The following is a 54,606-nucleotide window of genomic DNA, read 5'->3' as shown; positions in this document are numbered from 1 at the left end:
CGGCATCTTCTCCTCAAACGGCTCGCCGTCATCTTCCACCTCCTCCGCCCCCACATAGCGCCCCGGCGTGAGCACATGCCCATGGGCAGCGATCTCAGCTGTGGTGGCGGATTTGCAAAACCCCGGCACATCGTCGTAGCTGCCCGCGCCATTAGCGCCCCGCCAGCGGTGATAGGTGCCGCTGATCTTCTCTAGGTCGCCCTCCAGCAGCTCCCGGTGCACTCGATCGATCAGGGTGCCGAGTTTGCGGGCATCGATGAACAACGTGCGCCCGCGCCGATCGCTGAAGCCCCGCTGGCCGTCGGCAGCCTTGCTCTTGGCCAGAAACCAGAGGCACACCGGGATCTGGGTGCTGTAGAAGAGCTGGCCGGGCAGGGCCACCATGCAGTCCACCAGATCGGCCTCGATCAGGGCGCGGCGGATCTCACCTTCGCCGCTTTGGTTGGAGCTCATGCTGCCGTTGGCGAGCACGAAGCCGGCCATGCCCTGCGGTGCCATGTGGTGGAGGAAGTGCTGCACCCAGGCGAAGTTGGCATTGCCCTTGGGCGGCACGCCGTACTGCCAGCGAACGTCGTCGTCCTTGCGGAACCAGTCGGAGTCGTTGAAGGGCGGGTTGGCGATCACATAATCCGCCCGCAGATCCGGATGCAGATCGCGGCGGAAGCTGTCGGCGTGCTCCGGGCCGAAGTCGGCCTCGATGCCGCGGATCGCCAGGTTCATGATCGCCAGCCGTCTGGTGGTTGCGTTGCTCTCCTGGCCGTAGATCGAAATGTCGCCCAGCTTGCCGCCGTGGCTTTCCACGAACTTCTCGCTCTGCACGAACATGCCGCCTGAGCCGCAGCAGGGGTCGTAGATGCGGCCCCTGTAGGGCTCCAGCATCTCCACCAGGCAGCGCACCACACAGCTCGGCGTGTAGAACTGGCCGCCGTTCTTGCCCTCGGCCGACGCAAAGCGGGTGAGGAAGTATTCATACACCCGGCCCAGTAGATCCACGGAGCGATGGGTCTCCTCGCCCTCGCTTGAAGCAGTAAGTTCGATCGTGGCGATCACATCGATCAGCTCCCCCAGGCGCTGCTTGTCCAGCCCCGGACGCGCGTAGTCCTTCGGCAGCACGCCCTTGAGGCGTGGGTTGTCGCGCTCGATCGCCACCATGGCGTCGTCCACCAGCTTGCCGATCGTGGCCTCCCTGGCATGGGCCTGCAGGTGGCTCCAGCGGGCCTCAGCCGGCACCCAGAACACGTTCTCGGCCTTGTATTCGTCGGGATCTTCCGGGTTGGCGCCTTCGTAGTCGCCCTGCCCGTCCAGAAGCTTGGCGCGGTGCTCTTCGAAGCTGTCGGAGATGTACTTGAGAAAAATCAGGCCGAGCACCACGTGCTTGTACTCGGCCGCGTCCATGTTGTTGCGCAGCTTGTCGGCCGTCAGCCAGAGCTTGGCCTCGAAGCCCAGGTTGGCGGTGCCGTTGCCGGTGGCTTTTCCTTTGCGGGGGGCTTTGGCGGGTGCGGGCTGCGGTGCTATTTGCTCGGCGCCTACCAGGGACACGCTGTCGCTGCGGCCCCGGCCGCGCACCACGATCCCCTTGGCCACCAGTTCCGCCTTCACCTCTTCGTAGAGGGGGGCATCCCAGCCGAGCGTCTCGCGCAGGGCAGGGTTTCTGGCGGGGCTGCCTGCCTTTTCCAGGGCTTCGAGGAAGTCGTTCAGCTGATCCGGGTCGGCGGGCACTGGTGGATCAGGTCTGGCGTCGCTTGGCAGAGTCTGCCTGGGGTGGGGCGGTTTTGGGGAGATTGGTGCTGGTGTGCAGGTGGTTCATCCGGCAGACACTCGAGCAATCATGGAACCGATCGAGATGTTCAAGGGCGGTAGGTCGCGATCCACGGTTTGCCTTACCTGATCAAGATTCACGCGCAGGTAGTCGTGAATGAGAACATCCTGCGTATAGCAGCGGATTCTTTCCAAAGCTTCAGCAAAGCTTTCGAGGTAGAGCAGGTCTTTACTCACAACGGCCTGGCTTCTGTGATCACCTGAATGCGGATCGTTGGATGTAGCTGATCGGGTTCGGCTAGATCAACACGGCAGTTGAGCAAGGATTCCAGCTCCTGCTGAAGTGCGATCACTTCCAGCAGGGAATGGCCTTGTTCAAGATCCACCAACAGATCAAGGTCACTGCCTGGCCGGTCCAGCCCACGAGCTACCGAACCGAACTCGCCCCCCTCAGCCCCGCCGCACCACCACCACGCCGCGGCTGCGGCCTGAGCTGCTGTCGGTGGTGCGGATCGCTTGCCACAGATCGGCGAGGGGCACCCACACTGACGGGTAGCGGTAGCGGGCCACATCCAGGATCAGCACCCGATCGGTGCTGGCGTTGTAGGCGGCCAGCGGGGAGATGTGGCCGCCGCCGGCCTGGCCGAGGGACGGGCGGAAGTAGTTGACCAGCAGGCGGTCGTCGGCGCGGGCGAGGTTGCTGCGCACCAGCAGGCGGAACTGGGCCAGGGTCAACCGGTCGCCATGGATGGCGCGGGCCTGCAGCCCGTGGCTGGCCAGCAGCGCCCTCAGTTCCTGCAAGGTCATGCCCTGGCGGGCCACCAGCTCGGGGCTCAGCACCGCCCGGGTGGCGGCGGCCTCAAACACGTTGTCCTGCGTCCAGAAGCGGTAGCTGCCGTAGCCCGCTGCCGCCGGCGCCGGCACCGCCAGGCTGTTGAGCACCATCACCATGCTGGCCACGCCGCAGTAGGCCAGGTTGGCCTGGGTGAGGAACTGCTCCGCCAGAGGGCCGTAGTCGGCGCGATCGGCGCTCTGCAGCAGCAGGGTCTGGCCCTGGGGTTCAGGCAGGGGGATCGTGGCTGCCGGGGGTTGCGCCAGGGCCCGGGGCAGCAGCGGAGGCAGGGCCAGCAGCGCCAGGCCCAGAACGGCCGGCAGGGCACGGCAGGGGCGGGAAGCGGGCGGGGTCAGGGGATGGATCTGCGGTTTTCGCCAGTGTGGCGACGCAAGCGAGCCTTGGCGGTTTTCGGATCCCGGGGCTGTGGCACCAGCTCCAGGATTTGATGGGTCCGTCTTCAGCAATGCCGTTGATGGCGGCTTTCCGCTGGCACCCGATACGCGCCAAAAGCCTGCAGGATCACGGCCCAGGGGTGAGAACTCCGCCTGTTCAGGGTGGTGATCGAGCCCACAAGCTCATGGTGCCTGCCAGGGGTTGAACCGATCGATCACGATCCCTTCGAAATCGGCCACATGGCGGGTGGCCAGGCGAGCACTCCGGGCCAGGGTGGTGGCAGCGATCACCGCATCAGCCGTGGTCATCGGCCGGCCCAGGCGATCCCGCTGCCTGAGTACCTCCACATACCAATGCGCGGCTTCGCGATCGAATGCCCACACCCGTTCGTGGAAAGGGGCTGGCAGCAGTGTGTCCCAGCTTCGCTGCAGCGCCTCCCGCCGACGGCCCTCCGGCAGGCGAGCGATGCCATGCAAAATCTCGGCCTCATTCATCGACGTGAGGCCTGCCGTTCCCGGAGCCAGGCGATCTGCCCAGGCCAGGGTCATCCGCAACCTCAGGCGACGCTGCCACCCCTCGCCGCGCCAGGCTGACGACAACCAGTTGCTGCCGGAGACGGCCTCACGCCGATGTGTTTCTCCAGCAGCGCCAGCTTCGTGGTGGCGGCGGCGCTGTTGCCCGTGGGCGTGGCCTCCGTGCGTTATTGCCGGCAAGCCCAGCGCAGCGATCTGCTGCCCCTGGCGTTCTCGCCGCTGTTCTTCTCGGTGCAACAGGCCCTGGAGGGTGTGGTCTGGCTTGGTCTGGCGCCGGGCGGCGCCGCCGCGCTCGTGCGTCCCGCCGCGCTCGCCTATCTGTTCTTTGCCTACGCCTTCTGGCTGGCCTGGTTTCCCTGGTGTGCCCTGCGTCTGAACCAGCAGCCGCTGCCCGGACTGCGTCACCGCCTGCTGCAGATCGCTCTGGTGCTTGGCCTGCTGGTGGGCGCCGGGCTCTGGCTGCCGCTGCTGCTGGATGGCGCTCTGATCGAGCCGGTGGTGGTGAACGGATCCCTCAACTACACCACCACCCTGCTGGCCGACCGCTGGATCAGTCTCGGTTTCGGCAGCACGCTCTACGGCATGGTGATCATCGCTCCCTTGCTGCTCAGCCGCTCGGGGCGGCTGCGTGGGTTCGCTGGATCTTTGCTAGTGCTGTTTCTGCTGTCGCACCTTTCGTTCAGCTACGCCTTCACCTCGGTGTGGTGCTTGTTCAGCGCGTTGTTGTCGGGTTCGCTCTATTGGATTCTTCGCGATCCGGAGCCTGTGGTGCTGGTGGCCTGACGACGCCCCGCTGTGGCTTGAAGCTGTGGTTCGAATCTGTGGTTCGAAGCTGTAGCGCCAAGGGGTGAACCGCTTCTGTGATCCGCCGCCATGAGTGACTCTCCCGTCCCCACCGATCCCGCCCAGCTGCGCCGCCACTACCAGCGGGCCGACTTGCGGCGGGCTGATCTGGCGGACGACCCGGTGGCGCAGTTCCGTTGCTGGTTCGATCAGGCCGTGGCCGCCGGGCTGGACGAGCCCAACGCCATGGTGCTGGGCACCAGCGATGGCGTGCGTCCCAGTGCCCGCACCGTGCTGCTCAAGGCGTTCGACGCGCGCGGCTTTGTGTTCTTCACCCACTACGACAGCCGCAAGGCCACCGAGATCGCCGCTCACCCCCAGGTGAGCCTGCTGTTTCCCTGGTACGGGCTGGAGCGGCAGGTGGCCATCCTGGGCCGGGCCGAGCGGATCAGCACGGCCGAATCGCTCGCCTATTTCCTCTCACGGCCGCTCGGCAGCCGGTTGGGGGCATGGGTGTCGCAGCAGAGCGCCGTGATCAGCTCGCGCTCGCTACTGGAAGCGCAATGGGAGGCGATGCAACGCCGCTTCGCCGGTGGGGAGGTGCCGTTGCCGCCGGCCTGGGGCGGCCTGCGGGTGGTGCCGGCCGAGTTCGAGTTCTGGCAGGGCCGGCCCAACCGCCTGCACGATCGCTTCCGCTACCGGCGGGCGGGGGAAGGCGGCGGGGCAGAGGCGAGCGGTGGTGGCGCGAGCAGCAGCGCCTGGCTGATCGAGCGGCTGGCGCCCTGAGCCCAACCCCCGGCCCCGGCCCGGCACTCACCTTTCGTGATCCGCAGGGCCGCTGGTGATCCACGGCGCCCGATCGTGGCCATGGTGCAGAGGACGCCGCAGTTGCGGAGTCCGTCTGTTCCACCGCCCAGGTTCGATGCCCTTCGCGCTCAACTTCGTTCACCCCGTGCTGATGTGGGGGCTCCTGGGTCTGATGCTCTACTCGGGCTATCTCGGCTTCAAGGCCAGCTTGATCCGCAAGGCCAGCCCGGAAGACCGCAAGGCCATGCTGCAGGAGCACTACGGCGCCCGGCACGCCCGGCTCGGCCCGGTGATCCTGGCGGTCACCCTGCTGGGCGCCGTCGGTGGCATGGGCGTCACTTTCCTCAAGCACGGCAAGCTCCTGATCGGTCCGCACCTGTTCGTCGGCCTTGCTGTGGCGGCGCTCGTGATCGTCACCGCCTCACTCGGCCCCTCCCTGCAGAAAGGCAAGGACTGGGCCCGCACCCTGCACGTGGCCACCAACGGCCTCGTGCTCACCCTGTTCGGCTGGCAGGCCATCAGCGGCATCGCCATCGTGCAGAAGCTGCTCAGCTCCGCCACCTCGCTCACCCCCGCGCTTGCCCCTGTCGTGAGCTGATGGCAGTGCTTCGTTCCTTTGCTTGGCTTGCGTGGTTGACCACCGGGCTCAGCCTTGCCGTCTGCCTGCTGCTGGGCCTAGGCGCTGCGTTTGCCGACGTGGTGGCGGAGCCGGCTGCGGTGGTGGAGGTCTCGGCACCGATGGTGGCCTCAGTACCGGTGGGGCTGGCCGTGGATCGGTTTCTCGACTCCCTGCCCGCCGATGTGCTGGCCATCGGTTCAGTCGAGGCCCTGAATGCTCGGATCGCGAGTCGGAATCCCCTGCTGGTGGATCTGCGCAGCCCCGCCGACTACCGCCGGGGACACATCCCCGCCGCGATCAACCTGCCGCTCCAGGGTCTCGCCCACCACCTGGAGGCCATTCCCCGCGATCGCGACGTGGTGCTCTACTGCGCCACCGGCTATCGCTCGGCGCTCGGGGTGATGGCCCTGCAGCTGCACGGCTACCCGCGCGTGCGGGGGTTTGCGCCAGGTTTCGCCGGCTGGATGGCGGCAGACCAGCCGGTGGCCTGAATGCCACCGGCCGGCGCTCCACGCCATTCATGCCTGTGGGTCGGTACCGGGACGGGGTACTGATCCCATGGCGTGCAGGGTCATCGCCTGCTCTGGCGTGAGATCGAAGCCGAACGCTCCGGCGGTAGTGGGCACCGTCAGATGGAGCGGCAGCGCTTCACTCGGACGGGGCATCAGGGCATCGAGATCGAACTGGGCCGATCCGGCTGGCACCGCGGCTTCGCCTCTCTGCACCAGCTCTTCACTGCGGTTGGGCAGGCTCCATTCCTGGCCGAGGGAGTCGGTCAACACCAGCTGGAGGGTGTGATCCAGCCTGGTCTGGCCGTCCACCGCATTGAGGCGGAGGCGCAGGCCCGAGGGATACTCCGGGAACGGCTGCTCGAACACCTTGGCGGCAAGGCGATGGCCGGCTCCGTCGCTGAGCGACCAGCTGTCTGCAGCCAGTGCCGGTGAGCTGCCCAGCAGCAGACTCATCACAAGCGCAAGTAGCAGAAGTGGCAGCAGCGGAACCAGCGCATGGGGCTGGACTGGCAGTGCCGACGAGCTGGGCGCTGTGTGGCCGGGAGAAGGGGCCAGCCGAAGGAAGGGTTTCATGGTGGGACACCTGCAATGACCCTATAACGCTAGCGAGATGTCTTGGGAGTGGCCGCAAGTCCCCTTCCCTTCTCGTTCTCTGGCTGCTTCCCAGTCGGCTCCCAGTGCCGTCGGTCGGCGCAGCATGCGTCTGAACGCATCGGTTCGTGCGTGCCAGCGAGCAGGTGGCGGTGTTCGACGTGCGTGAACCAGGGGTCGAGCCCCGCCGCGAGGAGATCCGCTTCGACCTGCTGCATGTGGTGCCACCGATGGCGGCGCCGGATGTGGTGGCCCACAGCCCCTTGGCGATCGATGGTCCTGGCGGCTGGGTGGAAGTGAACAAGGACACCTGCCAGCACAAGCGCTTTGCCGATGTGTTCGCTCTCGGCGATGTGAGCTCACTGCCAACGTCGAAAAGCCTGGCCGCCATCCGGGGTCAGGCGCCGGTGCTGGTGGCGAACCTGCTGGCTCAGCTCGATCAACGCCCCCTGCTGGCCCATTACGACGGCTACACCGCCTGCCCTTTGATCACCAGTTTCCACAGCGTGGTGATGGCGGAGTTCAACTACGAGCTGCAGCCGGTCAGTTCCTTCCTGGTGGATCCCACCAAGGAGCGCTGGAGCATGTTTCTGGTGGAAACCCGTGTGTTTCCCTGGGTGTACTGGCACCGGGTGCTCAAGGGCCGCCTGCACGAGAGCCGCTTCCTCAAGCCGTTCGCCCCGCTGGTGCGCGCGCTGGGGCTGGCATTCAAACAGCCGTGATCAGACCGTGAAGGTGGCTGATTTGCCAGGGTTTTGATAGAACGAGAGTGAAGTGAAAAGCATCAGGGTTTAGGCCTTCAGATAGAGCAGTCGCGCGCGATCAATCACGAGTTCAAGTGCCTCGCTCTGGCCATCAAGTTCAGCCCATTCCCACTCACGCACTTCCACGTGTAGCTCATTGGCTCCCTCTGCGATCTGCACATACACACTGACCTGGAGGGCACCCCGACTGATCTTGACCAGACGACAAGGACGAACGATCCGTGCTTGTGAGGCCGATGTTGTGCCAGCGGGAGCCAGGCGCAAGTGATTGGCTCGCAGGCCAATCCAATCGCATCGCTGCTTGTGCCCCATCGACTGGCCATCCACGAGGAGTCCCCAGCGGGTCGCCAGGCACTGGTGAGCAGACACCCAGGTGATCGGGCTGAGGTTCTTGCAGCCTGTGAGCCGGGCCACGATCAGTTGTTCAGGCTGGGAAAACAAACCCTGTGTGGCGCCCTGAGCCACCAGCCGTCCGCCCTCCAGCACCAGCAATTCATCACTCAGGCGAAACGCTTCATCGATATCGTGCGTCACCAGCAGGATGGGCGTACCTGAGCTCCGCTGTAGATCATCCATCCACTGCTGCAGCCGGCGGCGACGAAAGCTGTCCTGAGAGCTGAACGGTTCATCCAGAAGCAGCAGATCGGGTTGCACCGCCAGCGCCCGCGCTACAGCAACGCGCTGACATTGCCCGCCGGAAAGCTGATGCGGGAAGTGAGAGGCATGCTCCTGCAGACCGACGGCGGCCAGCAGCTTCGCCACCCGTTCGCGGCGCTGCTCTCGCGGGAGTCGATCCAGTCCGAACGCCACGTTGTCGGCCACACGCAGGTGAGGGAACAGGGCGTGTTGCTGAAACACCATGGCGATCCGCCGGAGATGCGGTTCGACCCAGATTCCCCGATCGGTGTCGCAGAGCAGCCGCTGCCCGAGCTGGATGCGGCAACCCTGAGGCCGCTCAAGCCCGGCGATGCAGCGGAGCAGCAGGCTCTTGCCCGCTCCAGAAGATCCCAGCACGGCCTGTCGTGCCGCCTGGCTCTTCCAGTTCATCCTCAGGTGAAAGGAGCCGCGTTGCAGCTGGATGGCCACCTGCATCTGTGTCACGACGCGTGGACGGAGCTGGCCGATCGGTTCTGTCGGTACCCATCCGTCCTCATCGACAGCGCCAGTGGTGAGACGTTGCGAGGTAGCGGTGGTTGAGCGGCTGCGGTTGAGCCATCCCACCAGCATCAGGCAGCTGCCGTTGAGCAGTAGCACCACGGCTGTAAGCCGCCAGGCCAGCGTGAGATCGCCACCTTCTACAGCGCTGTAAATCGCCAACGGCAATGTCTGCGTGCGGCCTGGAATGTTGCCTGCCAGCATCATCGTTGTGCCGAATTCGCCCAGCGCCCGTGCAAAGCTCAGGCTCACTCCCGCAAGCAGGCCTGGACGAATCAAGGGCACGGTGACTCTCCAGAACGTCCGGAGCGGGCTGCAGCCAAGCCCGAGCGCCACCGCTTCCAATGCCGGATCGAGCTGTTCCAGAGCGGCAAGTGTGCTGCGGTACATCAGCGGGAATGCCACCACTGCCGCACTGATCACAGTGGCTGTCCAAGTGAAGACAATCGTGATGCCCATCCGCTCCAGCGGTTCCCCCAGAGGACCCAGCGGCCCCAGCAACTGCAGCAGCAGAAAGCCAAGCACCGTGGGCGGCATCACCAGAGGTGAGAGCAGCAGCAGGTCAGCGGCAGCGCGTCGTTGGCCCTGCCATCCCCGCAGGAACAAGGCAGCGGCAATCGCAGGCGGGCTGAGCAACAGCACCGCGAATGCAGCGGCGCGGAATGACAGCAGCAGCGGTGACAGGAGGCTTGCGGGAGGGGGGATCAGCGTGCTGGAGGCAAGGGGGAGAAGCCGGCGCGGATGAAGGCGCTGCGGGCTGCAGGACTTTGCAATCCATTCAGATAGGCCCTGGCCAAAGCCGGTTGTCGACTGCGGCGGATCACGGCCCCGCTGTAAAGGATCGGGGTGTGACTGGCTGCTGATGCCGTGGCTGCAATCCGCAGGTTGCTGACGCCATAGGTATCGCTGCGGTAGACAAAGCCAGCATCAGCACTCCCACTAGCAACGGCGGCGGCGACGGCTCGTACCGAGCTGAGCGGAACCAACTTGGGCTGCAACGCCGTGAGCAGCTTGTAATGGCGCAAGGCCTGCCTGGAGTACTCTCCGGCCGGCACAGCAGCGTCCCCGATGGCGATGCGGCGGATGCGGGGACTCTCCAGGTCGGTGAATCCCACCACCCCCCTGCGTTGGGCAGGCACCACCAGCACCAGTTGGTTGCTGATCAGGTTGCGGCGGGTTCCAGGCAGGAGCAGCTTGGCTTGTTCCAATGCGTCCATCTGCCTGGTTCCCGCAGAGAGGAACACATCGACAGGGGCTCCTTGTTCGATCTGGCGTTGCAGCGAGCCTGAGGCCCCGAGGTTGAACTGGGGTGGAGGGACACGCTTGCTGCGCGAAAACGAGGGTGCAAGCCCCTGGAGAACATCAGTGAGGCTGATGGCGGCACTCACCAGCAGGGGCTGCGCTGCCGGGCCCTTCTGAGCAGCAACGGGCCGCTGCGTGCTCAGCAGCAGGGCCAGGCCTGCAATCCCCACGGAGCCACTGATCTTCCAGAACAGACGCTTCAGCGGTATCTGACACTTCATCCAAGCATCCACAACCCGATTCAGCCTCATTGAATTCAGCTCGATTGTAATCGGCCTCACTCTATTCAGCCGAAACATAATCAATTTCCCTGTGCCTGGCCCAGCTGACTTCGGCTGCACTGGATCCGGCTCACCAAACGTCAGTCTCACAGACTATGGACTAACGGGATGTAGCCGAACAGGCCAATGCCTGCAGGAGTAAAGGATCATTGACATTGGCTCTTGGCGGCTCGCACTGCACTGACGAGCCGACCCTTCCACTTCAAATCTCAATCTTGCTGCCAATGTTCGCCAGGAGAGGCAATCGTGTGGGCATCAGAACATCGGTGAAAGGGCTACTCTCTCCCATTCACTGCTGAAGCCTCTAGGGTTGGATGGTGGAACTGTCTCTCCATCGCCCTAGCCCTGCACAGCCCCACAGTTCGCACACGCGCCCACGGTTGCGATTTATTTCTTTAGCTTTCCAGCTTTCGTCGTCGCTGGTCGTCACTGGCTGGTACGCCACCCGTTCCTGCCCATTCGTTGCAGTCCATTCGTCACAGCGCATTCGTATGGCTTGTCAAGCTTTCTCGCCGTTCGTTTTGTTCCCAACCCATGCTTGGCACTCTTGATGTCGTGACTCTGTCACGGCTCCAGTTCGCTCTGACCGCGATCTTTCACATGCTCTGGCCCGTGCTCTCCACCGGCCTAGCGATCTATCTGGTGGTGCTGGAGGCCATCTGGCTGCGCACACGCAATCCCTTGTACTACCGGCAGGCCCGCTTCTGGGCAAAGCTCTATGTGCTCAATTTCGGCATCGGTGTGGCCTCAGGCCTGCCGATGGAGTTCCAGTTCGGCACCAACTGGGCCCCGCTTTCCGAGTTCGCCGGCGACTTTTTCGGCTCGGTGCTGGGCTTCGAGGGGGCGATGGCCTTCATGCTCGAAGCCGGCTTCCTCGGGATCATGTTGTTCGGCTGGCAGAAGGTGCCACCAGTGATTCACTTCCTCTCCACCGTGATGGTGGCCTTCGGCGCGAACCTCTCAGTGTTCTGGATTCTCAGTGCCAACTCCTGGCTGCAGACTCCGTCGGGTGGCACTTTCTCCGAGGGCCATTTTCATGTGCAGAACTACTTCGCCGCCATCAACAACCCCTTCATGGTGAGGAGCGTGATTCATATGGCCCTGGCCACGGTGGAAACCTCCATGCTTGTGGTCGCCGCGATCAGTGCATGGTCGCTGATGCGCCAGAAGGCACCGGAGTTCTTCCTGTTTTCCTTCAAGCTGGCGCTGGTGATCCTGCTGGCGGTGGCGCCGCTGCAGATCCTGGCCGGCCACGAAAGCGCCGTGCAGGTGGCCGAGCATCAGCCCACCAAGCTGGCCGCGATCGAGGCCCTCTGGGACGACCAGCCCGCCGGCAGCTCCCCTGCCTGGACCGTGCTGGCTTCCCCTGATGAGGCCAGCGGCAGCAACCGCTGGATCCTGTCGGTGCCTGGCGCCTTCAGCTGGATCCTGGAGACGCGGCCGCAGCTCAGCCAACCGCTGCGTGGGCTCAACAGCTGGCCCGCCGACCAGCGGCCCCACATGGTGGGTCTGCTCTTTTATGCCTTCCGGGTGATGGTGGCGATCGGCCTGGCTGCTGCAGCCCTGATGGCCCTCAGCCTGCTGCTCTGGTGGCGAGGCGGCCTCAGCACCGCCAGCTTCGCCCAGTGGCCCTGGTTCAGCTGGGCCTGGATCCTTTCGGCTCCAGCCGGCTACCTGGCGATTGAATCCGGGTGGGTGGTGCGTTGCGTGGGCCGCCAGCCCTGGACGGTCTACGGCCAGCTGCGGACCGCCGATGCCGCCTCGGCGCTGCCGGTGGGCGAGGTCCTCACCAGCTTGAGTGTGTTCGCTGTGCTTTACACGGTGTTGCTGGTCTTCGCGTTGTATTTCGGCTCCCGGATCATCGCCAAGGGGCCGAACCTCACCCTTGAGCCGCCCTCTGGACCTGCCACCGCCGCAATTCTTTCCGACCCATCAGCAAGCACCTGATCATGGAGTTCCTCGAATGGTTCATGCCCACGGTCTGGTTTGTGATCCTGGCCCTGTTCCTGCTGCTCTATGTGATCCTCGATGGCTTTGATCTGGGGGTGGGCATCCTCTCGCTCACCTCGCCCAGCGAATCCCAGCGCACGATCCTGATGACGAGCCTCGGCAATGTGTGGGATGCCAACGAAACCTGGCTGGTGCTGATGGGCGGCGCCCTGTTCGGGGCCTTTCCCCTGGCCTATGGCACCATCCTCAAGGCCCTCTACGGCCCCATCTACCTGATGATCCTGGGGCTGATCCTGCGGGCGGTGGCCTTCGAGTTTCGCGAGAACGCCGCCAACAAGCGGCCCTGGAACCTGATGTTCGGTATTGGCAGTGTGCTGGCCGCTGGCTCCCAGGGCATCTGTCTGGGCACGGTGCTCTCGGGCATCCCCACCGATGCTGCAGGCCACTTCACAGGCTCCGCCCGGATCTGGGTGAACCCCAGCAGCCTGGTGGTGGCTCTCACGCTCATCCAGGGCTACGTGCTGATCGGCTCCACCTACCTGATTCTCAAAACCAGTGGTGAGCTGCAGCGGTTGCACGTGCGCACCGCCCGCCTGGCGGCTGCCACCACCCTGGGAGGGGCCCTGTTGATCACCTTCACGGCGCCGTTCGCGTCGGAAGCACTGCGGCAGCGCCTGTTTGATCCCGCGTTCCTACCCTTCTTCGTGGTGTTGCCACTGCTGGGTGTTGCCCTGATCGTTCAACTGTTCCGCAGCCTGGCGATGCAGCAGGAGGCATGGCCCTTCGTGTATACCGTACTGTTGTTCATCCTCAGTTTCGCTGGTCTGGGGGTAATGGTATTTCCGGCGGTGATTCCGCCATCGGTCACGATCTTTCAGGCGTCGTCGTCGGTGAGTTCGATGGTGTTCATGCTCACCTTCATCGGTGTGCTGATTCCCATCATGCTCTTCTACAACATCTACAACTACATTGCCTTTCGAGGCAAGGTGAGTGCCGATTAAGGAAAACCTTTGGCCGCCAGCACGATCAATCCCCCTAGGATGTGTCGAAACCCCATATGTCTCGCCTTCGCTCGCTCCTGCTGGGGATCGCCCTTGCCCTCTGCCTGCTGATCTCGGCGCCTCAGGGCGCCGCTGCGGCCACCGCGATCGCCCCTCCGGATGCCACGGTTGCTGCAGGCGAGGCAGCTGCCATTGACTCCGCAGTGGAGCAGTACCTCTCCAACCTGCCGGGTGATTTTCATGCGATTCGATCGGTTCCAGCCCTGAAGCGCCTGCTTGCCAGCGGCAACGTGTCGCTGATCGACGTGAGGACTCCTGCTGAGTACCGGGCGGGACACATTGCCGGAGCCATCAACAGACCGTTGAACGATCTCAGCCGCCACGTGGCTGAGATTTCCCCAGAGCGAGAGGTGGTGCTCTATTGCTCCAGTGGATTTCGCTCTGCCATGGGAGTGATGGCGCTGCAGCTGGAGGGCCGCCACCAGGTGAAGGGCTTTGCACCCAGCATCGAAGGCTGGAAGGCGGCCGGTGAGCCGGTGGTGACGACAGAAGGCGCGTAGGCCTGGCGAACGTTGGCGGGGTGCTGATTGTGGGCAGCGAATTCCGCAGCTCTCACGCCGCGCGACCCTGGCTGCAACGCATCGATCCATCCGCAACGAACCACCAAGATCCAAGGCCTTTGCTTCCTTGCTGCTCACACTGAAAGAACAAGCCTCGAGGCCGATGAACCCGTCGATCAACCAGCCCCTGCGGCTGATCACCCTCTGGATCGCCTGGCTGCTGGCGATGCTCTTTCACGTGGACCTGGGCCTGATGCCCCTGTTCCACGGCCAGTCGCCGGAGATCCACAGCCATCTGCAGGAGGGGGCATTGCCCCTGCTGTTCGGGGCGATGCTCGGCTACTTCCTGCTGCCGCTGATTGCGACCGTGCTGATCGCCTACGCCGCCACCACGGTTGCTCCGGCCACGCGCTGGCGGCCCTGGCGGCGGATCCACTTCTGGTTCAGCGTCGTCTATTCGGTCACCAACGTCCCCCATCTCATCGCCGACATCCTGGTGCCCGATGCCCGCCTCGATCAGATCGTGCTGATGGTGGCCCTCACGGTCTTCGGGCTGCTGATCAACGTGGAGGGTTGGCGCTGGTGGCGGCAGACCCCGTGAAGGGACTGCAGCCGGGGCGGTGCCTGCTTGGATCAAGCTCACTCAGCGGCGCGTCCAGGTACCAATGTCCACGACGGAATCGAGATCGGAGGTGTGACGATAAACAACCTGAATCAGATTGGGGTTGATGATCTTGCCATCCGTAAAGCCGTCTTCATCAACCATGTATAAGCTGGCATCGTCATGCCCAAGAGTGCCGACGAACTTCTCCGTTGCGTACTTGGATTTGACTAATCCGTGGAAAACCCGACCCTGTTGCCTGGTGATTTGAGCAACGGCATTCAGATCGCTGCAATCACCATGATGGTGGGTCTTGCATCTCGATGCTTCGACTTTGCAGAGCACGGCTCCTTTCCCTTCCACTGTCCATGTGCCGATCATGCTCGGAATGACAGGTGCGGCCAAAGCAGCAGAGAAGGTTCCTGCGCAGGCAAGAGTCGCCACGCCGGCCATGGCTAGCCGTGCTGTGAGGGTCTTCGCGATGGAATGAGCGACCGCAGTATAATTCATCAGCCTTTAAGCGAACGTCTCATTTATACCCTAGCTATAGAGAACAATCACGAGCCAAGCACGCAAGCTATTGACATGTGGGCAGGCAAGAGTCTTCCTGATGGGTTTACGAATCGGAGCGATTGATCCGTGCGTGCTGATGCCAGACAACAGTAAAGTATGCAGTCCACCCAAACGACAAGAGAGACAGCCCGATCCAACTGAATGACGGGCGAAGAAGAGGGCTCCCTGCGCAACGCCCATCCATGAGAGCCAGGGCTACCGCCAGTCGAGGCCTGGCAGAAAGGGAACGATCGCCGGGGTGGAGGTCATGTAGTGGGCATAGTCGCTGTGCATGGAACACAGGCGCTGCTCCTCGCGTCGTGCCTTGAGGCTGAGCACGGTCGCCAGCGCCAGCAGCAGTCCCAGGTGCAGCAGGCTGCCGAGGGCCAGAGTCACCCCCAGGGAGCAGAGCAGCAGCGACTGGTAGAGGGGATGGCGGCACCGGCCGTAGGCCCCCTCGGTGACCAGGGGCGCCCCTGGCATCGGTTCCGGCAGCGGACTGAGACTGTCCCCGAGGTTCAAGGCCCCCTGGGCGCCGATCACCAGGCCGATCAGGAAGGTGAGCCCACCGATCAGGCGCAGCGCCAGGGGCCAGTGAATCCCCAAACCCGAGGGGGGAGGCGTTGGCGGCAGCCAGTGGGCGGCGATCAGGATCATCTGGGCCAGCACCCACCACTCGCCGTGGCGGTTGTCCCTCAGCCCCACCCAGGAGAAGCCCCACTTCTGCATTCGTTCGTTCAGTTGGCTCAGCATGATTCGATCTCTACAAGTGAAGGGGTTGGGACAGGCTGGCGCCACAGGCCGAGCCACTCGTCGTTGCGCTTGTCCACCGACCCGGTGGCCGGCTCCCAGATCTCTGGCACCAGGCCGGCCTGCCGCAGCTGCGCATCCACCAGCTCCGGGTCACTGCCCCAGGGCGGGCCGCCTGGCTGGCGGTGGCACCAGAACAGCCCCAGCTCCCAGCCGTCAACGCCTTCTTGGTAGCGCTGGTCCCAGCGGCTCGCGTCGGCGCTGAGGGGCTGTTTGGAGGGGCTCATGCCTCCAGCTTGCCCCGTTCAATCGCGACATGTGTTGAGCGGCATGGAGGCATGGCCGTACGGCGGCCCGACACAGCGGTTGAGCACAATCGGGGGCATGGACCTGCATGCCGACCTGAGCCAGCGCGTGGTGATCGACACCGGCGCCCTCGCCTGGAGCCCTTCGCCGATGGCGGGCGTGGAGCGGCGCATGCTCGATCGCGAGGGCGCAGAAGTGGCCCGGGCCACCTCGATCGTGCGCTACGCCCCGCTCAGCCGTTTTGATCGACATCACCATGGCGGCGGAGAGGAAATCCTGGTGCTGGAAGGCACCTTCTCAGATGACCAAGGCGATTACCCCGCCGGCACCTACCTGCGCAACCAGGCCGGCTCCGCCCATGCCCCGTTCAGTGAGGAGGGCTGCACGGTCCTTGTGAAGCTGCAGCAGATGCACCCGGACGATCAGCAGCGCGTGGTGATCGACACCCGCACCGCCGACTGGTTCCCGGGCCTGGTGCCGGGACTGCAGGTGCAGCCGCTGCATGCCTGGGGCTCGGAGCACGTGGCCCTGGTGCGTTGGGCGCCCGGCACGGTCTTTCAGCCCCACGGCCACCCGGGTGGAGAGGAGATCCTGGTGCTCGATGGTGTGTTTCAGGACGAGCAGGGCAGCTATCCCGCCGGCAGCTGGTTGCGCAATCCTGCTGGCAGTGCACACCAGCCCTGGAGTGAGCCGGGCTGCACCATCTGGGTGAAGACTGGCCACCTGCCGGTGACGCTTGGCCCGGATGGCTCACAAGCCTGAATTCGTGTTGAGCAGGGCTTGGCAGAGGGGGAACGGGCGGTCTTCTCAACGGAGAAGACGTCCGCTTGCATCTGGTGGCATCAGCCAGAACGCCGGCCGGTCCGAGGAGCAGGCTCAGCCATGAGCTGAACGCCAGCTACGAATCACTCCAGATTTGGTGATGAACTGGTCGAGCTTCGGCAGCAACGCCAGGTACCCGGCGAGAACACAGAGCATGAGAGGACGATCGAGCCTGCTGAGCCAAGGGCACCGGCAGTTCCTGGCCGGTGGCATCGAGGAACCGGGTGCGGGTCTGGACGCCTGATCTGTGAGCCCGCATTCAGCGCGTCGTTGTCACCGGGGCTCCACTTGAGGTCGCGCCTGAGCTGGCCAGAACCAGAAGACTTCTGCTAGTACAGGTGTTCGCTCTGCTGGTGTCGTTGTGGCTGCTCTCCCATCCCATTCCCACGGCACCCTGCCGGTGCCCAACTCAGCGGCAGACGATGGCGACGACGAGCACTGGCCCTATCTCGATGAGGAAGTGCTGGTGGCCAGCCGCAGCCGCAAGGTTTGCCTCACCTGCCACTTCTTCCGCCATCGCGCCGGGGTGAACTGCATACCGCTGCTCACCTGCCAGCTGCACCAGGGTCTGCTGGCCCATGGGGAGCACCTCACCCGCCGCTGCCAGGGTTGGACCGATGACATGACGCGCCAGCGGGGCTGGTGCCCGGAGTTGGCATGAGCAGCCGGCGCGCGGTGGTGGGCGTGATGGGCGCCGGAGAGGGCGCCTCTTCTGAGGCTGTGGCCCTGGCCGAGGAGCTGGGGGAGTGCATCAGCGCTAGGGGTTGGGTGCTGCTCACCGGTGGCCGTCCGGCGGGGGTGATGGCGGCGGCCAGCCGCGGCGCGGCGCGGGTGGAGGGGCACCTGGTGGTGGGGGTGTTGCCCGATGAAGGGAAGGGTGATGAGAGGCAAAGCACGGCGGACCTGGATCTGGCCCTGTTCACCGGCATGGGCAAGGCCCGCAACGTGATCAACGTGCTCAGCGCTGATGTGGTGGTGATCTGTGAGGGCGGCGGCCCAGGCACAGCATCAGAAGCCGCCCATGCGCTCAATGCGGGCAGACCACTGATCCTGCTGGCGGTGCCGGTGCTGTGGCGGGACTTCTTCCTTTCGCTCAGCAAGGGGGTGGAGAGCGCGAGCGATGTGCAGGAATGCTGCCGGTTGATCGAGGCCCGACTCACAGAGGCATGAGTCGGCCATCACCTCGTGTCCCCCTGACCCAAAGGAGGGCTGGCTGAGCGACGGCCGTCATGTGCTGCGCTTTCGCCAGACCCGCTGGGAGCGCCAGGTTCAACAGCTGGAGATCACCAGCGGGGAGTTGCTTCTAGGTGTGTAGTGCCACCAGGTTGTTCCGGCTGCAGACTTTCTCGTCACCGCCCCCGCCCCTGCTTACCTTGGCCCGATGCGTCTGCTGCACACCTCCGACTGGCATCTGGGCCGCAGCTTTCACGGGGTCTCGCTGTTGGAGGAGCAGGCGGCGGCGATCTCGCGGATCGTGTCGCTCGCTCTGGAGCACCAGGTGGATGCGGTGCTGATCGCTGGCGATCTGTACGACCGTGCCATTCCTCCTGCCGAGGCGGTGGCCCTGTTCAACGACGCCCTCGCCCGGCTGAGCGCCGGTGGCACGGCCGTGGTGGCCATCGCCGGCAACCACGATTCACATGTGCGGGTGTCGGTGTACGACCCCTTGCTCTCCGCCTTCAACATCACGGTGCGGGGCGACGTGGGCCGGGCCCAGGAGCCGGTGCTGGTGACGCCCAGGGCCGGCGGCACGCCCGTGGCTATCTATCCCCTGCCCTACCTGGAGCCGGCGGTGGTTGGGCCGGCCCTGGCCGGGGCGCCCGTGCGCCTGCGCCACGAGGAGGTGACCAGGCTGGCCATCGAGCGGATCCACGCGGACCGCCGCGAACGGCCGCCCCACCGTTCGGTGCTGGTGGCCCACACCTTCGTGGCTGGCGGCGAGACGTCGGAGTCGGAGCGGGAGCTCACCATCGGCAACGTCGACCGGGTGAGCGTGGCGGCCTTCGAGGGCTTCGATTACGTGGCCCTGGGCCACCTGCACGCTTCCCAGCAGTTGGACGGCCCACGGGTCGCCTATTCGGGCACTCCGCTGGCCTATTCCTTCTCCGAGGAGCGGCACGTCAAGTCGGTGCGGATCGTGGAGCTGGCCGCCGATGGGACGCCCAGCGTGGAGGTGGTGCCCCTGCGGGTGGGCCGGCGCCTCTGCACCCTGCGGGGGCCCATCGACGAGCTCTGCGGCGACCCCCGCCACGCCGCCGCCAGCGAGGCGCGGGTGCGGGCGATCCTCACCGACGACAGCCTGCCCCTGCAGGCCATGGCCCGGTTGCGGGCCCGCTTTCCCCACATCGCCGAGCTGCGCCACGAGCCCCCCGATGTGGTCCGCGCCGGCCAGGCCGAGCGCCAACGCCAGGTGCGCCAGGCCCGCTCGCCGCTGCAGTTGGCCACCGCCTTCTTCACCGACCAGCAGGGCCAGCCGCCCGGCGAGCCGGAGGCCGAGCTGCTGCGGGCGGCCCTGGCGGCGGCGGAACGGGGAGGGGAGCGGTGAAGCCGCACCGGCTCTCGATCGAGGCCTTCGGGCCCTACGCCGATCCGGTGGCGATCGACTTCGACGAGCTGGCCGCCGAGGGGCTGTTCCTGATCCACGGCACCACCGGCGCCGGCAAGACCTTCCTGCTCGATGCCCTCTGCTTCGCCCTCTATGGCGAGGTTTCCGGCGACCGCAGCGTCAAGGGGCTGCGCTCCGACCACGCCCCCCCCGGCGCCGTGCCCCGGGTGAGCCTGGAGTTCTCCTGCGGCAACGCCCGCTACCGGGTCGAGCGGGTCCCCGCCCACACGGCCCCGAAGGCCCGCGGCCAGGGCACCACCGAAAAGGCGCCCCAGGCGTTCCTGTTCCGGCTGGACGCGGAGGCGCCGGAGCAGGCCGTGGCGGCGAAGACCACCGAGGTGACCCGGGAGGTGGAACACCTGGTGGGGCTCAATGCCGCCCAGTTCCGCCAGGTGATTCTGCTGCCCCAGGGGCGCTTCGCCGAGGTGCTGCGGGCCAAGGCCGAGGAGCGCGAGGCCCTGCTCAAGACGCTCTTCGACACGGTGATCTACGAGCGGGCCGGCTGGTGGCTGGAGGAGCAGGCCCGCACGGCGCGGAATCTGGCGCTGGAGCAGGCCCGGGAGCAGGAGGTGCTGCGGCGCCGGGCGGCCGACGCCTGGGACCCCCACGCGCCCGAGCCGCCGGAGGGGGTGGAAGCGCCTCCGCCCCCCGCCGACCAGGCCGGCCTCGAAGCGCTGGTGGCGGGGATCGCCGCGGTGGTGCAGGGCACCGAGGCCGCCCTGGGGGAGGCCGCCGCCAGCCTGCTGGCGGCTCAGACGACCCTGGCGGCCCTGGCGGCGCAGGCGGACCGCTGGGACCGGCGCGCCGCCGCCAGCGCCCAACTGGGTGACCTGGAGGCCAAACGGGAGACGGTGGCGGAGTTCCGCCAGAAGCTCAGCCAGGCGGAGCGGGCCGAAACATTGCGCCCGAGCCTGGTGGCGGAACAGGGGGCCCGACGCTCCCTCGCCCTGGTGGAGCAGGGGCTGCAGGAGCAGCTGCGGGCCGCGATCCAGGCCAGGGCCGGGGCGCGGGCGCTGCCGCCATCAGTGCAGGGGCTGGATCTGCTGGCCCTGCCGTCCGCCGAAGTTCTCGCCGCTGCCGGTGCAGACCTGGCCGCCCGGGGGGCGGAGGTGAGGGAGCTGGCCCGCAAAGCCGAGGAGGCTGCCCAGGCCGGGGGGGCGGCGGCCGCCGCCAGCCAGCGGGCCAGGGAGGCCGAAGCCGGGCGGGCCACCGCCGTCGCCCAGCAGGAGCGGCTGGCGGCGGAGCAGGAGCGGGAGCTGGTGCTGCTCGCCAAGGCCCGCAGCGCCCGCGACCAGCTCGAAGGCCTGCAGCGGGCCGCCCGGGAGGCTGATGGCCGCGCCGTTGCCGCCGAAGCCATCGCCCCGGCCCGGGAGCGGCAGCACGCGGCCGAGGTCGCCAGGAACGGGGCCGATCGCGACGTCAACACGGCGGCCGCCGGCCTCAACGAGCTGCGGCGGCGCCAGATCGAGGGCATGGCCGCCCGGCTGGCCGGGGGTCTGGCCGCCGGCGCCCCCTGCCCGGTCTGCGGCTCCGCCGACCATCCGGCGCCGGCTCGGCCCTCGGCCGATGCCGTGGACGACGGGACGATCGCCGCCGCCGAACGGACCCTGGCTGCGGCCACCCAGGCGGCACAGGCGGCCGCGGTGGCCCTGGCCAACGCCCAGGCCGCCCTCGGCGTCGTGCTGGAGAAGGCGGGCGACGGCGTCGATCCGCTCGCCGCCCGCCAGGCCGCCGGCACGGCCGCTGCGGCCCACCAGGCGGCCCAGTCCCTGGCCGAAGGCCTGCCGGCGCTGGAGCAGCAGACCACCGATCGGGAGCAGCAACGCCAGCAGCTGGCCAAGGCCATTGAGGCGGCCGCCACCGCGATCGCCCTGGAGAACCAGGCCGCCGCCGAGGCCAGCCAGCGGCAGCGGACCCTGGCGGAGCAGGTGGCGCGGGAGCTGGGGGAGGGGCTGGAGCCGGGTGCGGTGCTGCAGGCCTTCGGGCCCCTGGAGGCCGCCCTCAAGGACCTGGTGGCCGGGGCCGGCGCCCACACCCGCGCCACCAGCGAGCTGGAGCAGGCGGCCCGGCGGCTGGCTCAGGAGCTGGCCGCCTCACCCTTCGCCACGGCGGAGGATGCCGCGGCAGCCCTGCAGGAGGAGAGCTGGCGCCTGAAGCTGGTCGAGCGGATCGCGGCCTACGAGGCGGCGGTGATCGAGCAGCGCAACCTCCTGGCCGCCCCCGATCTGGCCGATCTGCCGGAAGCCCGGCCCGACACCGCCGCCGCCGGCGAGGCCGTGGCCCGCCTGGATGGGGCACGCACCCGGGCCGTGGAGCGCCACAGCGAAGCCCGGGCCGCCCAGCGGGAGATCACCCGCCTTACCGCCGAACACCGCACCGGCACCACCGCCCTGGCGGCGAAGCAGGAGCGGGCCGAGCGGCTCAGCGCCGTGGCCAACCGCTGCCAGGGCAAGGCGGCCCCCTACATCTCCCTGCAGCGTTGGGTGCTCTCCGCCTACCTCGCCGACATCTGCGGCTACGCCAACCAGCGGCTCACCTTGATGACCTCCGGCCGCTACCAGCTGCGGCTCACCGACGAGGGTGGCCACGGCGGCCGCAACGCCGGCCTGGGCCTGCGCGTGCTGGATGCCTACACCGGCGAGGAGCGGGAGGTGAGCAGCCTCTCGGGCGGCGAAACCTTCCAGGCCTCCCTGGCCCTGGCCCTGGGCGTGGCCGACACGGTGCAGGCCCACGCCGGCGGCGTGCCTCTGGAGGCCCTGTTCATCGATGAAGGTTTCGGCAGCCTCGATCCCGACAACCTCCAGCTGGCGATGGACGAGCTCGACCGCTTGCGCGAGGGCGGCCGCATGATCGGCCTGATCAGCCACGTGAGCGCCCTGCGCGAGCGCATCCGCGGCGGCATCGAGGTGATCGCCGGCGACCGCGGCTCCACGCTGCGGCTGAGCAGCAGCGTCTAGAGCAGCCCTCGGTGGCGCACGAATAGCTGAACCATCGCCCAGGAGCCCAGTGTCACCTTGATCGCCACCAGCACATTGAGCAGCGGGATCCAGCTGCCACCCGCCAGGCTGCCGAAGTCCCCGGGCGGTGGCGGCAGGCCACCGAGGGTGAGGGCGGCCAGCAGCACGAAGGCGATCACCGCCCCCTTCTCCCACAGGTCGGCGCGGTAGCGCCGGTAGAGACGATCGGACAGTTCCGCCGAGCCGCTGATCAGGGCCAGCCCGATCGCCGTGCCGCCGGCCACCCCCGCCGCAAAGCCGCCTCCGGGCGAGAGGTGGCCGCGCAGGGCCAGCTCCACACCGATCAGGGCGGCGATCGTGCCGCCCAGCTGGCAGAGCACCACTGAAGGAGCATCAGCAAGGGCGCGCACGCTTGGTTTGGCCGTTTCGCCGGCAAAGAGAAAGCGCACGCCGATCGACGCCAGCGTGAACACCACCACCTCGGTGACCGTGTCGTAGAGGCGGGTGTAGAGGATCACCCCCGACACCAGGTTCGGCACGTTCGTCTGCTCGACGAGGGTGTTGATCAGCGGCACCAGATCGCCGGCCGGCGGCAGGGCCGAAGCCAGGGGGGAGAGGCACAGGGCCGTGGCGGCCACCAGGTAGAGCCAGGTCATGGGGTTTCCGCCAGGTCGAGCGCGCCGCCGCTCTCGCGCCAGGCGCGATAGCCCTCCAGGGCCTGCAGGCGCTTCAGCAGCCGCGGGTTCGCCAGCACCAGCCGCTGGTCGGCTTCGAGGCGGCCGTGACAGCCATCGGCGGCAGCGAGGGCCGCCTCCGCCGGCGGCACCAGCCGCAGCCGCAGTCCGGCGGGCTCCAGCCAGGCCCGCAACAGCCGCTGGCACTGGGGCGACGGCGGCGCGCGATCGGGAAACGAGAGCCGCAGCGCCATCGAGGAACGCAGCGCCACGGCATAGAGGGTGGTGGAGAGCAGGGTGCCCACCAGCGCCTCGGTGATCGCCACGTCCGGCGCCCCCAGCAGGGCATAGAGCAAGGTGGCCACCGAACCGAGAATGCCCCGCAGCACCAGGGTCTGGTAGGGGTTGGACTGGCTCACCAGCAGCACGGCGGTGAGCGGCAGCAGGGCGGTGATCGGCAGGATCAGATCGAGCTGCCCGGCCAGATCGAACAGCGCGGTCATGGGGTGGTCTCCTCCTCCGTGGGGCGGCTGGGATGGGACGGCAGCGAGCAGGCGGCCAGCACGTAGCCGAAAATCGTGTTCCACACGATCAGGCCCACCAGCGCCAGGGTGAGCAGCGGCCATTGCGCGGGGATACGCAGCAGCAGGCCCAGCAGCATCAGCGACGATCCGAGCGTGTCGGCCACCGAAAGGGCGTGCAGTTTGCGCAGGTAGCTGTGCGTGCCCAGCAGCGGCCAGGTGCCCCAGAACCAGAGCACCAGGCCCGCGCCCAGCAGCAGCAGGCTGGCGTGATCCGCGAAGGAGTCGGGCCTCATCGCTCCACCTCCCGCAGCAGGTTGGCCAGCAGCAGCAGGCCGGCGTTGCCGGCGCTGAGCACGATCGCCCCCACCAGCCCCAGCATGCGGTCGTCGCGCAGCACCGACACCACCAGGATGATCAGCGCCACCTTCGACGAGACGCTGGAGAAGGCCGCCAGCCGGTCCCACACATCGGAGGGACGGCAGGCCACGGCGATCGGGATCAGCAGGGCCAGCACCATGCCCCACAGCAACACAGTCATCGGTCGGAGGCCTCCGCTCTGGCGGCAGGAAGAAGGGAGTGGATGCGGTAGCGCTGGCCGCCGTCTTCAAGGCCGAGCACGATCGTGAATGGGGTGAGCGTGATGCGGAACACATCGAGGAACACCAACAGCGGCAGGGCTCGATCGGTGGCCGGTTCGCTGGTTTCGCGCTCCACCACCCCCGGCGCCAGCATCAGCCGGAACGCCTCGGCGTAGGCCTGCGGAATCGCCAGCAGCGCGCGCAGCGTTGCCTTCAGCAACAGCCGCAGCGGCAGGGGCCGCGAGCGGGTGCGCGGCAGCAGCAGTGCCACCACCAGCCCGATCAGAAGGTTGAGCCGGCTGAAATCGCTGGTGAGCAGGCACCACACCGCCAGCCGAAAGGCGGTGCTCAGCAACAGCGGCAGGAGACGTCTCATCGGTTCAGGATCACGAGCAGTCCCGCGCCCACCACGCCGATACCGCCGAGCAGGTCGGAGAGGCCCTCCAGCTCGGGCAGCCGCAGCCGCAGCCGCTGCCGCAGGCCCTCCCCTTCCAGCAGCTGGTGCAGGCCCCAGCCGCCGAGCAGCACCAGGGCGCTCTTGGCGATGGCGCTGACGGGCTTGTCGGTCCAGGTCAGGGTCGCAGCGCCGATCACCACCAGCGCCAGCACCAGCAGGATCACCCCCAGCGACCAGGCGGGTTCAGGGGTGTCCCCGCTGGCACTGCTGCCGTTTGCCGGTCTGCGGATCAGCGGGGCGCCCCAGAAGCGGGCGTAGGCCGCCGCCGTGCCCATGCTCAGCAGCGTCACGGCCAGCTCGAGCGGTAGGGAGAGCCCAGCGGACAGGCCCGCCTTGGCGGTGAAGCCGGCCAGCGGCGGCAGGCCCACGATTGAGAGCGAGCCGATGCACAGCGGCCACCACACCCCGGCAGGCAGGGGCCGCTCGCGCCAGCCCTGCAGGGCGCGGCCGGGGAAGCGGCGCGCCACCAGGAACAGCACCGCCTTGGCGGTGCCGTGGCTGAGGGCATAAAAGCCGCCGGCCACCGGTGAAAGCGCCACCAGACCCATCTGCGACAGGGTGCTCCAGGCGAGCAGGCGCTTGGCATCGGCGTCGGCGAGGGCGAACATCAGGCCCAGCACGGCACTGGCCAGACCGACGCCCGTGATCACCGGGCCCAGGGCCGGCACGCCGTAGCTGAGGCGCAGCAACGGGGCGATGCCGGCGGTGACCACCACACCCGAGAGCAAGGCCGAGACCTCCGCCGGCGCCTCGGCATGGGTGACGGGCAGCCACAGGCCCGAGAGAAACAGGCCAGACTTCATCAGCAAGCCCACCAGGATCAGGGCCAGGGCGGCGATGCTGGTGGTGCTCGCCACAGCCTCGAAGCGGAAGCTGCCGCGCTCCAGGTACACCAGGGCAGCCCCGATCAGGAACAGCGTCATCACGGTGTTGCCGATCAGCAGATAGCGCAGGGCCACCCACAGCGAGCGGTCGGAGCGGCTGATCAGGATCAGCAGGAAGGCGCTGATCCCCACCACTTCAAGCGTCACGTAAAGGCTGATCAGGTCAGTCACCACAAAGGCGGTGCACAGGCCGCCGTGCAGCACCATCAGCAGCAACAGGAAGGGGCCCGGCAGGGGCCGCCGCCAGCTGTCGATCACCACCGCGCTGCACACCAGGGCGTTGAGCAGCAGGAACGGCACGGCGACGGCATCGGTGTTCAGGGCCACGCCGTAGGCGCCGAGCAGTTCGACGCTGACGGGTAGGCCGCCGAGCTGAATCGCCACGGCTATCGCGGTGGTGGCCAGGCTGCAGAGCAGGGCCAGCCAACGGGCCAGCGGTGGCAGCACGGCCGCCAGGAAGGCGGCCAGGAACGGCAGCAGCAACCAGGCGATCACCATTGCCTTGGTGGAAAGCAGCGGCATCAAGGTGAGCGTCAGCCCCTGGATGAAGGTGAGCATCACCGCTGGCCACCGGTGTCGAAGCTGGCCAGATCCAGGCTGGGATCAATGCGCGAGAGGCGGGTGATCACCACCAGCAGCAACGCCTGAATCGAAAGGCCGATCACGATCGCGGTGAGAATCACTGCCTGGGGGATGGGGTCGGCCCAGGGCGTTCCCGGATCAATGGCTGCGGCGCCGCTGGCCGGCAGGATCGGGCTGCGCAGGCCGGAGCGGGCCCCCACCAGCACGAACAGGGCCACCACTGCGGAGCCCATCACGTCCATCGACAGGATCTTGAGAAACAGGTTGCGGCGCAGCAGCAAGCCCGCAAAACCTGCCAGCACCGCCCCCAGGATGAGCAGTTCAAGCAGACGAAAGGGAGCCATGGAGGCGGGGTCTTCCGGCGGTCTGCCGGGACTGTGTGGGCAGACGGTAGCCGTCGCTGCCGTGAGCTGTCGGAACGCCCTGCGCAGGCCAGAGCAGGCGGCCTCGGCCTTGACCATTCCTGGCGCTCTCTGCTGTGCAGCGACTCCCCAGCTCCTGTAACCGGACGGTTGCGGCCTGACCGTCATCCTCTAGTATCACGATGTCGTTATAGCGTTGAACAATGCCGCTGGTGTTGACGCTCCCCGCCCCCTCCCCTGCTGCGCCTCCCCTGCCGCCAGCCCCCGAAGCACTGCCGGCCGCCCGGCAGCGTGTTCGCTGGCAGCGGCGCGGCCGCAGCCGGCCCTGGCCGCGGCTCTGGTCGGAGCGCAGCCGGTTGCTGGAACGGCAGCACAGCCGCATCGAGGCGCTGCTGGAGCAGCTGATCGACGGCGAGGCCTCCACCGCCGGCTGCCGTCAGCTGGTGCGGGCATTGGGTCTGCATCTGCGGCTGGAGGAGCGCTGGCTCGCCGAAGTGGGCTGCCTCTGCCCCGGCCATCGCTACAGCCACCGCCAGGCCGCCGAGCTCGCAGGCTGCACCCCCGCCGGCAGCGCCGAGCGGCTCGGCTGGCTGCTCGATCTGCAGGAGTGGTTCCACCTGCATCGCCATGGCGCCGATGCCGTCGCCTATGCCCGCGCCGCCGCCGCCCCTATCCCCCTCTCGAGCGCCTCCCAATGACCGCCACCATCCGCCAGCCCGCCGCCGCCGCCACCCCGGCCGCCCCCCACCTGCGCGAAGACCTGCTGACGCCCCGCTTCTACACCACGGAGATCGACAAGGCCGCCCGCACCGACCTGGAGCAGCAGCGGCCTGCCTTCGAGGCGATGCTCGCCGAGATGGAGGCCGATCACAACCGCGACCACTTCGACCGCAAGGCCCCGCTCGACCGTCTGCGCGCTCTCAGCCCGGAAGCCAAGACCGCTTACGAGAGCTATCTGGTGCGGTCGTGCGTGTCGGAGTTCTCCGGTTTCCTGCTGTTCAAGGAGCTCTCCCGCCGCCTGTTCCAGGCTGAACGCCAGGAGCTGGGCCGCCTGTTCCAGCTGATGGCCCGCGATGAAGCCCGCCATGCCGGCTTCCTCAACCGGGCGCTGGTGGCGGAAGGGATCGAGCTCGATCTGCCCAAGCTGAGCACCAAGCGGCCGATCACCTGGTTCCCGCTCAGCTGGGTGCTCTATTCGGTGTTTCTGTCCGAAAAGATCGGCTATTGGCGTTACATCCTGATCGACCGCCATCTCAAGGCCAACCCCGACAACGCCTTTGCGCCGCTGTTCGATTTCTTCGAACCCTGGTGCCAGGACGAGAACCGCCACGGCGACATCTTCAACCTGCTGATCCGCTGCTGGCCCGGTCTGAAGCAGGGGCTGCGCGGCAAGTTGCTCAGCCGTTTCTTCCTCTGGTCGGTGTTTCTCACCCACAGCCTCACCGTGTGTGAGCGGGGCGATTTCTACCGCCTGCTGGGCATGGATCCCCGCCGCTTCGATGCCGAGGTGATGCGCCAGACCAACCGCACCGCCCGCCGCGCCTTCCCCTGGGTGTTCGACCTCGAGCAGAGCCGTTACCTGGAGCTGCGCGACTGCCTGGTCACCTGCTTCCAGCAGATGCAGGCGCTCAAGACGGAGCCGGGCGCACTGCTGCGCAGGCTGGGCCTGAAGCTGCGCTTCGCTGGGTTGCTGCTGCGTCAGTTCTGTCAGCCGATGGTGCCGGCGGAGGGGGCATGACCCACACACCCGCCGGCTTCGAGATCCCGCGCGTGTTCATCGGCTACGACCCGCGGGAACGGGTGGCGGTGAACGTGCTCGCCGATTCCTTTCAGGCCCGCTCCAGCCTGCCGCTGCTGATCGCTCAGGTGCGGCTCGATCAGCTGGCGGGGGTGTACCAGCGGGAGCGCGATCCGCGCCAGAGCACGGATTTCTCCTTCAGCCGCTTCCTGGTGCCCTGGCTGGCCGGTTACCAGGGCTGGGCCCTGTTCATCGATGCCGACATGCTCTGCCTGGCGGACCTCGCCGAGCTCTGGGCCCTGCGCGATGAACGCTATGCGGTGCAGTTGGTGAAGCACCAGCACGTGTGTGAGCAGGGGCTGAAGTTCCAGGGCATGCCCCAGACGCCCTACGGCCGCAAGAACTGGTCGTCGGTGATGCTCTTCAACTGCGCGCGTTGCACGGCGCTCACGCCGGAGCTGGTGAACAGCGCCTCGGGCCTGGAGCTGCACCAGTTCCACTGGCTGGCCGACGAGCAGATCGGCGCCCTGCCGCCCGAATGGAACGTGCTGGTGGGGGTGCAGCCCCTGCCGGCGGCCCCAAAGATCCTGCACTACACGCTGGGCGGCCCCTGGTTCGACGACTGCCTGACCATGCCCGCCTCAGACCGCTGGCTGGCGGCCCGCGCCGCCATGAACGAACCGCTGCCGGTGGAGCCGGCGGCTGTTGTTCCGTCAAAGCCGGTGGCTGGTAGCCCCCCGGAGCCGCTGGCTGTTGTTGCGCCGGAGCCGGTCGGTGGCCGTTCCCCACAGCCGGCGGCTGTTGGTGCCCCCGAGGCGCAGCCTGTGGGCCATCACCCCCTTCCAGTTCCCATCACCTGAGGTCACCATGCCCGCTCCCGCGCTCACCCCTGCCTACCGCGATGCCTATGGGAGGATCAATGGTCTCGTGATCGTGGGTGAGGGGCTGGCCGATCACCATTTCCGCCAGCTGGCCCAGCTGCTGCCGGAAGACGGCGACGAGCTGCGGCGCCTGGCGGCGATGGAAGGCCGTCACGCCGTGGATTTCGTGGGCTGCGGCCGCCAGCTGGCGATTCGCCCCGATCTCCCCCTGGCGCGCCGCCTGTTCGCGCCGCTGCGCGCCCTGTTCAACGAGGCGTTCAGCACCACGGACACGGTGGGGGCTCTGGTGATCCAGTGCCTGATCGTGGAAAGCTTCGCCGTGGCCGCCTACCGCTGCTATCTGCCGGTGGCCGATGCCTACGCCGCACCGATCACGGCGGCGGTGCTGGCCGATGAGGCCGAACACCTCGACTACGGCGAGCGCCAGCTGGCGGCCCGCTTCCCGGCTGTGGCGGCGCCGCTCAGCCGCTGGTGTGAGCGGGCGGTGCCCGTGGCGATGGCGATGTTGCGGGAGGTGCATGGCGATCTCGAAGCGATCGGCATCGATCCCAGCGCGCTGGTGGGGGAATTCATGGGCTGCATGGGCACGGCGCTGGAGGCGGTCGGTTTCGCCCCACGCCAGGCCACGCGCCTGGCCGCACGCCTGGCGGCGGTGGCCTGCGGGTGATGGCGGTGGTCCGCACTTGATTGCGGAGGCCTGAGATTGGTCGCGATGGCCTGTGGCTGAGTGCGATGGCCTTCGCCTTGGTCAGGGGTGTTGCCGCCGGGCCTGAGGCTGGCGGTCCTGACGCCGTTCCTGCTGGCCTTGCTGGTGGGCCTCCAGGCGGCAGAGGGCACGGAAGCGTAGCGCCATCAGCTCATCGAACAGGGGGTTGATCTGGCAGAGCGGCGGGATGTGCAGCACGGTGTGGCCTGCGATCACCACGGTGCGCTCGAACGGGCAGCGGGCAGGAATCAGCCGCACCAGCAGGCGGGCCAGCGGCAGGGAACGCGGGCCGATGCCATCGAGCCAGTGGCGGAGCCGATCGATCAGAACCCCTTGGCGGGGGCCCCGGAGCGGGCTGAGGGTCATGACGGAAGCCCTGGTCACCAGGGAGGAGTGAGGCGAAGACGGCGTGGGGCTGGCGGTCGGCGGAATCCGGGCGCGCGGGCCAGCGGCACCACCAGACCCTGAAGCGGTCCGGTGGGTCTGGCTGTCGCGTTGGACACCTCGGTGTGGAGGTCCTGAACGGAGACCTCAGAGCGTCACCGCCGCCAGCGGCGCCCGCGGCGGCAGCCCGCCGGCCCGGTTGTGCAGCTGCTGGGGGTCGAGGACGGCAGTGCTCACGCTGCCGCCGAAGCGCAGCTGCAACCAGGTGATCACCGCCGGATCAGCCGCCACCACTGCTTCCTGACCCGCGCCATGCTCCGGCAGCAGGGCCGCCAGCACCACCGGGCGCAGATACCACAGCTCCACGTTGGCGCCCTGCCTGTCGCGCCGCTCGGCGATCAGCTCCCGCAGCTGGCCGTCGTCGCTGAGCTGGCCGCTGGGAGCCAGCAACAGCTGCAGCGGCCTTGCGCCGCAGACCTGGGGAGTGGAGGGGATGGCAGCCATGGGTGCTGAACGTTGCAACGAATCTGCAACGACGAAACAACGACATAACGGTAGCGCGATACCGTTAGCTGGTTCGGCCTCTGTCAGGCCCCGCCCCGGTTGCCTTCGCCATGACCACCACGCACCCCGCCGCGGCCGCCAGCCCCGCGCCCGCCTCCCCAACCGCTACCTCCCCGAGCGACCTCTCCGATCACGCCAGCCCCGCCGACCTGGCGGCCCGCAAGGGCTTCGGCCCGCGGGTGCGCCGTCTGCATGGGCGCATCGGCGCCGCCCACCACCAGGCCGAAGGTATGGAGTTCTCACGCGCCCTGCTCGACGGCCAGGCCAGCCCGCTGCAGCTGGCGGCCCTGATCCGTGCGCTGGGCCCCGGCTACGCCCTGATCGAGCAGCAGGGCCCTGAGCTGGCCGCGGCCCTTGGTGCGATCGACTTCCCCTGGGCGGCGCTGGCCCGCAGTGCTGCCCTCGCCGCCGATGCGGCAGCCCTGGCGGCAGCGCCCGCCACGCCGCGCTCCGCCGCTGCCGCCCTCTGGCTCGAGCATCTGCAGGCCCTGGCCCAGCAGGCTCCGCACCGCTTCCTGGCCCACGTCTACGTGCGCTACGGCGGCGATCTCTCCGGCGGCCAACAGCTGGCCCAGCAGGCCAACGCCATCCTGGCGGCCCATGGCCTGCCGGCCGTGCGCTTCTGGGCCTTCGATCAGCCGCTGCCGGTGCTCAAGGCCGCCCTGCACGACGCCTTTGAGCAACTCGACCTGAGCGAGGCGGAAGAAGGTGAGCTGCTTGAAGAAGCGGTGGTGGCCTTCCAGGACACCCAGCGCCTGCTGGCCGAACTGGGCGATCTGCGCGCCGCCTGAGCCCGATAGCTGGCGGTTGGATGTCGTGCCTCAGGCCCTCCCGCCGCGCCATCTGCCCCTGGCTGCTGCCTCTTCCCCTCTTTCCTCACTCTCTCCTGCTCGCCCCCCGTCCCATGCCCACCACTGCTCCTGCCCGCCTCGAACCGCTGCAGCTGCTGCTGAAGCACGACAAGCCCGTGCCCCGCTACACCAGCTACCCCACGGCCGCCAGCTTCCACACCGGTGTGGGCCCTGGTGAACTGGCGGCGCAGCTGGCCCGGCCGAGCAGCGAGCCCCTGTCGCTCTACGTGCACATCCCCTTCTGCCGCCATGCCTGCTGGTACTGCGGCTGCAACCGGATCACCACCCAGGCCGGCTCGAAGGTGGTGGGCCCCTACCTGCAGGCCCTGGGCCGGGAGCTGGCGCTGATCCAGCAGGCCTCGGGCCAGCGCCGGCGCCTCAGCCAGCTGCACTGGGGTGGCGGCACTCCCAATTACCTGAGCGTGAGCGAGCAGGCGGAGCTTTGGGCGCTGATCGCCCACCACTTCGATCTGGAGCCCGGCCTGGAAGCCTCGATCGAGGTGAATCCGGAATTCCTCAGCCGTGACGAGGTGCTGGGCCTGCGCCGCCTCGGGTTCAACCGCATCAGCTTCGGCATTCAGGACGCCGATCCAGAAGTGCAGGCGGCGGTGAACCGGATCGTGCCGCCGGATCAGCTGCGGCGGGCGATGGGCTGGATGCGGGAGGCGGGCTTCGAGAGCGTGAACGTGGATCTGATCTGCGGCCTGCCGCTGCAGACGCCTGACCGTTTCGCCGCCACGATCGCCCTCGTGGAGGAGCTGCGGCCCGATCGGGTGTCGTTGTTCAGCTTCGCCTACCTGCCCGAGCAACTGCCGCTGCAACGCAAGATCGCTGCTGATGATCTGCCCAGCCAGCGCGAGCGGGTGCAGATGCTGCAGGGCGCCTATGACGCCTTTACCAGCCATGGCTATGACGCCATCGGCATGGACCACTTCGCCCTGGCGGAGGACAGCCTGGCCGTGGCGGCCCGGGCTGGCCGCCTGCATCGCAATTTCCAGGGCTACACCACCGGTGGAGAGCTCGACCTGCTGGCGATCGGCGTCACGGCGATCAGCCAGTACCCCACCCTGTTCAGCCAGAACCAGCGGGATCTCCGGGCCTATCTGAAGGCGCTGGATGCCGGCCTGTTGCCGGTGGAGAGGGGGCTGGTGGTGGAGGATCCTGACGAACTGCTCAGGCGTTGCATCATTCAGCGCTTGATGTGCGATTTTCGCGTCGATTTTGCCCACCTTGGCGGTGCAGATCAGACCGGCCAAGCTATAAACGCCCAGGCTGGAGCAGAACCGCTCAACGGCCCCCAGCGGTTCGCGGCAGAATGGGCTGACCTGCAGGCCCTGGAGGCCGACGGCCTGCTGCAGCTGGAGTCCAATGGCTTCCGCGTCAGCACGGAAGGACGCTGGTTGATCCGCACGATCGCTGCGGTGTTTGATCCCCGCCAGCGACTGAAGGCCAGCGGGTCGCGGTTGGTCTGAGGCGACGAATCAGGCGGCCTGCAGGTGCTCAAGCTGCTGCTCAAGCCGTTCCCGCAGGCGGCCCATCACCAACATGCAGAGATCGTCCACCAGCGGCTCGTCGGCGGTGTAGATCAAGCGGGTGCCCTCCCGCTCACAGCGCACCAGCCCCGCCCGCTGCAACTGGCTCAGCTGGCGGCTGATGTGGGATTGGCTGAAGCCGGTAGAGGCAATCAGGGCGGCCACATCCTGGGGGCCCGTCTTCAACAGACAGAGCAATTGCAGCCGCGCCGGCTCACTCAGGAGGCGAAAGAACTGGCTGAGTTCTTCCAGAAGCTGGGGGGTTGGAACTAGCCCATCGGCCGCAGCACTCATTACGCAAAATACCTAGCAACGCCAACCATCATGCCGTCATGTTTGCCGTTTTGGCGTGGGTGACGCACCTTTTGAGTGCGTGAGAACAGGACCAAGAACTGAAGAATCCGATCGTCGTGCACATCCTGTCGCATGTTGACACTTATGCGGAAAAGGGCATAACAGCTTTAATCAGATAGGGTTGACAGCGTCTTTGTGGCATCGCCCACCTGCAGGCGGAGGCGGAGATGCCCGGAAACCTGGTGCACGCCTGAGCCTTGGCCTGCACACCGCATCAGCGCCAGTCGAGCCAGGGGAGTGAGGGCACGATCGCCGGCGTGCGCTCCCGGTAGGCGGGATAGTCGGGATGGGTGGCGCACAGGGCGCGTTCCTCACGCCGGGCCTTGCCCCCCAGCACGGCGGCCAGGCCCAGCAGCAGCAACAGGTGCACCAGGCTGCCCAGGGCGATCACCATCCCCAGCGAGCAGAGCAACACTGCCTGGTACAGCGGATGGCGGCAGCGGCCGTAGGGCCCGGCCGTCACCAGGGCGCTACCGGGCATCGGTTCGGGCAGCGGCGTGAGGCTGTCGCCCAGCTTCAGGAACGCCTGCAGGGCCAGCCCCAGCCCCACGACCAACAGGGCCAGGCCCACCAGCTGCAAGGGCAGCGGCCAGTCGATGCCAAGGCGGCTTGGCGCTGGCGTGGCCGGCAGCAGATGGGCGGCGATCAGCAGCAGCTGGGCCGCCAGCCACCATTCACCACGGCGGTTGTCACCCCAGCCGCTCCAGCTGAACCCCCAGCGCTGCAGACGTTCGTTCAGCTTGCTGAGCACTTGAGGGCTTGGCGCTTCCCTCCAGTGTGGGCTCAGATGCCGAAGTGGCGGCAGATCAGCCAGGGCATCGTCACGGCCAGGGTGAGGGTGAGTGGAAGGCCGTAGAGGGTCATGTCGAGAAAGCGGTAGCGGCCGGGGCCGAACACCATCAGGTTGGTCTGATAGCCGATCGGCGTGAGGAAACTCTGACTGGCGGCGAACATCACGGCGAAGATGAAGGCCATCGGCGGCAGATCCAGTCCTTTTGCTACCTCGGTGGCGATCGGGATGAGCAGAACCACGGTGGCTCCGTTGCTGAGGGCCTCCGTGAAAATCTGCGCGAGCACCGTCACCGACAGCAGCACCAGATAGGGCGACCAACCCTGCATCGAGCGCAACAAATCGGTGGCGAGCGCCTCGGCCAGCCCGGTGGATTGCATCGCCACGCTGAAGCTGGTGAGCGAGCCCAGCAGCAGGATCACATCCCAGCGGATCGAGCGTTGCAGCTCTCCGGGACGCAGGCAGCCGGTGGCCACCATCGCCACCACCGCCAGTAGTACCGCCGCCATCAGCGGCAGCAGCTTGAACATCGGCAACAGGATCACCAGTGCCGAAATCACCACCGCCACCCACTTACGGCTGGTGGTGGGCAGGTCTTTCTCCAGTTCGTCGAGCAGCACCAGGTCGTTATTGGCCTGCATGCCGCGGATCGCATCGAGCGGGGCTTGCAGCAGCAGGACGTCGCCAGCCTGTAATTGCACGCGCCCCAGCAGCTCGCGCAGCACCTGGTTACCGCGTCGCACCGCCAGCAGGGTGGCGTTGTAGCGCTGGCGGAAGCGCAGATCCCGCACGCTGGAGCCCACGATCGTGGAACCCGTTGGCAACAGCACCTCCACCACGCGCTGGGGGGAGCTGCTGGAGGATTCGGCCGGTTCCTGAACGCCGTCGTCGAGGTCGGTGATCGGCGCCAGGGTCACGGTGTGCTCCTGCTGCAGGCGCAGCAGGTTGTCGCGGTTGCAGCGCAGCATCAGCCGGTCGCCGGCCTGCAGCACCTGATCCGCCAGCGGGGCAGTGAAGCTTTCACTGCCCCGGTGCAGCTCCAGCACGTCAACATCGAAACGGCGCTGCAGCCGGCTGTTGTGCAGGGACTGCCCAATCAGTTCCGACTCCATCGGAATCAGCACGTCGGTGAAGTAGCCCTCGCGCGCCATGGTGCCGAGTAGGTCGTCGCCATCAAGACCCCGATCGGGGAGCATTCGTTCGGAGAAGAACAGCACGTAGGCCGAGCCGATCAGCCAGACCGGAATCCCGATCGCCGTGAAACTGAACAGCTCCAGTGAGCCATAGCCCAGCTGGCGGCTGACATCGCTGGCCAGAAGGTTGGTTGAGGTGCCGAGCAGGGAGATGGTGCCCCCCAGCACCGTGGCAAAGGACAGGGGCAGCAGCACTTTTGAGGGGGAGATGCCGCGACGGTGGCACCAGCCCTCCAGCACCGGCAGGAGCGTGGCAACGATCGGTGTGTTGGGCACGAACGCCGAGAGAGGGGCCACCACGCCCACCATGAGCGCGATCATGCGCTTCGGGCTGCGCACCGCATCGGAGCCGATCAAGGCCCGCAGGCGATCGAGGCCACCGCTGCGGAACAACCCCGCCGACACGGCAAACAGGCCCATCAAGGTGATCAGGGCAGGGCTGCCGAATCCCTGAACGGCCTCATCGGGTTTGAGCACCTTGAAGGTCACCAACAGAGCGGCCGCCAGCAGACCGGTCACCTCCGGCGCCAGCCAGCCGGTGATGAACAGGAGGATCGCGCCGGCGAAAATCAGCAGCGTGATCAAACCAGCCGGCTCTGAGGCAACGGTGAGAAAGGCGCTCATGGCTCAGACCTCCATGCCGTGCCGTTGGCTACCGCTGCGCCAGGTCTGATTGCGAACCAAGGCGCCCATGCGGCCGCATGGGCCAGGAATGGCGATGCTGACAACGGCGACGCGAGTGATGACGATGGCCGAGTCAAGCACCCCTGATCGCAGGCTGCTGATCCCAGCGCATCCCTTGCCCCCACTTTCATTTCCGGCTGATCGGCCCCCCGCCGTGGACCAAGCCATGCGCCTGCGCTGGTTATGGCTGGCCTGGCTGTTGGCCATGCTGTTTCATGTCGACCTGGGGCTGATGCCCCTGTTCCATGGGCAGTCGCCGGAAATCGAGAGCCAGGTGCCGGTGGCGATGCTGCCGCTGCTGTTCGGCGCCATGCTCGGCTACTTCCTGGTACCACTCGCCTGCCTGGTCACCATCGCCTATGCCGCCAGTGATCCGGGCCATTCCGCCCGCTGGCGGCCATGGCGGCGGCTGCATTTCTGGATCAGCGTGGTGTACACCATCTCAAACCTGCCGCACCTGATCGCCGATATCCTCGTGCCCGATTCACGCCCCGATCAGGTGGCGCTGATGGTGGTGCTGGTGCTGATCGGCCTGCTGATCAACCGTGAGGGCTGGGCCTGGTGGCGGGAAGCCGCCCGCATCGCCGGCCCAGCTGCCGCTCAGCGGCCCGCGATCGCCAGCCCGGCCTCGTCGAACACGCCTTCGAACAACACGGAGCTGAGGTAGCGCTCGCCGGAATCGGGCAGCACCACCACGATCGTTTTGCCGGCGTAGGCCTCTTCCGCAGCAAGGCGCAGGGCAGCCACCGTGGCGGCACCGCAGGAGATGCCGGCCAGGATTCCCTCCTCGCGCATCAGCCGCCGGGCCATCGCCACCGCCTCCTGATCACTCACTGTCTCCACCCGGTCCACCAGCTCCACGTCCAGGTTGTCCGGCACGAAGCCGGCGCCGATGCCCTGGATCTTGTGGGGGCCGGGCTGGATCGGCTGGCCTGCTTTGGTCTGGCTGATCACCGGGCTGTTCACCGGCTCCACCGCCACCGACACCAGCGGCTTGCCCAGGGTGTTCTTGATGTAGCGGCTCACGCCGGTGATCGTGCCGCCCGTTCCCACACCGGCCACCAGCACATCGATGGCGCCATCGGTGTCGGCCCAGATCTCCGGACCGGTGGTGTCGTGGTGGATCTGGGGGTTGGCCGGGTTGGCGAACTGCTGCAGCAGCACGTAGCGGTCGGGGTTGGAGGCGGCGATCTCGCGGGCCCGTCCCACGGCCCCGGTCATGCCGAGCCGGCCCTCGGTGAGTTCGAGCTTGGCGCCGTAGGCCGCCAGCAGCTTGCGCCGCTCAAGGCTCATCGTTTCCGGCATCGTGAGCGTGAGCGGAATGCCGCGGGACGCCGCCACGAAAGCCAGGGCGATGCCGGTGTTGCCGCTGGTGGGCTCGATCAGCTCCTTGCCGGCTCCCAGCAGGCCATCTTTCTCCGCTTGCCAGATCATGGCGGCGCCGATGCGGCACTTCACCGAATAGGCGGGGTTGCGGCCCTCGATCTTGGCCAGCACGGTGGCCTTGCAGTCACCCACCACCCGGTTGAGCCGCACCATCGGCGTGCGCCCGATGCTGAAGCTGCTGTCGGCGAAGATCGTGGTCATCGGAACATCAGTTGGCTAAGAGCAGCCTGGCAGCAACAGGGCCACCTGGCTCGAAGGCTGGGCGTCCTCGCTTACAGCTGCCGCGCAGCCTGCGCCCAAGCCTCCGAACTGCAAGGCCAGCCCGGCCCAGAGGTCTCCCTGATGAGGCGGAACCCACGCCAAAGCGGTGAATGGTTTCCACACGTTTGTCAAGTTCTGGCACGACACAGCCCCGGCCCCGCGGCCCCTTAGTTTCGCCATTGCAAAGGAAGGGAAACTGGGCGGCGGCATGGGTTTCGCGGCGCTGCGTGCCGGTGGTCCGGTGATGGTTCCCCTGTTGCTGCTCTCGATCGTGGTGCTGGCGATCGGCGTTGAGCGGCTGCGCTACTGGCAGCGCTGGGGTCTCAGTTCCACCCGCCAGGAGCGCCTCCTGCTCGACACCCTTTCGGCCACGCCCGCAGGCGCCAGCCGCCAGCAACGGGAAGGCCTTGAGCTGGCCCAGCTGGAGCTGGCGATGGCCCAGGGTGAGCCCGTGCTTGAAGCCGCCACCTTGATCGGCCCCCTGCTGGGCCTGATCGGCACCGTCAGCGGTCTGATGCGTGTGCTCGCCGAGCTAGGCCCCGACCTCACCCTGCCCAGCGGCGCCAGCGTGCAGGGTTACGGCGAGGTGTTGGTCAGCACCTGGCTGGGCCTGGTGGTCGCCCTGATCGCTGCGGTGCTGCTGCGCACCAATCAGGGCTTGCGGCAATGGCAACGCAGCCGTCTGGAGCTGGCCTGCCTGCGCGCTGCGGCCGAGGCCCCATGACCTTCCGCCTCCTGGCACTCACCGGTCTCAACCTGATCGCCCTCACCGCCGTGGCTGCCCTGCCCGTTGTGCTGCGGCAGCCGGAGCCGCGCCATCGCGCCACCGCCTCTCAGGGCCTTCAGCCCCACTGGTTCCTGGTGCGCGCCGCCAGCGGCAGCTGGTACCTCGATGGCGCCGCGATCAGTGAAGTGGCGCTGGTGGCTCAGCTGCGTGGCGCCACCAACCCGGAGGGTGTGCGTTTTCTGCCCTCCGATGCCCGCTCCAGCAGGCAGGTGAGCAGCGACCTGGCCTGGCTGCGTCGCCACAGCCGCCAGCCGGTGTGGATCGACCGTCTGCCGGGACCACTGTGAGACCAGCAGAGCGCGCCAACCCCTTCTCGGGGCTTTCACCAGCCCTGGCGGTGCGGCGGATCGGGACGGCCGGCCCGATCACGGCCGGTGAGCAGGGCCTCTGGCTGGCGCTGCTTGGGGCGGCCCTCGGCCTGTTCAGCATGGCGCTGCTTCTGCTGCCTCAGCAGCTCGCCCAGGCGCCCGCCCACCGCGGCCTGGTGGTGCTGCACCTGGAGGCCGATGGGCGGCTGCGCCTCTGGAACCGCACGGTCAACCCGGGCCAGTTGCCCGCCCTGCTGCAGGAGGCCCGCCGCATCAACGCGCAGGCCCGCGTGCGGCTGATTCCCTCCCCCACCACCTCCTGGGGATTGGTGCAGCGATTTCTTCCCCTGCTCGATGCCAGTGCGCTTCCCTTTGACGTTCAACTTCCCTCCCCGTCCCAAGCCCCTGCCTCCTGACGGCCGGCCCCCTTGCGCAGGCCACAGCCTCCAGCTGCCCGCCTGGGCGCGGGCGGGCGCCAACCGGCGCTGGCTGGCGGCGATCGGCACCTCCCGCTGGCTGCTGCCGGTGGGTATCGCCGTGGGAGCCCATGCCCTCTGGCTCTCCAGCAGCAACCTGACGGTGCGTCCCCGCCCACCGGCCCCGCGCCTGCCGGTGACCGACAACACCCCGGAGCTGCTGCGCTTCAGCAGTGGTGCCCGTCAGCCCGTGGCGCTGGCAGCCAGCTTGAGCACGATCGATCTGCCCTTCGGCAACAGCCTGCCACTGCCGCCGCCGCCGCCGCTCGAGGCCGGCCCAACCACCCCGCGCCGTTCTGCCACTCCGGTGCTGCCGGCTTCCCGCACCGCTGCAGGCAGCGCTGGCCGCGGCGGCCTGGCCTGGGGGGTCCCGCCGGCTGCCTCCGCCGGCCTTCCGGCCAGCGCCGCCTCCGCCCTGGAACTTGTCGCCCAGCTGCAGACCAAGGCCGGGGCGGCCGCCACGCCAACTGCTGCTGGTTCAAACGCCGCGGCCGCAGACGCAGCCGCCCCGCCGGCGGCAGCGGAACGCCCGGCCATGGACGAGGGCCAGAAGGCTGCCAGCGCCGCCCTGGCCAGGCGTCACCTACGGCTTGGTGCCAACGCCGATCGCCCCTACCGGCTGCTCTGGGACACCGGCGCGATGGCCAGCAACAGGCCCGAGAGCCTGACCGACCTGCCTCAGGGGGTGGAACTGCGCCGCCTGCCCCTGGCGGCTGCCCAGGCCATGGGCCTCAGCCAGCCGCACGCTGTGTCGGTGCACTCCCCCGCAGGTCTGCTGTTGCTGTGGGTGCAGGGCGACCAGCTCTGGTTGATCCGCCAACCTGCCGGACCCACCAGGACAGCCGCTTAAGGGCTGCTATCCCGCCTGATCACTCGTGGGTGCACCCTCAGTTCTGGCGAGTGCTGGCTGAGCTCTGCCGTAGCTCCGCCCGGCCTCAGCCGGGCAGGCGACGTGTCTGGCGCCAGTGGCTCATGGATTGCCAGCCCAGCAGCACGATCAGGGCAGGAATCAAGGCCATCAGGGTGAAGCGCTCGATCGGGCCGTCGAGGCCGGGGAAGGTGTAGGGGAGGATCTGCTCGACCAGATAGAGGCCGTACAGGCCAATCAGGATGCCGCCCTCCAGGCGGGTGATCACCCCACCGCTGAAGAAGATCGGCAGGCAGGCCACGGTGGTGGCCACCATGATCGGCAGGTCGCGGTGAACGATCACCGGATCCACGCTCAGGCCGCGGCTTCCGGAGATGAAGGCACAGAGCCCGAGGATCACCAGCTGGTTCAGCAGGTTGCTGCCGATCACGTTGCCGATGGCCAGATCGGCCTTGCCGCGGAAAGCCGCCACGATCGAGGTGACAAGCTCCGGCATGGAGGTGCCGGCCGCCACGATCGTGAGGCCGATCAGGGTTTCGCTCACCCCCAGGCTCAGGGCAATGGCCGTAGCCCCTTTGACCAGGATCTGGGAGCCCCAGACCAGCAGACCCAGGCCGGCGGCGAGCTTGATGAAGGCGGGAAGGTAGCCACCCTTGGCCTCATCGGCATCGATGTCGCTGTCAGCATCGCCGTCCTCCTTGGCGGAGCGGATCTCCCAGATGGTGTTGATCACCAGGGCGGTGAGCAGCGCGAAACCCGCCTGCCAGGTCATGCGACCAGGCGAGGCCATGCCCCACACCGCCATCGACACCGCCAGCAGGATCGGCACATCGCGCCGGATCAGACGGCTGTGAACGCGCAGCGGCAGGATCAAGGCGCTGCAGCCAAGAACCACGAGCACGTTGAAGATGTTGCTGCCGACGATGTTGCTGACGGCAATGTCGTCGGCGCCCTGGAGGGTGGAGAGCACGCTCACGAACAGTTCCGGAGCGCTGGTGCCCATGGCCACCACCGTGAGGCCGATCACCAGCTGCGGAATGCCGAGCAGCAGGGCGAGCGCCACGGACCCCTGCACAAACAGCTCGCCACCGCCGAACAGCAGCAGGATGCCCACGATGATTTCGACGACGCTGAGCACTGAGGACACCGGTTGAGGGCGCAATTATGACCTGTGGCCCCTGCCGAATCCGGACACCCTTCGTACGGTGACGGTTCAGAGGCAAGGCGAACCCGCGTGGGCTTCACCAACCGGATCAGCCTTCAGAACGTCCGCGGTGACGTGTTCGGCGGCGTCACCGCTGCGGTGATCGCCCTGCCGATGGCGCTCGCCTTCGGGGTGGCCTCGGGCGCAGGGGCCGCCTCAGGCCTATGGGGTGCCGTGCTGGTGGGCTTCTTCGCAGCCCTGTTCGGTGGCACTCCCACCCTGATTTCCGAGCCCACCGGCCCGATGACAGTGGTGATGACCACGGTGATCGCCACCTTCACGGCGGCCCATCCCGATGACGGGTTGGCGATGGCCTTCACCGTGGTGATCCTGGCGGGCCTGTTCCAGATCCTGTTCGGGGTGCTGAAGCTGGGCCGCTACATCACGATGATGCCTTACACCGTGATCTCGGGATTCATGTCCGGGATCGGCATCATCCTGATCATTCTTCAGGTGGGCCCCTTCCTCGGCCAGGCGATTCCCGCCGGCGGCGTGCTCGGCACCCTGGAGTCCGTCCCACTGTTGCTTGGCGAGATCCAGCCGGTGGAAACGTTTCTGGCCGCGCTCACCGTGGCGATCATCTGGTTCACCCCGGCCCGCTTCAAGAAGTTGGTGCCGCCCCAGTTGCTGGCGCTGGTGGCGGGCACGCTGATCTCGCTGGTGGCCTTTGGTGATGCCGATATCCGCCGCATCGGCGTGATCCCCTCCGGCCTGCCGCCGCTGCAGCTGCCGAGTTTCTATCCCGGTGAACTCCAGCGGATGGTGTTCTACGGGGCCGTGCTGGGCATGCTCGGTTGCATCGACGCCCTGCTCACCTCACTGGTGGCCGACAGCCTCACCCGCACCGAGCACGACTCCAACAAGGAACTCTTCGGTCAGGGCCTGGGCAACGTGATGTCCGGCCTGTTCGGTGGCATCGCCGGTGCCGGCGCCACCATGGGCACGGTGGTGAACATTCAGGCGGGCGGCCGCAGTGCGCTCTCGGGCCTCACCCGCGCGATCGTGCTGATGGTGGTGATCCTGGGGGCCTCGGGCCTGGCCGCCTCGATCCCGATGGCGGTGCTGGCCGGCATCGCCCTCAAGGTGGGCATCGACATCATCGACTGGGGCTTCCTCAAGCGCGCCCACCTGCTCTCGGTGAAGGGCGCCGCAATCATGTACGGGGTGATCCTGCTCACCGTGCTGGTGGATCTGATGGTGGCGGTGGGCATCGGCGTGTTCGTGGCCAACTTCCTCACCATCGAGCGCATGAACGCCCTGCAATCCAGGGGTGTGAAGGCGATCAGCACCGGCGACGGCGAGCTTGATCTCACCCCGGAGGAGAAGGTGCTGCTGGATCAGGGCGAAGGCAAGGTGCTGCTTTTCCAGCTCAACGGCGCCATGATCTTCGGTGTGGCCAAGGCGATCGCCCGCGAGCACAACGCGATCACCGACTGCCAGAGCATCGTCTTCGATCTGGGCTCCGTGTCCCACCTGGGCGTGACAGCGGCACTGGCCCTCGAAAACGCCGTGGAAGAGGCGGTGGAGAAGGGGCGCAACGTGTATGTGGTGGGAGCGCATGGCACCACCCGTCAACGGCTCGAGCGGCTCCGGATGTTCAAGCTGCTGGATGCCGCCCACACCGAGATCAGCCGCCACGAGGCCCTGCAGGCGGCCATTGGCCTGCGCAGCGTCGTCGGCTGATCCAGGCGTCGAAGCCCCGCCGCCGCTCCCCTTTCGCCTCACCCTCCCGGAGGCCCTTTGACGCTCTGGCCCGCGGGCGGGCCTGGCCGGGGCGGAGGGGGCAACGTCCCCTTGATCGGCGCCTCGCCAACCTGGTGGGAGCCGGCATCGCCAGGCAGCAGGACGCGCTGCTCCCCTTCGGCTACTGGCTGCGTTTCGGAGTTCCCACCCTGGTGGTGCAGCTGGGGCGGCGGTGCTGCGGCTCGCGGCCTTCGCTGCATTCACCTTCTGTTAACCCGCTAAGTACAAATACGGATTCTGTGCATGGATCTACCGATGCTCGGATCCACGGAGCCTTGCATCCAGGCCTCCAAGGATCAGCCGGCCCACTGATCACGCTTGCTTGGGGCAGCCATTGGCAATACCTCTTCATCCATCCCCCAAACGCCATCGGCCTATCCCTATTGTTCGCGATCATCCCGGAAGCCTCGCGATCAGATGACCGTCCCCCCGCCCGAGACGGCCTCCTTTGCAACGTCCGTCGTTGAGACGGCCTTCCTGATTCCGCTTTATCCCTTGCTGGGAGCGTTCTTCTCCCTGCTGTGGGTGCCCGGGCTCATCTCCCGTACCGGTCCACGCCCCGCCGGCTACATCAACCTCCTGTTCAACCTGGTGGCGTTCCTGCACAGCCTCGCGGCCTGGATCGCTTTCAGCGGCACCCCGCTCACCCGCAGCTGGCCCTGGCTGGATACCGCTGGCCTCTCGATTCGCTTCGACGCCACGATCAACACGCCGGTGCTGATCGCCATGACCATGATCTGCGGCATCCATGTGCTGGCTCAGGTGTATGCGATCGGTTATCTGGAGATGGACTGGGGTTGGCCCCGTTTCTTCGGCTGCCTGAGTGTGTTTGAGGCCGGATTGTGCGCACTTGTGCTCACCGATTCGCTCTTCTTCGCCTATGTGGTGCTGGAGCTGCTCACACTTGGCACCTATCTGGTGGTGGGCACCTGGTTCAACCAGTCGCTGGTGGTGAAGGGGGCGCGCGATGCCTTCCTCACCAAGCGGGTTGGCGATCTGGTGCTGCTGGCCGGCCTGGTGGCGCTGCTGCCGGTGGCCGGCAGCTGGAACATCAACGCCCTGAATGCCTGGGCCGAACAGGCCACCCCCAGCCCCGGCCTCACCTTGATCCTGCTGGCCCTGATCGCCGGCCCGATGGGCAAATGCGCCCAGATCCCGCTGCACCTCTGGCTCGACGAGGCCATGGAAGGCCCCTTCCCCTCCACGGTGCTGCGCAACTCCGTGGTGGTGCTGGGCGGGGCCTGGGTGCTGCTGCGCCTTGAGCCGCTGCTCTCGGTGAGCCCCACCGTGCAGGCCGTGCTGGTGGTCGTGGGCGGCACCACCGCCCTGGTGGGCGCCCTGATCGCCCTGGCCCAGATCGATATCAAGCGGGCCGTTTCCTTTCTGGTCAGCAGCTGGCTGGGGCTCCTGTTCCTGGCCGTGGGCGCCGGTGCCGGAGACACCGCCTGGCGCATGCTGCTGGTGTATCCGCTGCCGATGGCCCTGGTGCTGCTGGCCCTGGGCACGGTGGTGTCGAGCAACGTCAGCCAGGACCTCACCCAGCTGGGTGGCCTCTGGTCGCGCCGCCCCTTGATGGGCATCGCTTTCCTGGTGGGTGGCGCCGGCCTGGTGGGGCTGCCGCCGCTGGCCGGTTTCGGCGCCCTGCGCGCCATGACCGCCAGCCTCTCGGACAGCCAGGCCCCGCTGCTGCTCACCGCCGTGGTGCTGCTCACCAATGGCCTGATCAGCGCCGCACTGGTGCGGATCTTCGGGCTGATCTGGGGCGGCAAGCCCTCGGTGTTCACCAAGCGCTCCGCCGAAGTGCTGTGGCTGATGGTGCTGCCGGCGATGGTGGCCACCGGCCTGGTGCTGCACCTGCCGATCCTGATCAACCGCGCCGGCATTGGCGCGGAGTGGGGTCCGATGGCGCTGCCGCTGCTCGCCTCCACGCTGCTGGGAATCACGGCCGGGTCGGTGCTCTATCTCTTCTCCACCGAGCACCTGCCCAAGCTGTCCGGACCATTGGCCGGGCTGCAGGAATGGCTGGCCGCCGACCTGCACACTGAAGGCCTCTACCGCCGCACCGTGGTGGGTCTGGTGGTGGCGCTGGCGGCCACCAGCAGCTGGGTCGACCGCATCCTGGTGGACGGCTTCAGCAACCGCAGCGGCGACCTGGCCCTGGAGGGGGCGCGCCGCCTCAGCCTCAGCACCACCGGCCGGGTGCAGGCCTATGCCTTCACCGTGCTGGTGGGGGTGGTGTTGATGGGGCTGTGGATCCTCACCCGCCACACGCCCGCCTTCCTCTCCCTCTGAAGCAGACCACCGAGACCTCCCATGCTGCTCACCCTTCTGCTGCTTCCCCTGGCGGCTGTACTGCTGCTCTGTCTCGCCCCCTTGCCGGGGCCCTGGCCCCGTCGCGTGGCGGTGTTCGCTCCGGCGGTGCAACTGCTGATGCTGCTGTGGCTGGCGGGCCACCCGGTGCCGGAACTCCGCCAGGTCTGGCTGCCCCAGCTTGGTCTGGAGCTTCACCTGGGCCTGGATGGCCTGTCGCTGCCGCTGGCCGGCCTCACGGCTCTTCTTTCCTTCATGGCGGTGTTCGCCACGCCGATCAGCCAGCCGCGGCGGCGCTTCTTCTACGCCATGGTGCTGGCCACCAACGTGGGCCTCACCGGTGCCTTCCTGGCCTGCAACGGCCTGCTGTTCGTGCTGGCCTACGAAATCACGCTGATCCCCACCACCCTGCTGGTGGCGGTGTGGGGCGGCGAGCGGCGTGCCACCGCTGCGATCCGCTATCTGATGTATGGCGCGGTGTCGGGGATGGCCCTGCTGGCGGGCGTGCTGGCCCTGGCCCTGCTCAACCGCAATGGCTTCAGCTTCGCCTACGCCGACATGGCCCAGGCGGTGCTGCCGGAGGGGGCGGAGCGCTGGATCCTGGCCCTGCTGCTGCTCGCCTTCGGCCTCAAGATGCCGATCTTTCCGCTGCACGGCTGGCAGCCGCTCACCTACAGCCAGGCCTCCACGCCCGTGGCCATGCAGCTGGCCGGGGTGGTCTCGAAGCTGGGGGCCTATGGCCTGCTGCGCTTCGGCATCGGCATGCTGGGCGACACCTGGGCCGAGTGGTCGCCGTGGATTGCCGTGGTCGGCATGGTCAGCGCCTTGTATGGGGCCCTCAACGCGATCGCCCAGACGGACATGCGCCGCCTGGTGGCCTTCAGTGCCCTGGGCCACATGGGCCTGCTGGTGCTGGCCCTGGCCGCCGCCACGCCGTTGAGCCTGCAGGGGGCGATCGCCCAGATCCTCGCCCAGGGCATGATCGTGGCCCTGCTGTTCTGCCTGGTCGGCAAGATCGAGGCGAAAACGGGCACCACCGAGATCGCCGCCCTCTCCGGCCTGATGAACCCCAGCCGGGGCCTGCCCTTCACCCTGGGCCTGCTGCTGCTGGCCCTGATGGCAGCGGCTGGTGTGCCCGGCCAGGCCGGCTTCCTGGCGGAGATGGTGGTGTTCCAGGGCAGCTGGCCGGTGTTCCCGCTGCCCACGATCGGTTGCATCCTGGCCTCGGGCCTCACGGCCGTGTATGCGGTGCGCCTGTTCAACCGGGTGGGCTTCGGCCGCCTCGACAACAAGACCGCCGACTACGTGAGCACCACCTGGGTGGAGCGGCTGCCGGCCCTGGCCCTCTCCTTCCTGGTGATCCTGGCGGGCCTCTGGCCCCAGATCCTGCTGGGCTGGAGTGAGGAGACCACCAGCGCCCTCGCCCTCTCCCGCCCGCCGATCAACGCCCTGGCGATGGCTGCCCCGAGCCCAGCCCTGCCAACGCTCGCCACCCTGCCTTCACTGACGACCCCGGCGCTCCACGCCCCGCTGGCGCCCCTGCACCTGCCCACCTCGCTGGCTCTCCGGCCATGACCGTCACCACTCCCGCCACCGCCCTGCCCCCTTCCACCCACCCCTTCGCTGAGGTGGTGCAGCGGCTCGAAGCCGGCGGCTCGATGCTGCCGGATACGCCGGAAAACCTGATGCAGATCATCGGCATCTACAAGGCCTATGCCGTGCCGATGGATTTCTACTGGCGCGACCTGCTCTACATCGCCGAGCGGGTGTTCCTCGATCCCCTGCCGGCGTTCAAGTATTTCCCGAGTCAGGAGTATCTGGATCTGCCCAATTCCTACGCGGGTGATGATTCCAAGCTGCGCATCTGGCGCGGGCCGGCCACGGCCCATCCCGAGCTGCTGGAGTTCATGGAGAAGGGCGAAGCCGGCAAGCTGCCGAAGCTGCTCCATCACCTCTGGCACGACCGCATCAACATGGAGTTCGCGGAGGCCTGCATGGATGCCATGTTCTGGCACCAGGGCATGGGCGGCCGCTTCTACGACTACCTCGAGAGCGACGCCTACAAGGCCAACGCCGAGCGGGCGATCCTCGCTTTCTTCAAAGGCAACCCACTGATGCTGGGCCTGCACAAGCTGTTCCCGGAGATGTTCCTGGAGCAGGTGCGCAAGATGAGCTACTACGCCAATCTTGGCCTCTTCTGGGAGGTGATGGCGCCGGTGTTCTTCGAGATGAGCGACATCTACGATGAAGGGGGCTTCTCTGGTGTGCCAGCCGCCATGGATTTCCTGGTGAACGGCATTTTTGCCGTGGCAGGCCGGCCGATCTATCACCACGTTTACATCGGTGGTGAATGCATCGAGATCATCCCCAAGTCGGAAGGGTTCACCTGGCTGTATGAGGCGGCCCTCCCCTATGTGGAGGCGGTGTTCTATCGCACGGCCCCCTTCCGCGGCACCAAGAGCTACAACGCCCAGGCTGATCAGGTGCCGTCGGAGCAGGCGGATTTCCACTACGGCATCCTCTATGCCGATGTGTTCCCGGTGGGTTCAGCCGGCATCCCGCCCACCCTGCTGATGCAGGACATGCTCCACTTCCTGCCGCCCTATCTGGTGGAGCTCTACCGCAACCACAAGCGCGGCGAAGACGACATCCTCGTGCAGCTGGGCATCACCTTCCAGCGCTCCATGTACAACGTGACCTCAGCGGTGATCCAGGCGCTGCGCTGCGCCCTGCTGTTCCCTCTCGATGATCCCGATCCGGAGCACCTCAAGGCGAACCGCGCCTTCTTCGAGGCCCAGATGGATCGCTTCCTCCGCCCTGAGGCCCGCCTCCGGGATGTGCAAACCCAGGACTACCGCTAGACACTCCCAGCCATGGCCAACATCATCGAAACCGCCAAAGGCGCCGGCCTGTTTTCCACCCTGCTTACAGCGGTGGAGGTGGCCGGCCTCACCGCAGCCCTGGAGAGCCCTGGCCCCTTCACGGTGTTCGCCCCGGTGGACGACGCCTTCGCCGCCCTGCCGCCCGGCACCGTGCAGACCCTGGTGGACAACCCGCCCCAACTCGCGCGCATCCTCAAGTTCCACGTGCTCTCCGGCGCCTTCAGCCGCAGTGAGCTGGTGGATCAGCCCAGCTGGGAAAGCCTGGAGGGTGCCCCGATCCCGATCCGCTGCGCCGAGCCGTTCGAGGTGAAGAATGCCTCCGTGCTCTCCGCCGACATCGTCTGCGACAACGGCATCGTGCACGTGATCAACCGGGTGATGCTGCCGGGCTGATCCCCAGCCGGGTGAGCAGGGGAGAGGCCATGGCGGTGGTCACCAAGGCCATCACCACCATCATCGTGAACAGGGTGGTGCTGATCACCCCAAGGCTCAGGGCCACGTTGAGGATCACCAGTTCCGTGAGCCCTCGGGTGTTCATCAGCCAGCCCACCGCCTGGGCCTGCTGGGGGGGCAACCCTCCCAGGCGGGCCATTGCCCAGCAGCCGATGAACTTGCCGCCGATCGCCACGGCCAGCACCGCCAGCAGAGCCAGCCACAACAGCGGCTGATCGAGGTCCGCGATCCGGGTGTTGAGGCCGCTGATGGCGAAGAACACCGGCAGGAGCAAGGTGAGCACCAGATCCTCGATGTGCAGCCGCAGGCGGCGCAGCAGCGGGCCGTAGCGGGGCAGGGCCAGGCCGAACAGAAACGCCCCGAAGATGTAGTGCACACCGATCCAGTCGGTGATCACGGCCGAGAGAATCGCTCCAGCGAACAGCATTGAGAGCAGAATCGGGCTCAGCTGCCGCTCGCGCCGGTAGTGCTCCTCCAGCCGGTGCATCAACGGCCTGAGGCCCAGCAGCAGCAGCAGCGCCCAGGCCAGGGTGCCGATCAATGCCGGCAGGGCGCCCAGTACCGATCCGGAGCGGGTGAACGACACCACCGCCGCCAGCAGCACCCAGCTGACCACGTCGTCGATGGCGGCGCAGCTGATCACCAGCTGGCCGAGCGGCAGGCCCAGCAACCCCCGTTCCTTGAGCAGGCGCGACAGCACCGGAAAGGCCGTGATCGCCATTGCCGTGCCCATGAACAACAGGCCCGGCAGGGTGCGATCGCCCGGCAACAGCTCTGGCAGCACGCTTTCCAGGCCAACGGCCAACAGCACCCCGAGCAGCAGCGGCAGCACGATGCCCGCCAGCGAAATGCGCGCCGCCAGTCGCAACCGGCCGTGCAGATGCTCCGGGTTCACCTCCAGCCCCACCAGAAACATGAACAGGATCAGGCCCAGCTGGGAGAGCAGGTTGAGCTGGGGCAGCACCGCCGCGGAAAACACCGCCTGCTGCAGCTGGGGTGCCAGCGCCCCCAGCAAGGAGGGCCCCAGCACGATGCCGCCCAGGATCTCGCCGATCACCGCGGGCTGATCGAAGCGGGCCAGCAGGCGCCCCAGCAGCTTCGAGACCACGATCACCAGGGCCAGAGCCACCAGCACCGCCGACAGGGTGCTCAGCGGCTCGGTCGCGATCACAGCGGCGCAGCTCCTTGCAGCATCCACAGGCCGTGCAGACCTTCCCAGGCCAGGTAGGCGCTGATCAGCAGGGCGAGCACGCCCACCACCCATTCGGCCCGGTGCACCAGCCAGCCTTCCACCTGCAGCAGCGGCTCGCGGATGCCGCCACCGGTGGCGATCCAGGCCAGCGGTGGCAGCAGCAGCAGGGAGCTGGCCACCAGCACGAACACGCCGGTGAGCTCCAGATCACGGCTCACCCCTGGCTGGTTCACCAGCAGCAGGCCCGCTTCCTTGAGATAGAACACCAGGTTTTCCGGCGTCAGCAGGGCGCTGGTGGCGCCGATCAGCACCAGCAAGGGCGTGCGCACATCGGGCAGCTGGTTGAGCAGCTTCACCGCCATGCCCTCGTGGCCCAGCTCGGCCGCCGGGGTGAGCTGGAACAGGCCGATGCCCAGCAGGGCCACCGCCCCCACCAGATCAATCGCCACCTGTCCCTGTTCGCCGTGGTTGAGGGCAAGGGAAAAGCGGTCGCCCACCAGCATCAGGGCGAGGATCGCCAGGCCGTTGGCCATCGCCCAGCCGCTCACGTAGGCGAAGGAACGCCGCAGCGGGAAAGGGCCGAGCAGCAGCAGCGCCACCACGGCGATGTGCAGCGGGCTGAAGGCGATTCCGAAGCCGAACAGCGACGACTGGCTGAACAACGCCCCAGGGCTGAGGTGGGCGGTGGGGGCGATCAGAGCAGGAAGGAGCAAGGAACCAGAGGTGATGGGATCGAGCGGTCTGAACGCGCTGCTGCCGAGGGTAGGGAGATTCCGGCGGGCCCAGAGTGGGCTCAGAGATAGAAGCCCACGGTGGTGACCACCCGAGTGCCGCCGTTGCGCAGGGCCCGGCGCAGATTCAGCGCCGACTGGTTGTGCAGCAGCTTCTCCCAGGGGCGGCGCGTGACGTACACGGGCAGCACCACGGTGCAGAAGCTGGTGGGATGTTTGTTGTGCTCCGCTTCGAAGCGGTGCACGAAGGAGGTGATCGGATCCACCAGTGAGCGGTAGGGGGAGGGCAACACCACCAGGCGCACCTGCGGCAGCCGCTGGCTCCATTGCTGGCGGAAGGCTTCGGCGCCGCTGCCATTGAGATCGACATGCACCGCCACCAGGGGGCCGGCGATGCTGCGGGCATAACGCACCGCATCGGCACTGCCGTGGTTGAGCGCGCCCACCAGCACCACCACCGGGGTGCCGCCCTGGGCGGGGGCCGGCGGCAGGCTGAGCGGGGCGCCGGGACTGAGATCGAGGCGGCGGGCCATGCGGCCGTAGTGGGTCTTGATCGCCAGAAACAGGCTCACGAGCAGCGGCACGCCCACCACCACCAGCCAGGCCCCCTCGGTGAACTTGCTGAACAGCAGCACGCCGCACACCAAACCGGTGACCAGGCAGCCCAGCCCGTTCACCAGCGCCTTGCCTCGCCAGCCCTCAGCGGCGCTGCGCCCCCTCCACCAATGCATCACCATCCCGGCTTGGGAGAGCGTGAAGCTGGCGAACACCCCCACGGCGTAAAGCGCGATCAAGCGGGTCACGCTGCCGTCGAACACCAGCAACAGCACCGCCGCGAAGCTGCTCAGCAGCACGATGCCGTTGGTGAACACGAGCCGGTCGCCGAGGGAGGCGAGCTGGCGCGGCATGAAGCCGTCCTGGGCCAGGAAGGCGGCCAGGCGGGGAAAGTCGGCGAAGGCGGTGTTGGCGGCCAGCAGCAGGATCAGCAGGGTGGTGAGCTGCAGCAGCAGCAGCAGTGGTCCATTGCCGAAGATGCGCTCTCCCAGCTGATAGAGGAGGGTGGGGCCGGTGTCCTGCGCCACCAGCCCCAGCTCGGTGGCCAGGGCGCTGATGCCGCTGAACATCAACGCCAGCAGGATCACCATCACGGTGAGCACGCGGCGGGCATTGCGCCACTCCACCGGCTTGAACGCCATCACGCTGTCGCTGATCGCCTCAATGCCGGTGAGGGCGGCGCAGCCGGAGCTGAAGGCGCGCATCAGCAGTACCGGCCCCAGCGCCGCCAGCGAGGCGCCGTCTCCGCTGTTCAGCAGCCGGCTCTGCTCGGCCAGCGGCAGAGCGGTGAGTGACCCCTGGCTCCACTGGATCAGGCCAGCTACCACCAGGGTGAACACCGTTCCCATGAACAGGAAGGTGGGCAGGCTCAGCAGCTGGGCCGTGGAGCGCACGCCGCGCAGGTTGGCCAGCATCAGCAGGGCCACCGCCACCAGGCACAACGGTTCGCGCAGCGCGTCGAGCAGGGGGAAATAGGAAGTGAGGGCGGCGATGCCTGCCGCCGTGCTCACCGCCACGGTGAGCGTGTAGTCGATCGACAGCGAAGCGGCGGCGCAGAGGCCGGGGATCACCCCGAGGTTGTCGTGGGATACCCGGTAGGAGCCACCCCCATGGGGATAGGCCTTGATGGTTTGCCTGTAGCTGATCGCCACCACCAGCATCAACGCCACGATCACGCCTGTGATCGGCAACGTGAACGGCAGGGCGGCGGCCCCGGCCATGCCCAGCACCAGCACGATCTCCTGGGTGGCGTAAGCCACCGAGGAGAGGGCGTCGGAGCTGAGGATGGCGAGAGCTTCGGCGTTGGTGAGCCGTTCCTCGGCGTGGGCGCTGGTGGGAAGCGGAGCTCCGATCAGTAGGCGTCTGAGCGACTGGCTGCCTGATCCGCGTGGATCCTTGGTCAAGGGTCGGCTCAGACGCGTTCAGATGGGGATCGTACGCTCGGCTTTGGAGGAGAGCGTTAGATCGCAGCCGCTCCTGATTCCGACGTGCGGATGCGCACGACAGCCTCCACCGGCAGCACGAAGATCTTGCCGTCGCCGATTTCGCCGGTGCGGGAAGGGCCTGTGATCGCGGCGATCACGGTGTCCACCTTGTCGTCTTCGACGACCACTTCCACTTTCACCTTGGTGATGAATTCAATAGTGTATTCAGCACCGCGATAGGTTTCCACCTGGCCTTTCTGTCTGCCGAAGCCACGCACATCGGTGATGGTCATGCCGATGATTCCGGCATTCACCAAGGCTGTTTTCACATCATCGATTTTGGTGGGCCGGATGATCGCTTCGATTTTTTTCATGGTGACTCAGAAATGCGGTGATGAAGGGACTGGAGGATGGCCCACCCAAACGGCCATCGGTAAAAACCGATGGCCGCAGCGGTAAGTGCCCGTGGGAGTTGACTGAGCCGCTGGTTGGGGGTTGGGCTGAAAGAAGCCAGGCCTGAGTTTAGGCAGGTTCTGGCCAATCGTGCCAAGCTACCAAATAAATACTAATTCGTCATTGGTTCGTAGGCTTCCTCTCCGTGGCAAACGATGTCCACGCCACGCTCTTCATCATCAGCCTCAAGGCGCAGCCCACAGGTGGCTTTGACGACGTAGAGAATGATGGCTGTGCCGACGCCAACGAAGGCATAGGTGAGAATTGTGGCCTTGAACTGGGCGATGAACAGGCCGAAGTTACCGCTTTCGGCGAGGATTTTGGCGGAAAGGGGGAAGTAATCCAGAGGAACGAGCACCTTTGCGGCAAGAATGCCGGTGAGCAGGGCTCCTACTGTTCCGCCAACGCCGTGCACCATGAAGGTATCCAGGGAGTCGTCAAACTTGATGGCGGATTTGATCTGGATGGCGATGAAGCAGGCTGCGGCAGTCAGCGCGCCGAACAGCAGGGAGGTTCCGATCGTGACGAAGCCGGCCGCTGGGGTGATTCCCACCAGCCCCGCCACGGCTCCTGTGGCCGCGCCCACGGCGGTGGGCTTGCCACCTTTGAACCATTCGATCAGGCACCAGGTGAGCATCCCGGCTGAGGCAGATGTGGTGGTGGTGACGAAACACAGGCCGGCTCCTGCAGCGGCGAAATAGCTGGCGCCGTTGAAGCCGAACCAGCCGAACCACAACAACCCCGCACCCAGAAGAATGAACGGCACGTTGTGCGGTGGGCGCGTGGCATCGGGAAAGGCGTTACGAGGGCCCACGATCGCTGCGGCAACCAGAGCGGCCACGCCTGAGGCGATGTGAACCACTGTTCCACCGGCGAAGTCGATGGCGCCAATGGAACCGAGCGGTCCGATGAAGCCGCCGCCCCAGACCATGTGGGCCATCGGGCAGTAAATGAACACACTCCAGAGCAGGGTGAACCAGAACCACGCCTTGAAGCTGATGCGCTCTACGAGCGCGCCACTGATCAGCGCCGGGGTGATGATCGCGAACATGCCCTGAAACAGGGCGAAACTCGTGGCGCTGATCGCAAAGCCATCGGCGAGCGGTGCATCACCCAATGGACCGCCGACTCCATTCATCATGAAGAACTCGAGCCCGCCGATGAACGGACTCTTGAAGCCCACGCCGAAGGAAAGGCTGTAGCCGATCACCACCCATAGAACACCGACCAGCCCCATCATGAAGAAGCTCATCATCATCGTGTTGAGCACATTCTTGGCGCGGGTGAAGCCTCCGTAGAAAAAGGCCAGGCCCGGTGTCATCAGCAACACGAGAGCTGAACCCATCAGCATCAACAGGGTGTCGGCGCCGTTGGTGGGAACCTTGGTCAGAGCGGCGT

The 54,606-nt window shown here is 67.2% G+C and carries 59 protein-coding genes and 2 pseudogenes (2 of these 61 only partly in view); 30 read left to right on the top strand and 31 right to left on the bottom strand.

The annotated features are described in order from the left end of the window. The 5 genes from KBZ19_RS01355 to KBZ19_RS01335 form a co-directional block, all read right to left on the bottom strand. Positions 1-1,719 carry the 5' portion of a class I SAM-dependent DNA methyltransferase gene (locus KBZ19_RS01355; RefSeq protein ID WP_255099466.1) on the bottom strand. It extends 96 nt beyond the left edge of the window, so the window shows 1,719 of its 1,815 coding nt (coding positions 1-1,719); its start codon is at positions 1,717-1,719; its stop codon lies beyond the left edge, outside the window. Positions 1,720-1,803: 84 nt separating this feature from the next. Then, on the bottom strand, positions 1,804-1,995 hold the full coding sequence (locus KBZ19_RS01350) for a hypothetical protein (protein WP_255099465.1): 192 nt from the start codon (positions 1,993-1,995) through the stop codon (positions 1,804-1,806). Next, a complete protein-coding gene (locus KBZ19_RS01345) occupies positions 1,992-2,285 on the bottom strand; it encodes a nucleotidyltransferase family protein (RefSeq protein WP_255100020.1) in 294 nt (97 codons plus the stop codon). Before KBZ19_RS01345 ends, KBZ19_RS01350 begins: the two co-directional genes overlap by 4 nt. Then, positions 2,209-3,057 (bottom strand): phytochelatin synthase family protein, encoded by an 849-nt coding sequence (locus KBZ19_RS01340; RefSeq protein WP_255099464.1) that lies wholly within the window; start codon positions 3,055-3,057, stop codon positions 2,209-2,211. Before KBZ19_RS01340 ends, KBZ19_RS01345 begins: the two co-directional genes overlap by 77 nt. Before the next feature lie 111 nt (positions 3,058-3,168). Beyond that, positions 3,169-3,534 carry a PIN domain-containing protein gene (locus tag KBZ19_RS01335; protein WP_255099463.1) on the bottom strand — a complete coding sequence of 122 codons (366 nt, stop codon included), beginning with the start codon at positions 3,532-3,534 and terminating at the stop codon, positions 3,169-3,171. Between the two features lie 81 nt (positions 3,535-3,615). On the opposite strand from KBZ19_RS01335, the gene KBZ19_RS01330 reads away from it, so the two are divergent. From KBZ19_RS01330 to KBZ19_RS01315, 4 genes are all read left to right on the top strand, one after another. After that, entirely contained in the window at positions 3,616-4,302 is a 687-nt protein-coding gene (locus KBZ19_RS01330; protein ID WP_255099462.1) for a DUF6629 family protein, read from the top strand. Positions 4,303-4,392: 90 nt separating this feature from the next. Then, positions 4,393-5,088: a pyridoxamine 5'-phosphate oxidase gene (pdxH, locus tag KBZ19_RS01325; protein ID WP_255099461.1), complete on the top strand. Its 696-nt coding sequence runs from the start codon at positions 4,393-4,395 to the stop codon at positions 5,086-5,088. A 136-nt stretch (positions 5,089-5,224) separates the two neighbouring features. Continuing rightward, positions 5,225-5,707, top strand: coding sequence for a DUF4079 domain-containing protein (locus KBZ19_RS01320; RefSeq protein ID WP_255099460.1), 483 nt, complete (start codon positions 5,225-5,227; stop codon positions 5,705-5,707). Positions 5,708-5,742: 35 nt separating this feature from the next. Beyond that, complete coding sequence (locus tag KBZ19_RS01315; RefSeq protein ID WP_255099459.1) at positions 5,743-6,219, top strand: rhodanese-like domain-containing protein; 477 nt, start codon at positions 5,743-5,745, stop codon at positions 6,217-6,219. A gap of 27 nt (positions 6,220-6,246) precedes the next feature. Here the strand turns inward: KBZ19_RS01315 and KBZ19_RS01310 are convergent, their stop codons facing one another. Then, positions 6,247-6,693 carry a DUF3122 domain-containing protein gene (locus KBZ19_RS01310; protein ID WP_255099458.1) on the bottom strand — a complete coding sequence of 149 codons (447 nt, stop codon included), beginning with the start codon at positions 6,691-6,693 and terminating at the stop codon, positions 6,247-6,249. 266 nt (positions 6,694-6,959) lie between these two features. Between KBZ19_RS01310 and KBZ19_RS01305 the strand changes: the two genes are divergently transcribed. Next, positions 6,960-7,553, top strand: coding sequence for an FAD/NAD(P)-binding oxidoreductase (locus KBZ19_RS01305; RefSeq protein WP_255099457.1), 594 nt, complete (start codon positions 6,960-6,962; stop codon positions 7,551-7,553). 647 nt (positions 7,554-8,200) lie between these two features. Here the strand turns inward: KBZ19_RS01305 and KBZ19_RS15170 are convergent. The 3 genes and pseudogenes from KBZ19_RS15170 to modA all read right to left on the bottom strand — a co-directional run. Beyond that, positions 8,201-8,642 (bottom strand): annotated as a pseudogene (locus tag KBZ19_RS15170) (ABC transporter ATP-binding protein); the annotation flags it as partial. A gap of 165 nt (positions 8,643-8,807) precedes the next feature. Next, a pseudogene (gene modB, locus KBZ19_RS15165) lies at positions 8,808-9,419 on the bottom strand (molybdate ABC transporter permease subunit); the annotation flags it as partial. Positions 9,420-9,454: 35 nt separating this feature from the next. Next, complete coding sequence (gene modA, locus KBZ19_RS01295) at positions 9,455-10,273, bottom strand: molybdate ABC transporter substrate-binding protein (RefSeq protein ID WP_255099456.1); 819 nt, start codon at positions 10,271-10,273, stop codon at positions 9,455-9,457. A 594-nt stretch (positions 10,274-10,867) separates the two neighbouring features. Here modA and KBZ19_RS01290 point away from each other — a divergent pair. The 4 genes from KBZ19_RS01290 (at position 10,868) to KBZ19_RS01275 (ending at position 14,445) form a co-directional block, all read left to right on the top strand. Next, positions 10,868-12,280: a cytochrome ubiquinol oxidase subunit I gene (locus KBZ19_RS01290; RefSeq protein WP_255099455.1), complete on the top strand. Its 1,413-nt coding sequence runs from the start codon at positions 10,868-10,870 to the stop codon at positions 12,278-12,280. Between the two features lie 2 nt (positions 12,281-12,282). After that, complete coding sequence (gene cydB / locus KBZ19_RS01285) at positions 12,283-13,284, top strand: cytochrome d ubiquinol oxidase subunit II (RefSeq protein ID WP_255099454.1); 1,002 nt, start codon at positions 12,283-12,285, stop codon at positions 13,282-13,284. A 56-nt stretch (positions 13,285-13,340) separates the two neighbouring features. Continuing rightward, the gene (locus KBZ19_RS01280) at positions 13,341-13,844 is read left to right on the top strand and encodes a rhodanese-like domain-containing protein (protein ID WP_094510807.1); all 504 of its coding nucleotides are present in this window, start codon (positions 13,341-13,343) and stop codon (positions 13,842-13,844) included. Positions 13,845-13,971: 127 nt separating this feature from the next. Next, the gene (locus tag KBZ19_RS01275; protein WP_255099453.1) at positions 13,972-14,445 is read left to right on the top strand and encodes a hypothetical protein; all 474 of its coding nucleotides are present in this window, start codon (positions 13,972-13,974) and stop codon (positions 14,443-14,445) included. A gap of 42 nt (positions 14,446-14,487) precedes the next feature. Here the strand turns inward: KBZ19_RS01275 and KBZ19_RS01270 are convergent, their stop codons facing one another. The 3 genes from KBZ19_RS01270 to KBZ19_RS01260 all read right to left on the bottom strand — a co-directional run bounded on the left by KBZ19_RS01270 (position 14,488) and on the right by KBZ19_RS01260 (position 16,034). Then, the gene (locus KBZ19_RS01270; RefSeq protein WP_255099452.1) at positions 14,488-14,898 is read right to left on the bottom strand and encodes a hypothetical protein; all 411 of its coding nucleotides are present in this window, start codon (positions 14,896-14,898) and stop codon (positions 14,488-14,490) included. 315 nt (positions 14,899-15,213) lie between these two features. Continuing rightward, entirely contained in the window at positions 15,214-15,750 is a 537-nt protein-coding gene (locus KBZ19_RS01265) for an isoprenylcysteine carboxylmethyltransferase family protein (RefSeq protein WP_255099451.1), read from the bottom strand. Next, complete coding sequence (locus KBZ19_RS01260; protein ID WP_255099450.1) at positions 15,744-16,034, bottom strand: hypothetical protein; 291 nt, start codon at positions 16,032-16,034, stop codon at positions 15,744-15,746. The genes KBZ19_RS01265 and KBZ19_RS01260 overlap by 7 nt, the downstream gene beginning before the upstream one ends. 97 nt (positions 16,035-16,131) lie before the next feature. Between KBZ19_RS01260 and KBZ19_RS01255 the strand changes: the two genes are divergently transcribed. From KBZ19_RS01255 to KBZ19_RS15065, 5 genes are all read left to right on the top strand, one after another. After that, the gene (locus KBZ19_RS01255; protein ID WP_255099449.1) at positions 16,132-16,815 is read left to right on the top strand and encodes a cupin domain-containing protein; all 684 of its coding nucleotides are present in this window, start codon (positions 16,132-16,134) and stop codon (positions 16,813-16,815) included. 421 nt (positions 16,816-17,236) lie between these two features. Next, entirely contained in the window at positions 17,237-17,536 is a 300-nt protein-coding gene (locus KBZ19_RS01250) for a galactose oxidase (RefSeq protein ID WP_255099448.1), read from the top strand. Further along, positions 17,533-18,045, top strand: a complete 513-nt coding sequence (locus KBZ19_RS01245; protein ID WP_255099447.1) for a hypothetical protein — start codon at positions 17,533-17,535, stop codon at positions 18,043-18,045. Before KBZ19_RS01250 ends, KBZ19_RS01245 begins: the two co-directional genes overlap by 4 nt. Before the next feature lie 211 nt (positions 18,046-18,256). Further along, positions 18,257-19,420, top strand: a complete 1,164-nt coding sequence (locus tag KBZ19_RS01240; RefSeq protein WP_255099446.1) for an exonuclease SbcCD subunit D — start codon at positions 18,257-18,259, stop codon at positions 19,418-19,420. Then, positions 19,417-22,437 (top strand): AAA family ATPase, encoded by a 3,021-nt coding sequence (locus KBZ19_RS15065; protein WP_255099445.1) that lies wholly within the window; start codon positions 19,417-19,419, stop codon positions 22,435-22,437. The genes KBZ19_RS01240 and KBZ19_RS15065 overlap by 4 nt, the downstream gene beginning before the upstream one ends. Here KBZ19_RS15065 and KBZ19_RS01230 read toward each other — a convergent pair. Genes KBZ19_RS01230 through KBZ19_RS01200 form a run of 7 tightly spaced genes read right to left on the bottom strand, consistent with a single transcriptional unit; the run spans position 22,434 to position 26,480 of the window. Next, positions 22,434-23,093: a Na(+)/H(+) antiporter subunit B gene (locus tag KBZ19_RS01230; protein ID WP_255099444.1), complete on the bottom strand. Its 660-nt coding sequence runs from the start codon at positions 23,091-23,093 to the stop codon at positions 22,434-22,436. The two genes, KBZ19_RS15065 and KBZ19_RS01230, sit on opposite strands and share 4 nt — an antisense overlap. Beyond that, complete coding sequence (locus KBZ19_RS01225; RefSeq protein ID WP_255099443.1) at positions 23,090-23,614, bottom strand: hydrogenase subunit MbhD domain-containing protein; 525 nt, start codon at positions 23,612-23,614, stop codon at positions 23,090-23,092. Before KBZ19_RS01225 ends, KBZ19_RS01230 begins: the two co-directional genes overlap by 4 nt. After that, positions 23,611-23,928, bottom strand: coding sequence for a monovalent cation/H(+) antiporter subunit G (locus KBZ19_RS01220; protein ID WP_255099442.1), 318 nt, complete (start codon positions 23,926-23,928; stop codon positions 23,611-23,613). Before KBZ19_RS01220 ends, KBZ19_RS01225 begins: the two co-directional genes overlap by 4 nt. Beyond that, positions 23,925-24,173, bottom strand: coding sequence for a hypothetical protein (locus KBZ19_RS01215; protein ID WP_255099441.1), 249 nt, complete (start codon positions 24,171-24,173; stop codon positions 23,925-23,927). Before KBZ19_RS01215 ends, KBZ19_RS01220 begins: the two co-directional genes overlap by 4 nt. Further along, the gene (locus KBZ19_RS01210; RefSeq protein WP_255099440.1) at positions 24,170-24,589 is read right to left on the bottom strand and encodes a Na+/H+ antiporter subunit E; all 420 of its coding nucleotides are present in this window, start codon (positions 24,587-24,589) and stop codon (positions 24,170-24,172) included. The genes KBZ19_RS01215 and KBZ19_RS01210 overlap by 4 nt, the downstream gene beginning before the upstream one ends. Further along, positions 24,586-26,112, bottom strand: coding sequence for a proton-conducting transporter membrane subunit (locus tag KBZ19_RS01205; protein WP_255099439.1), 1,527 nt, complete (start codon positions 26,110-26,112; stop codon positions 24,586-24,588). Before KBZ19_RS01205 ends, KBZ19_RS01210 begins: the two co-directional genes overlap by 4 nt. After that, a complete protein-coding gene (locus KBZ19_RS01200) occupies positions 26,112-26,480 on the bottom strand; it encodes a cation:proton antiporter subunit C (RefSeq protein WP_255099438.1) in 369 nt (122 codons plus the stop codon). The genes KBZ19_RS01205 and KBZ19_RS01200 overlap by 1 nt, the downstream gene beginning before the upstream one ends. A gap of 230 nt (positions 26,481-26,710) precedes the next feature. On the opposite strand from KBZ19_RS01200, the gene KBZ19_RS01195 reads away from it, so the two are divergent. From KBZ19_RS01195 to KBZ19_RS01180, 4 genes are read left to right on the top strand one after another with little or no spacing between them, the layout of a single operon-like run. Then, positions 26,711-27,196 carry a hypothetical protein gene (locus KBZ19_RS01195; RefSeq protein ID WP_255099437.1) on the top strand — a complete coding sequence of 162 codons (486 nt, stop codon included), beginning with the start codon at positions 26,711-26,713 and terminating at the stop codon, positions 27,194-27,196. Beyond that, entirely contained in the window at positions 27,193-28,236 is a 1,044-nt protein-coding gene (acsF, locus tag KBZ19_RS01190; protein ID WP_255099436.1) for a magnesium-protoporphyrin IX monomethyl ester (oxidative) cyclase, read from the top strand. Before KBZ19_RS01195 ends, acsF begins: the two co-directional genes overlap by 4 nt. Continuing rightward, on the top strand, positions 28,233-29,096 hold the full coding sequence (locus tag KBZ19_RS01185) for a glycosyltransferase (protein ID WP_315856309.1): 864 nt from the start codon (positions 28,233-28,235) through the stop codon (positions 29,094-29,096). Before acsF ends, KBZ19_RS01185 begins: the two co-directional genes overlap by 4 nt. A gap of 7 nt (positions 29,097-29,103) precedes the next feature. Next, complete coding sequence (locus tag KBZ19_RS01180) at positions 29,104-29,784, top strand: long-chain fatty aldehyde decarbonylase (protein ID WP_255099435.1); 681 nt, start codon at positions 29,104-29,106, stop codon at positions 29,782-29,784. Between the two features lie 81 nt (positions 29,785-29,865). Here the strand turns inward: KBZ19_RS01180 and KBZ19_RS01175 are convergent, their stop codons facing one another. Beyond that, on the bottom strand, positions 29,866-30,207 hold the full coding sequence (locus tag KBZ19_RS01175) for a Mo-dependent nitrogenase C-terminal domain-containing protein (protein ID WP_255099434.1): 342 nt from the start codon (positions 30,205-30,207) through the stop codon (positions 29,866-29,868). Positions 30,208-30,354: 147 nt separating this feature from the next. After that, positions 30,355-30,711 (bottom strand): hypothetical protein, encoded by a 357-nt coding sequence (locus tag KBZ19_RS01170; protein WP_255099433.1) that lies wholly within the window; start codon positions 30,709-30,711, stop codon positions 30,355-30,357. A 110-nt stretch (positions 30,712-30,821) separates the two neighbouring features. Between KBZ19_RS01170 and KBZ19_RS01165 the strand changes: the two genes are divergently transcribed. Both KBZ19_RS01165 and hemN read left to right on the top strand, forming a co-directional pair. After that, positions 30,822-31,562: a biliverdin-producing heme oxygenase gene (locus tag KBZ19_RS01165; protein ID WP_255099432.1), complete on the top strand. Its 741-nt coding sequence runs from the start codon at positions 30,822-30,824 to the stop codon at positions 31,560-31,562. A gap of 113 nt (positions 31,563-31,675) precedes the next feature. Beyond that, positions 31,676-33,094 (top strand): oxygen-independent coproporphyrinogen III oxidase, encoded by a 1,419-nt coding sequence (gene hemN, locus KBZ19_RS01160; protein WP_255099431.1) that lies wholly within the window; start codon positions 31,676-31,678, stop codon positions 33,092-33,094. Positions 33,095-33,103: 9 nt separating this feature from the next. Here hemN and KBZ19_RS01155 read toward each other — a convergent pair whose 3' ends face one another. The 3 genes from KBZ19_RS01155 to KBZ19_RS01145 form a co-directional block, all read right to left on the bottom strand. Next, complete coding sequence (locus tag KBZ19_RS01155; protein ID WP_094510743.1) at positions 33,104-33,448, bottom strand: helix-turn-helix transcriptional regulator; 345 nt, start codon at positions 33,446-33,448, stop codon at positions 33,104-33,106. Positions 33,449-33,722: 274 nt separating this feature from the next. After that, complete coding sequence (locus KBZ19_RS01150) at positions 33,723-34,259, bottom strand: methyltransferase (RefSeq protein WP_255099430.1); 537 nt, start codon at positions 34,257-34,259, stop codon at positions 33,723-33,725. 32 nt (positions 34,260-34,291) lie between these two features. Next, positions 34,292-36,115: an SLC13 family permease gene (locus tag KBZ19_RS01145; RefSeq protein WP_255099429.1), complete on the bottom strand. Its 1,824-nt coding sequence runs from the start codon at positions 36,113-36,115 to the stop codon at positions 34,292-34,294. Between the two features lie 175 nt (positions 36,116-36,290). Between KBZ19_RS01145 and KBZ19_RS01140 the strand changes: the two genes are divergently transcribed. Then, positions 36,291-36,842 carry a hypothetical protein gene (locus tag KBZ19_RS01140; RefSeq protein ID WP_255099428.1) on the top strand — a complete coding sequence of 184 codons (552 nt, stop codon included), beginning with the start codon at positions 36,291-36,293 and terminating at the stop codon, positions 36,840-36,842. Here KBZ19_RS01140 and cysK read toward each other — a convergent pair. Next, positions 36,776-37,762: a cysteine synthase A gene (gene cysK, locus KBZ19_RS01135; protein WP_094510740.1), complete on the bottom strand. Its 987-nt coding sequence runs from the start codon at positions 37,760-37,762 to the stop codon at positions 36,776-36,778. The genes KBZ19_RS01140 and cysK overlap by 67 nt on opposite strands. A gap of 268 nt (positions 37,763-38,030) precedes the next feature. Between cysK and KBZ19_RS01130 the strand changes: the two genes are divergently transcribed. Genes KBZ19_RS01130 through KBZ19_RS01115 form a run of 4 tightly spaced genes read left to right on the top strand, consistent with a single transcriptional unit; the run spans position 38,031 to position 40,243 of the window. Beyond that, a complete protein-coding gene (locus KBZ19_RS01130) occupies positions 38,031-38,546 on the top strand; it encodes a MotA/TolQ/ExbB proton channel family protein (RefSeq protein WP_255099427.1) in 516 nt (171 codons plus the stop codon). Continuing rightward, positions 38,543-38,896 (top strand): hypothetical protein, encoded by a 354-nt coding sequence (locus KBZ19_RS01125; protein ID WP_255099426.1) that lies wholly within the window; start codon positions 38,543-38,545, stop codon positions 38,894-38,896. Before KBZ19_RS01130 ends, KBZ19_RS01125 begins: the two co-directional genes overlap by 4 nt. Next, complete coding sequence (locus KBZ19_RS01120; RefSeq protein WP_255099425.1) at positions 38,893-39,333, top strand: hypothetical protein; 441 nt, start codon at positions 38,893-38,895, stop codon at positions 39,331-39,333. The genes KBZ19_RS01125 and KBZ19_RS01120 overlap by 4 nt, the downstream gene beginning before the upstream one ends. Continuing rightward, positions 39,290-40,243, top strand: a complete 954-nt coding sequence (locus KBZ19_RS01115) for a hypothetical protein (RefSeq protein ID WP_255099424.1) — start codon at positions 39,290-39,292, stop codon at positions 40,241-40,243. The genes KBZ19_RS01120 and KBZ19_RS01115 overlap by 44 nt, the downstream gene beginning before the upstream one ends. 85 nt (positions 40,244-40,328) lie before the next feature. Here the strand turns inward: KBZ19_RS01115 and KBZ19_RS01110 are convergent, their stop codons facing one another. Then, a complete protein-coding gene (locus KBZ19_RS01110; protein ID WP_255099423.1) occupies positions 40,329-41,408 on the bottom strand; it encodes a calcium/sodium antiporter in 1,080 nt (359 codons plus the stop codon). A gap of 87 nt (positions 41,409-41,495) precedes the next feature. On the opposite strand from KBZ19_RS01110, the gene KBZ19_RS01105 reads away from it, so the two are divergent. The 5 genes from KBZ19_RS01105 (at position 41,496) to KBZ19_RS01085 (ending at position 48,793) form a co-directional block, all read left to right on the top strand. After that, a complete protein-coding gene (locus tag KBZ19_RS01105; protein ID WP_255099422.1) occupies positions 41,496-43,148 on the top strand; it encodes a SulP family inorganic anion transporter in 1,653 nt (550 codons plus the stop codon). Between the two features lie 477 nt (positions 43,149-43,625). Then, positions 43,626-45,500, top strand: coding sequence for an NAD(P)H-quinone oxidoreductase subunit F (locus KBZ19_RS01100; protein WP_255099421.1), 1,875 nt, complete (start codon positions 43,626-43,628; stop codon positions 45,498-45,500). 21 nt (positions 45,501-45,521) lie between these two features. Continuing rightward, a complete protein-coding gene (locus tag KBZ19_RS01095) occupies positions 45,522-47,093 on the top strand; it encodes an NADH-quinone oxidoreductase subunit M (protein ID WP_255099420.1) in 1,572 nt (523 codons plus the stop codon). Further along, positions 47,090-48,379, top strand: coding sequence for a CO2 hydration protein (locus KBZ19_RS01090; protein WP_255099419.1), 1,290 nt, complete (start codon positions 47,090-47,092; stop codon positions 48,377-48,379). Before KBZ19_RS01095 ends, KBZ19_RS01090 begins: the two co-directional genes overlap by 4 nt. Before the next feature lie 12 nt (positions 48,380-48,391). Next, the gene (locus KBZ19_RS01085; RefSeq protein ID WP_255099418.1) at positions 48,392-48,793 is read left to right on the top strand and encodes a fasciclin domain-containing protein; all 402 of its coding nucleotides are present in this window, start codon (positions 48,392-48,394) and stop codon (positions 48,791-48,793) included. Here the strand turns inward: KBZ19_RS01085 and KBZ19_RS01080 are convergent. From KBZ19_RS01080 to KBZ19_RS01060, 5 genes are all read right to left on the bottom strand, one after another. Further along, the gene (locus KBZ19_RS01080; protein ID WP_255099417.1) at positions 48,768-50,024 is read right to left on the bottom strand and encodes a cation:proton antiporter; all 1,257 of its coding nucleotides are present in this window, start codon (positions 50,022-50,024) and stop codon (positions 48,768-48,770) included. The two genes, KBZ19_RS01085 and KBZ19_RS01080, sit on opposite strands and share 26 nt — an antisense overlap. Continuing rightward, complete coding sequence (locus KBZ19_RS01075; RefSeq protein ID WP_255099416.1) at positions 50,021-50,758, bottom strand: GAP family protein; 738 nt, start codon at positions 50,756-50,758, stop codon at positions 50,021-50,023. The genes KBZ19_RS01080 and KBZ19_RS01075 overlap by 4 nt, the downstream gene beginning before the upstream one ends. An 80-nt stretch (positions 50,759-50,838) precedes the next feature. Then, positions 50,839-52,734 (bottom strand): APC family permease, encoded by a 1,896-nt coding sequence (locus KBZ19_RS01070; protein ID WP_255099415.1) that lies wholly within the window; start codon positions 52,732-52,734, stop codon positions 50,839-50,841. Between the two features lie 56 nt (positions 52,735-52,790). Beyond that, positions 52,791-53,129, bottom strand: coding sequence for a P-II family nitrogen regulator (locus tag KBZ19_RS01065; RefSeq protein WP_255099414.1), 339 nt, complete (start codon positions 53,127-53,129; stop codon positions 52,791-52,793). A 191-nt stretch (positions 53,130-53,320) separates the two neighbouring features. Beyond that, positions 53,321-54,606: the 3' portion of an ammonium transporter gene (locus KBZ19_RS01060; RefSeq protein ID WP_255099412.1), read on the bottom strand. It continues 166 nt past the right edge of the window; the window shows 1,286 of its 1,452 coding nt (coding positions 167-1,452); the start codon falls outside the window, past its right edge — the gene reads right to left on this strand; it ends in the stop codon at positions 53,321-53,323.

Source organism: Synechococcus sp. L2F (genome assembly GCF_024345695.1).
Classification (GTDB): Bacteria; Cyanobacteriota; Cyanobacteriia; order PCC-6307; family Cyanobiaceae; genus MW101C3.
This window is presented reverse-complemented; position numbering and strand designations above follow the sequence as displayed.

Coding starts and splice junctions, on each gene's coding strand:
- KBZ19_RS01090 (WP_255099419.1), top strand. CDS start 47,090: ATGACCGTCACCACTCCCGCCACCGCCCTGCCCCCTTCCACCCACCCC.
- KBZ19_RS01200 (WP_255099438.1), bottom strand. CDS start 26,480: ATGGCTCCCTTTCGTCTGCTTGAACTGCTCATCCTGGGGGCGGTGCTG.
- KBZ19_RS01290 (WP_255099455.1), top strand. CDS start 10,868: ATGCTTGGCACTCTTGATGTCGTGACTCTGTCACGGCTCCAGTTCGCT.
- KBZ19_RS01130 (WP_255099427.1), top strand. CDS start 38,031: ATGGGTTTCGCGGCGCTGCGTGCCGGTGGTCCGGTGATGGTTCCCCTG.
- KBZ19_RS01165 (WP_255099432.1), top strand. CDS start 30,822: ATGACCACCACGCACCCCGCCGCGGCCGCCAGCCCCGCGCCCGCCTCC.
- KBZ19_RS01210 (WP_255099440.1), bottom strand. CDS start 24,589: ATGAGACGTCTCCTGCCGCTGTTGCTGAGCACCGCCTTTCGGCTGGCG.
- hemN (WP_255099431.1), top strand. CDS start 31,676: ATGCCCACCACTGCTCCTGCCCGCCTCGAACCGCTGCAGCTGCTGCTG.
- KBZ19_RS01270 (WP_255099452.1), bottom strand. CDS start 14,898: ATGGCCGGCGTGGCGACTCTTGCCTGCGCAGGAACCTTCTCTGCTGCT.
- KBZ19_RS01240 (WP_255099446.1), top strand. CDS start 18,257: ATGCGTCTGCTGCACACCTCCGACTGGCATCTGGGCCGCAGCTTTCAC.
- KBZ19_RS01260 (WP_255099450.1), bottom strand. CDS start 16,034: ATGAGCCCCTCCAAACAGCCCCTCAGCGCCGACGCGAGCCGCTGGGAC.
- KBZ19_RS01220 (WP_255099442.1), bottom strand. CDS start 23,928: ATGAGGCCCGACTCCTTCGCGGATCACGCCAGCCTGCTGCTGCTGGGC.
- cysK (WP_094510740.1), bottom strand. CDS start 37,762: ATGACCACGATCTTCGCCGACAGCAGCTTCAGCATCGGGCGCACGCCG.
- KBZ19_RS01255 (WP_255099449.1), top strand. CDS start 16,132: ATGGACCTGCATGCCGACCTGAGCCAGCGCGTGGTGATCGACACCGGC.
- KBZ19_RS01095 (WP_255099420.1), top strand. CDS start 45,522: ATGCTGCTCACCCTTCTGCTGCTTCCCCTGGCGGCTGTACTGCTGCTC.
- KBZ19_RS01225 (WP_255099443.1), bottom strand. CDS start 23,614: ATGACCGCGCTGTTCGATCTGGCCGGGCAGCTCGATCTGATCCTGCCG.
- KBZ19_RS01265 (WP_255099451.1), bottom strand. CDS start 15,750: ATGCTGAGCCAACTGAACGAACGAATGCAGAAGTGGGGCTTCTCCTGG.
- KBZ19_RS01330 (WP_255099462.1), top strand. CDS start 3,616: ATGTGTTTCTCCAGCAGCGCCAGCTTCGTGGTGGCGGCGGCGCTGTTG.
- KBZ19_RS01145 (WP_255099429.1), bottom strand. CDS start 36,115: ATGAGCGCCTTTCTCACCGTTGCCTCAGAGCCGGCTGGTTTGATCACG.
- KBZ19_RS01280 (WP_094510807.1), top strand. CDS start 13,341: ATGTCTCGCCTTCGCTCGCTCCTGCTGGGGATCGCCCTTGCCCTCTGC.
- KBZ19_RS01335 (WP_255099463.1), bottom strand. CDS start 3,534: ATGACCCTGGCCTGGGCAGATCGCCTGGCTCCGGGAACGGCAGGCCTC.
- KBZ19_RS01100 (WP_255099421.1), top strand. CDS start 43,626: ATGACCGTCCCCCCGCCCGAGACGGCCTCCTTTGCAACGTCCGTCGTT.
- KBZ19_RS01155 (WP_094510743.1), bottom strand. CDS start 33,448: ATGAGTGCTGCGGCCGATGGGCTAGTTCCAACCCCCCAGCTTCTGGAA.
- cydB (WP_255099454.1), top strand. CDS start 12,283: ATGGAGTTCCTCGAATGGTTCATGCCCACGGTCTGGTTTGTGATCCTG.
- KBZ19_RS01310 (WP_255099458.1), bottom strand. CDS start 6,693: ATGAGTCTGCTGCTGGGCAGCTCACCGGCACTGGCTGCAGACAGCTGG.
- KBZ19_RS01215 (WP_255099441.1), bottom strand. CDS start 24,173: ATGACTGTGTTGCTGTGGGGCATGGTGCTGGCCCTGCTGATCCCGATC.
- KBZ19_RS01245 (WP_255099447.1), top strand. CDS start 17,533: ATGAGCAGCCGGCGCGCGGTGGTGGGCGTGATGGGCGCCGGAGAGGGC.
- KBZ19_RS01065 (WP_255099414.1), bottom strand. CDS start 53,129: ATGAAAAAAATCGAAGCGATCATCCGGCCCACCAAAATCGATGATGTG.
- KBZ19_RS01085 (WP_255099418.1), top strand. CDS start 48,392: ATGGCCAACATCATCGAAACCGCCAAAGGCGCCGGCCTGTTTTCCACC.
- KBZ19_RS01230 (WP_255099444.1), bottom strand. CDS start 23,093: ATGACCTGGCTCTACCTGGTGGCCGCCACGGCCCTGTGCCTCTCCCCC.
- KBZ19_RS01125 (WP_255099426.1), top strand. CDS start 38,543: ATGACCTTCCGCCTCCTGGCACTCACCGGTCTCAACCTGATCGCCCTC.
- modA (WP_255099456.1), bottom strand. CDS start 10,273: ATGAAGTGTCAGATACCGCTGAAGCGTCTGTTCTGGAAGATCAGTGGC.
- KBZ19_RS01185 (WP_315856309.1), top strand. CDS start 28,233: ATGACCCACACACCCGCCGGCTTCGAGATCCCGCGCGTGTTCATCGGC.
- KBZ19_RS01320 (WP_255099460.1), top strand. CDS start 5,225: ATGCCCTTCGCGCTCAACTTCGTTCACCCCGTGCTGATGTGGGGGCTC.
- acsF (WP_255099436.1), top strand. CDS start 27,193: ATGACCGCCACCATCCGCCAGCCCGCCGCCGCCGCCACCCCGGCCGCC.
- KBZ19_RS01180 (WP_255099435.1), top strand. CDS start 29,104: ATGCCCGCTCCCGCGCTCACCCCTGCCTACCGCGATGCCTATGGGAGG.
- KBZ19_RS01205 (WP_255099439.1), bottom strand. CDS start 26,112: ATGCTCACCTTCATCCAGGGGCTGACGCTCACCTTGATGCCGCTGCTT.
- pdxH (WP_255099461.1), top strand. CDS start 4,393: ATGAGTGACTCTCCCGTCCCCACCGATCCCGCCCAGCTGCGCCGCCAC.
- KBZ19_RS01170 (WP_255099433.1), bottom strand. CDS start 30,711: ATGGCTGCCATCCCCTCCACTCCCCAGGTCTGCGGCGCAAGGCCGCTG.